Raw genomic sequence first — 54,775 nt, 5'->3', positions numbered from 1 at the left:
GCTCATCCATCTCTCCAAGGAAAAACTGACGCCGTCTGCCGCAGGAATACTGCGCATCGACGAGCCACCATGCCGAACCCGACGTTGGCTACGCTCTTAGCCGACAGGATCCTACACCTGTACCTGATAGAGATCGGCCAGACGGAAGAGATGTGGAAAGAGCTTATCCAGCCCGCCTACGACCATGTTCACTCCCCGGTATGCTTCAATAATTGCGGTTCGGTCGACGACGGGCCGGGCTGCGTGTATTCCCCAATCTTTCTCGCTGAGAACAAATTCGGATCCAGCGAGATTTTCAAGGCGCCGGAAGGCCAAAAGAGCTATGTCCAAGCGCTTTTTCAACCGCTCTTCCGCGAACTGAAGTTCACCGCCGAACAAATCGGCCGCTGCTCTCCAGTGCACTCGATCCAGGATTTCTCGGATAACACTGAGATCGTTCCCAACCGAGACCAACTCGTCAGCAGCTCTCAAAATCTGATCGTGCGGAACCTCCCCGTCTTCCAACCAATCCAAGAAGTTACCTTTCTCCTTCCGCTGAATATGCAGGAGTTCTTTGTAGTGCAGCCTCAGTTGCTGAAACTGCGGCAGCAACATTCGCTCAATCTTGAGTTTCTCGGCACGCACCTGAAGGCGCGCCAGTTCTTGATGGCGCCGCTCGCTTTGCTCGTCAGTCTTCTGCATCTGTTTGACGGTCACGAATGCGGCGCCGATCGCAAAGATGCCAGTAAGCAGAGTCTGATAGCGAAACAACCAAGTCTCGCCGGTGGCCTTGTCGTCGGCGAGACTCATGAACAGCAGCGCGGTCGCCAGCATAAGCGCGCAGGCAACAACGGTTGCTGGCAGCGTGGGTTCTTCATTAGGCGGTGGAGAAGTCGGCTTCATAGCTTCATATCGAACACGAAATCGATTCGTTGCAAGATGCCGGTGGTGCAACCATGACCGGTTCGATCGTTGCACTTCACGTAGCTAAGAAGCAGCTCGGCCTGGACGAAGACACCTACCGGGCAAAACTCAAAATCATCACCGGCAAGACCTCGGCGAAAGATATGACCGAGGATGAACGCCAAGCGGTCATTACCGACTTCAGGAAGCAGGGCTTCCGACCCGCGAGCGATCGGCGTCCTAACGGCCGCGCGAAACTCACGGGGCGTTACGCGGCAAAGCTCCAGGCGCTTTGGATTGCCGGCCACAATCTCGGCATCGTCGAGAACCGTGACGACGCGGCGCTGCTCGCTTTCGTCAAGCGTCAGACTGGTCTGGAACACGTCCGGTTCCTGAAGTTCGCCGACGATGCTCGTAAGGCGGTCGAGGCATTGAAGGCATGGATCGCCCGCGTCGGCGGGGTCGAATGGTCCGACACCGAAATCACCTCAGACTACGCCCGAGCAGACGGCTTCAAGATCGCCTGGGCGCAGTGGCGCAAGCTCGGCGGCAACGTCAACGCGAACAGCGTTGGCGCTTTCCATGCCACCGTGAGGGAACTGACCGGCCTTAGCGTCGAGCGCTGCGACAAGGATGGCTGGATCCTCGTCATGAACGCACTCGGCCGTCGCATCCGAGACGCACAGAGCAAGGGGAAGGCCAAGCCATGAACCACACCGTCCGCGTTACAGATCATGCCATTCTGCGATACCTCGAACGTGCGCACGGTCTCGACGTGGACGCGGTTCGCCGTCACGTGTCCGGCCTTGCAGCGACGGCCAACGAACTCGGCGCAATCGGCGTCGTCGTCGAGAACGTTAAGCTGCGACTTGAGACCGGCGTCTGCACCAGCGTCTTGAAGCCCCGCTGGCCAACCCGCCGTCCGGATGGGGGCGACCGATGAAGAGCCTCCCCCTGTTCGACACCAGTAGGCTCGCGGTCATCAAAGCCGAGCGTGAAGCGCTCTTGAAGCGCCTTCAAAGGGTCCGCCTGGACGCCCACTCGCGGATCCGCATGCAGCAGAAGGTTTCGCTCCTCACTGCCGAGCAGGTCCGCCTGGAACTTGCGCTGGATGCTCGCCGATGATCCGTGTTCCCGCGCAGCTCGAACCCTACATTGAAGTTCTCGGCCTCGATCTCGGTATTGAGTTTCTGCTTAAGTTCGGCGGCTCCTACGTCCACCTGTCGGCAAACCCGCAGGGCCGTTCCGAGGTCGTCGCTTTGGTCGGCCAGGAGCTGACAACCGCGCTCGCACGTCGCGTCGGTTCGGGCAGCATCCGCGTCCACACTGGAAAGCCCTTTATCGCGCAGCATTTCCGCGCTATGGGATGGACAACCAACGCGATTGCGCGACACCTTCACGTTACCGATGTGACGGTGCGGACCTGGCTAAAGCCAAGGGGCAAGCGCAAGCCGCCCGACAAGCGGCAACTTGAGCTACTCTGAAAGACCCGCAAACCGTTGCGGGTTTTTTTGTGCCCGCTGAATAGCGAATGTCGCCCCAACAACGGCCGCTCGGCCGCGTTCTTTTTGGGGCATTTTTCATGAGTTTTGATCAGTGGGTTATCGGTCGGCTTCGCGTCCACGGCGCCTATGCCGGCGTCGTCGACAGCGTTCCCGGCAGACAGATGGTTGCCGGTCTCAAGCGGTTCCAGCAGGCCTCCGGCTTGAAGCCGACCGGGCTCGCCGACGAGGCGACCGTTGGCCTGCTGCGGCGAGATCCGCAGAAACCGGGTGTCGACCTTACCATGTTCGAGAAGATGCCGATCCCGACCGAGCCCGTCTGGATGCGCGAGGCCCGCCGGTTTATGGGGTTGAAGGAAGTCGCGGGTGCCGGCTCCAACAGCACGATTATCGGATGGGCCAAGCGCCTGGGTGGCTGGGTAGCATCCTACTATACCAACGACGATATACCGTGGTGCGGCCTCGCCCTGGCGCACTGGATCAGCTTCACCCTTCCGAGCGAGCCGCTGCCTGGAAACTACCTTTCGGCGCTCGCTTGGGCGAACTTCGGTATCCGCCTTGAAACACCAGCTCGTGGCGCGGTTCTCGTCTTCAAGCGGCCGGGTGGCGGACATGTCGGCCTCTATGTCGGCGAGGACGCCAGCCACTTTCACGTCCTGGGCGGTAATCAGTCGAACTCCGTTTCCGTGACCCGCATCGAGAAGGCGCGCCTGGTGGCGATCCGCTGGCCTGCAACCGGCGGCGAGCCTGCCGGCGGTCGCGTCACGCTGACCGCCTCGGGCGCTGTTTCCCGAAACGAGGCCTGACCATGGATAAGCCCTCCTACTCGACCTCGAAAAAGCACCTCTGGCTTTCGTCGGTGATGGCGTGGCTGGTGATCCTGATCTGCGCGGCCGGTGCCCTGATGGGGCGATCCGAGGCGGTCGCCTTCGGCACGATCGCGGTCCCTTCCATGGTGGCACTCATTGCGGCGTTGCTCGGCATCCACCGGATCTCGGGCTCGATGGATTTTCGCTCCTCCAACCTACCGCGCGACCAGCCGGGAGGTGAACAGTGACCGCCGCAATCAGTCGGGCAGCACTCCCGTATCTCATTACTGGAGTGCTGCTTCTTGCAGCCGCCGGTCTCGCATATCTCGCCGTCTCGATGGTCGCGGAAATGATTGACGAAGCATCTGCCACGGCCAGGGCAGAGCGCGACGCCCATTGGACCGCCGAGATCGAGCGGACCAATGCCCACGCTGCCCGCCGCATCGCCGACCAGGCGCGTGAAGCTCTGCGCGTCGAAACCGCCGCCAACGAACGCATCCGCGCGGCCGAACAAGAACAAGTCGAACTGGAGAAGAAGAATGCGGCTCTGCCTGATGGCGGCGCTTGCGGCCTCGATCATGGTCGTGTCCGCCTGCTCGCCCGCTGAACCAAAGCCGGTGATCCGAACCGTGGTCATCAAGCCAGTCATGCCCGAGGCGGCACGGCAACGGTGTTCTGATCCTACACCACTACCCGACCGGGCAATGACCGCCGAGGAAGTCACCGGCAAGTGGGGAGCCGATCGCACCTCTCTCCGTATTTGCGAGCAGCGTCGAGCAGCAGCCGTCGCTGCGGTCGACGCAACCGGGGGCGTTGAATGAAGGTCGGCAACTTTGAACGCGAACTCGCCGAGCAGCGCGTTGAGGATGAGAAAGAAGCGGCGATCGCGAGTGCTCGAAAGGCTCTAAGCGGTGTCGGCCGAGACGATTGCGACGAATGCGGTCGGCCGATCGGTCAAGCCCGCCGCAAAGTTATGCCATCAGCCACCCGCTGCTTTAGCTGCCAACAAGCCCACGAAGAAGGAAACCGGCGTCGATGACCGACCTCAATCTCAGCCTCATCATGCCGTGGGTCGGCGCGCTGCTGTCGATCATCGCGCTTGGAACTCAGTTGAAGAACATCCTTTCGTCGGGGGAACGCAAGCTGGACGAACGCCTGTCGAAGGCCGAAGGCACGCTGATCAGCCACGATCGCCGAATCCAGAAGGTCGAGAACGAGCTGCAGCACCTTCCCGATCGCGATACCGCCCATCGGTTGGAGCTGACCATGGAGAAGATCTCCGGTCGCCTCGACACACTGGACGAACGTCTCAAGCCGATTGCCGCAACCAGCGGACGCCTACAGGAATTCCTTCTGGAGCAAGCCAACAAATGAGCATCGAGAACATCATCCGGGAAGAAGCGCGGCTCATCATCCTGAAGGAGCTTGCCAGCCAGGCCAATCAGTCAATCACATCGGAAGCGATGCGTCGTTTCCTGCTGTCAGACTTCCTCATCGACAAGCCGCGCGAATGGGTCGAGATGGAGTTCCAGTACCTGCAGGACATGGAAGCGCTTGAGATCATCCCTGCCGGAAGCGTGAAGATCGCCCGCTTAACCGAGCGGGGCGAGCTGCACGTCAAAGGCCTGATCACGATTTCTGGTGTGCAGCGCCCATCGCGGATCGGTGCGTGAGATGGCCGAGGAACGCAAAGGCCGTGGTCGCCTCTCCAGCCTCGATATGCTGCCCGACGAAGCACAGGACGATCTGATTTGGGCGCTCGGCCAGCTCAATGAGCGGCGGCGCAGTCAGGCAGACATTTTGTTCGAGCTAAACGATCGGCTGGAAGTACGTGGCATCGAGCCGGTTTCGCGTTCGGCTTTCAACCGTAAGGCCATGCGCCTGGCGAAGCGAACGATGCAACTTGAAGAGCGCCGCCACGTCTATGCCGGCATTGCCGAGCGCTTGACCCCAGAGGAAGTAAGCAAGGCCGATATCGTGCTCGGCGAATTCCTCAAAACCTTGATCGACGAGCTGCTCGACGGCGAGGGCCTAGACAGCAAGAACGCAATGGAACTGGCCAAGGCCTACAAGGAAACTGTCGTCGCGCAGCGGCACTCGGCCGAGCATCGCCGCAAGCTTGAGGTCGAAGCCCAGGCAAAGATCAGCAGGGCCGTGGACGCTGTCGAAGGCGAGCTGCAGAAGAAGGGCACGACCGACGGCGCCGAAGTGCTGCGACGCATCCGTGAAGACGTTTACGGGATCTTCAAATGAGTGCTCCCGCCGTCCCTCTCTTCGGCTTCCAAAAGCGCTGGTTCCTCGATCGGTCTCGTTTCAAGATCGGCAAGTTTGCCCGCCAAACCGGCAAGACATTCACGACCACGCTCGAAGTCGTCGACGACTGTTTCGAGCATGCCGTGCAGCAAAAGCGCGCCCGGTGGGTGATCCTGTCACGCGGCGAGCGCCAGGCCCGGGAAGCGATGAACGAGGGTATCAAGCTTCACGCTAAGGCCTATGATCTCGGATTTGAAGCCGAGGAGTATGAATGGAAGGGCGCGAGCGGGGTCTACAACGCCCTCGATGTCACGCTGCCCCACGGCTCAAAGATCACGGCATTGCCAGCCAATCCCGACACGGCACGCGGCTTTTCGTCGAATGTGTTCCTGGACGAGTTCGCGTTTCATAAGGACAGCAAGGAGATCTGGAAGGCGCTCTTCCCCGTCATCTCCGCCGGCTGGAAGCTGCGCGTCACGTCCACGCCGAACGGCAAGTCCGGCAAGTTCTACGAGTTGGACACAGGCAAGGACGAAGCTTGGTCCCGCCATGTCGTCGACATCTATCAGGCCGTAAAAGACGGCCTGCCACGCAACATTGAGGAGCTGCGCAGCGGTATCGCTGACGATGACGCCTGGGCGCAGGAATACGAGCTAAAGTATCTCGATGAGGCGAGCGCCTGGCTCTCCTACGACCTCATTACCTCGGTTGAAGACGAGAACGCCGGAAATCCCGATGGCTACCAGGGCAACGTTTGTTTCGTTGGCCGCGACATCGGCCGGCGCAACGACCTGCACGTTGTCTTTGTCTGGGAACAGATCGGCGACGTTCTTTGGGAGCGCGAGCGCATCGAGCAGAAACGCGCGACCTTTGCCCAGATGGACGAGGCCTTTGACGATGTCATGACGCGCTACCGCGTCGGTCGCGCCTGCATCGACCAAACCGGCATGGGCGAGAAGCCCGTCGAGGACGCGCAGCGGCGCTATGGCAGCCGCGTCGAAGGCGTGCTGTTCACCGGCCCTAACAAGCTGGTCATGGCAACGCGCGGCAAGGAACGGTTTGAGGATCGCACCGTCCGGATCAAGGAAGGCGACCAGGCTTTACGCTCGGACCTTCACAAGCTCCGGAAGGTCAGCTCCGCTACCGGCGCGCCGCGCTTTGTCGCGGAGCGTGACGACGATCACGCCGACCGCACCTGGGCGGCCTTCCTCGGCATCCATGCTGCCGATGGCGATCGCACAGAATACGCCTATCAGGCCGCGCCGCCAAAACCCGACCGTTACTCCGAAACACAAAACCACGATGACAAGCCGTTCCGCATGTCGAGCATGCGCCGGTCGCGAGGAACATACTGATGGCCGCTTCCGTCCTTCTCGATGCCTATGGGCAGCCAATCCGCAAGGCCGAACTGAAACAGGAACAGGGCGGTGTCACGACGCGCGGCGTTCGCCAGCCGGTCGGCCGGCACCAGGCACCAGGTCTAACGCCAGGCAAGCTTGCCAATCTGCTGCGCCGATCGATCGACGGAGACCCCGAGGCCTATCTTGAACTGGCCGAGGACATGGAGGAGCGCGATCTGCACTATGCCGGCGTTCTCTCTACCCGGAAGCGGCAGGTGGTCGGATTGGATATCAGCGTCGAAGCGGCCGGCGACGATGCCGACAGCGTCGCCGATGCGGATCTGGTGCGCGAGGTCATATCTCGCGACGAATTCCAGGACGAGCTGGTCGATGTTCTCGACGCGATCGGCAAGAGCTTCTCTGCGACCGAGATCATCTGGGACACCTCGGAAGGCCAGTGGATGCCAGGCGCTTTGAAGTGGAACGATCCGCGCTGGTTCACCTTCGACCCGACGGACGCCGACACTCTGTTGTTGCGGGGCGAAAATGGCGACGAGCCGCTGAAGCCGTTCGGCTGGATCGTGCATCGTGCCAAGGTCAAATCCGGTCTGACTATCCGGGGCGGCCTCGCCAGGGCCGTTGCCTGGACGTATCTCTTCAAGACCTTCACCACGCGCGACTGGGCGATCTTCAGCGAGGCCTACGGCCAGCCCATGCGCCTCGGCAAGTTTGGTCCCGACGCCTCTCCGGAGGAGAAGGCGATCCTGCTGGAAGCCGTTTCGTCGATCGGTACCGACTTCGCAGCGATCGTCCCGGCGTCGATGACGGTCGAGTTTATCCAGTCGGAAGTTTCCGGATCGCACGAGCTTTACGAGAAGCGGGCCGATTGGCTTGACCGCCAGGTCTCGAAACTAGTGCTCGGCCAAACGTCGACCACCGACGCGCAGAAGGGCAGTTATGCTGTCGGCCAGGTGCACGACGGCGTGCGCCAGGACATTGAAGCCTCTGACGCTCGCCAGCTGGCAGCCGCCCTCAATCGTGACCTCGTCGTGCCGCTGGTCATGCTCAACCGCGGAACTCGAAAAGCCTACCCGAAGATCAAGATCGGTCGGCCGGACGAACAAGACATTGAGAAGCTGGTCGACAACGTGGTCAAACTCGTGCCGCTTGGCCTCAAGGTCGGCATGTCAACGATCCGCGACAAGATCGGCATTCCCGATCCGGGCAGCGACGACGTGCTGCTGACGCCTCAGCGGCCGGCAGCGCCCAGCGCCGAAGAGCCGGAAACGAAGAAGCCGGCGGCACATGCTGCGCTCCCCTCCTCGGCCGACGCGGTCGATCGCGGGGTGCAGGACATCATCGACGACGCGTGGGAGCCAATGATGGCGCCGATCGTCGCCGGTCTCGAAGACGAGCTGTCGGCCGCGAAGTCCGAGGAGCAGGCCAAGGCGATTATCGCCCGCCGCATCGAGACGATGGGCGTCACCAAGCTTGCAGAGGTGCTCGCCCGTTCCGCGTTTGCGGCTCGGCTTGCCGGCGAAGCTGGCGAGGACCTCTAAGTGGCAACGGCGCAGCTCATCCCACTTCCACCTGAAGACGCGATCCGCGTGCTCCTGGCACGAGGTCGACAGCTCTCGCCAACGTTTGCCTGGCAGGACGCCTATGCGGCCGATCACGCCGCCATGTTCACCGTGGCGAAGTCAGCCGGCTTCGATGTCCTCCAGGACATCTTCAACGCCCTCTCAAAGGCGCTTCAAGAAGGGCGCACGCTGCGCGACTTCGCCCGCGAGCTGACACCACTGCTGCAGGCCAAGGGATGGTGGGGCCGCCAGTTGATCACCGACCCTTTGACCGGCGAGCTGCAGCCGGGACAGCTTGGCTCGATTCGCCGCCTCGAAACGATCTTCAACGCCAACATGCGTGTGTCCTACGCATCCGGTCATTGGGCGAATTTCGAGCGCAACAAGAGCGCTCGGCCGTTCCTGCGTTACGTAGCGATCCGCGACGATCGGACCCGACCGGAACATCTGCGCCGCCATAACCTGGTGCTGCCCGTCGATCACCCTTATTGGGACGTCTGGGCACCGCCGTGCGGTTGGAACTGCCGCTGCACCCTGCAGAGCCTTTCGGCCCGCGAGGTCGACCAGCTGAAGGCAGAGGGCGAGGATCTTAGGTTCGAGCCGCCGGCCGATGAACTGAAATCCTGGGTAAACAAGCGCACGGGCGAGGTCCATGACATCCCGATCGGCATCGATCCCGGCTGGAATTATAACCCCGGCCGCCTGGGAGCCAACGTTGCGATCAACGAGGCGCTGGCACAGAAAGCGGCCGGCGCGCCGTTCGAGCTGCTGGAGCCGTTGGTTGCCGAGCGGGTCCACTCGGATGCCTTTGCTCGTTTCGTCGAGAAGCCCGAAGGAAGCATGCCTGTCATGCCGATCCCGCCCGCGATCGGCGAAGCTGCGGGCACGGCGGCGCGCATAGCGATCCTCTCTGCCGACACGATGCAGAAGCAGTTGCGCCGGCACCCGGAAATGACCCTGGCCGACTATCGCGCGCTGTCGGCAATCGGCACCGACCCGACGCTCGTGTTTCGTGATGGCGCCAACACCTTCGTCCTGGTCAAGCTCAACGATGGCCGCTGGCGCTATGTGGCAGCGAAGACCACAAAGACGGGCAAGGCCGCTTTCGTCACCTCGTTCCGCTATGCGAGCGACGAGAACGTGCGCCGGTTGCTGGCGCGCGAAGGCGTCAAGGTGCTGATCGACAGGAGAGGAAAGTAAAGCGCGGTGGGGCCTCCCAGGAACCCCACATTGCGATCCCGTCTGACGACGGTTCTACGGCAGGGAGAATATCACCGTGTCACGCGCAGTACCTATTATCAGGGGTATGGCACGAATTTGCAAGGAAGCCCCTACAGCGCGCGTCACGGGCTGCGGACGGCCGGATACTCGCACCTGCCCCCCAAAACGCGCCCACGGCCTTCAAAACGGCCTCGAAAATCGACCTTGATCCGAATGGGGCGCGTGATATCTCTAAAACAGGCCACCCAATAGGGCTTAGCCCAAACACCCACAAACCGTTGCGACTTATCCGGCAATAAAGCCGAGGGCATCTTGCCCTCATGAAAAACGCCGCCAAATCACATTTCCCGGCCCTGGTTGCCGCCCATGCCACAGCGCTGATCGCTGCCGAGGCCGCGCCTGTGGTCGGCAACTCCTGGATCATGCTGCTGCCGCTCGGCCCGTTCAGCGGTCGTGATGGTCGCGGTCCCTACGATGCCGGCGACAGGGCGCACCTTGAAGGCGTCATCAAGGCAACGCTTGAACGCGCCGGCTCAACCGAGATCGTCGTCGACTACGATCACCAGACGGTGTTCAGCGCCGTGCCTGGCGTCGGTGGCCGCGCGCCTGCTGCCGGATGGATCAAGGATTTCGAGATCCGCGACAACGGCCTCTGGGGCCGGGTCGAATGGACCGAGACGGCTGCCCAGGCGATCAGAGTGGGCGAATACCGCTACATCTCGCCGGTCTACCTCCACACTCAATCCGGCAAAGTCACCCGCCTGCTTTCCGCCGCGCTGACCAATGTGCCGAACCTCGATCTCGCCGCCGTCGCGGCTAGAGCAGACCTCACAACACAGGAAGAACCAATGGACAAGATTGCGCTTGCCCTGGGCCTCGCCCAGGGGGCCGGCGAGGACGCGATCCTCACGGCCATCAACGCCGTCCTGACCTCGACGTCGGCAATCGCCGTCGCGCTCGGTCTCGACAAGGCAACCAAACCGGAGGCGATCGCCGCCCAGGCGACAAGCTTCCGCGCTGACGTCGAGCGCGTCTCCAAGGCGGCCGGCCTGACTACCGGCGCCAAGGTCGACGACGTCGTGATCGCCATCCAGTCGGCACGCACCGGAACGGTCGACCCGACCAAGTACGTGCCGATCGAGCAGGTCTCGGCGATGCAGGCCGACATCAAGACGCTGCAGGAAAAGCTTTCCGGCAACGAAGCCGAGGATGCCGTCAACGCGGCGATCCGCGACGGCAAGATCGCGCCTGCTCTGAAGGAATGGGGGCTTTCCCTCCATCGGACCGACGCCGCTGCGTTCAAGAAGTTTGTCGACAACGCCCCTTCGTTGACGGCGGCCCAGCGCTCCACCCCCAATCCCACTCCGAAGGCCGATGCCGCCCTGGACGAGACCGACCTCGCGGTCATGCGCCAGATGGGCCTCACCGAGGAGCAGATGAAGAACGCCAAGAAAGGCGGTGACGCATGACGGCTCTGTCCGGTGATCGTAACACTCCCGAACGCGGCGGCGATCGTCGCCGGATCGCGGTAGCAGCCGGCGCTGTCATCTATGCCGGCGCGATGGTGGCGGTGAACGCGGCTGGCAATGCCGTGCCCGTCACCACCGCTCTCAACCTCAAGGGCGTCGGCCGTGCCGAACGCCGCGCCGATAACACCGGTGGCGCTGCCGGCGCTGTCTCGGTCGACATCGGGGTCGGCATCTACCGCTTTGCCAACTCGGCAGCGGCTGACGCCATCACCCAGGCCGACATTGGCTCCGACTGCTACGGCGTCGATGACCAGACGGTCGCAAAGACGAACGGCGGCGGTACGCGCTCGGCCGTCGGCAAGATTTTCGACGTGGACGCCCAGGGCGTCTGGGTCAAGTTCTCCTGAGGGCTCCCATGGACATCAATTCCCAAACTCTCCGCTCGGCCTATCTCGGCTTCAGCGCCGCGTTTCAGACCGGCTTCGCAAGCGTCAACAGCATGTATGCGCGCGTTGCGACCGTGGTTCCTTCGTCCACCAAGACGCAGGAGTATGGCTGGCTCGGCAAGTTGCCCCGCTTCCGCGAATGGATCGGTGACCGCGTCGTCAACGGCCTCGCAAAGCACGGCTACTCGCTGACGAACCAGTCGTACGAAAACACGATCGGCGTCGATCGCGACGACTTCGACGACGACAACCTCGGGATCTACGCACCTCTCTTCCAGGAGTTCGGCGCCTCTGCAGCGAGTTTCCCCGACGAGTTGGTCTGGCCGTTCCTGAAAAACGGGTTCGGCACCAAGTGCTACGACGGCCAGTTCTTCTTCGACACCGATCATCCGGTGCTCGACGAGAATGGCAACCTGATCTCTGTCGCCAACACGGATGGCGGCGCGGGCACGCCGTGGTTCCTGCTCGATGTCACCCGGCCGTTGAAGCCGTTGATCTTCCAGGACCGCAAGAAGTTCAACAAGCTCGTGCGCATGGACAAGGAAGACGATCCGAACGTCTTCAATAAGAAAGAGTACCAGTATGGTCTGGATGGCCGCTGCCAGGTCGGCTTCGGTTTTTGGCAGATGGCCTGGGGCTCCAAGCAGACGCTCGACGATGCCCACTATGAGACCGCCCGCGCCACGCTGGGCGGAATGAAAGGCGACCACGGCCGGCCGCTGGCGATCCAGCCCAAACTGCTTGTCGTTCCGCCGACACTCGAAGGTGCAGCCCGTCGCGTCATTGCCAACGAACGCAAGGCCAACGGCGGATCGAACGAATGGTTCAACACCGCAGAGGTTCTCGTCGTTCCCTGGCTTGCCTAGCGGCGTAGGCAGGCAGGGCACGCCGGCCGGGTTTCCTTTTCCCCGGCCGGCGGTTCTTCAGAAAGGGCCGGCTCGCGGCCTTTCCTCAAGAACCGCAAAGGAGACCTCACATGGCAAAGCAGCCCATCAAAACATCCGAGGACCAGGGCAAGGGCGACGATCTCGCTCTGTTGTCGATCGGCGAGGAAGAGTTTCAGAAGCGCTTCCCGCTGACCTTCGCGGCGCTCCGGAAGCTCGACGCCGAAGGCGCGGATCCGCGCAAGATCGTGCTGCGCGTCACAGCGAAGGCTGCTGGCTTCCGTCGCGGCGGCATCAGCCATCCGGCGAGCCCCACCGACCATCCCTTGTCTGATTTCCGCGACCCGGCCGCGATCGAGGCGATCCTCTCCGAAACCGAACTGGTTGCCGAAATCACGACCGCCGAGACCGAAACCTCCGACGCCGAGTAAGCAGCAATGACCTATTGCACGAAGCAGGATCTGATTGACCGGTTCGGAGAGCAGGAACTCATCCAGCTCACCGACCGCGTCAACAGGCCTGCTTCGGCAATAGACGATATCGTGGTGACGCGCGCGATCGGCGACGCCTCGGCGCTGGCGGACGGCTACCTTGCGAAGGTGCTTTCACTACCGCTCTCGCCGGTACCGAGCGTCTTGACCAAGAACGTCTGCGATATCGCCCGCTACTACCTGCACGGCAAGGCAGCCGAGAAAGACAGCCCGGTCGCTCGTGCGTACGCCGAGGCCGTGGCCTTCCTTCGTGATGTTTCCAAGGGTCTCGTTCAGCTCACCGAGGGCGGCGAAACGCCTCCCGCCGCTGCCGGCGGACAGGTGCAATGGAAAGCACCTGGTCGTGTCTTCACCCGCGACACCCTGAAGGGCTTCTGAAATGACCGGCAACCCGATCACAATCAACGATCATGCCGTCAACGAGGGGCTCTCTCGTTTCATCGGCGCCGCGATACATCCGGGGCAGATGACGTCGGCAATGGCCGCCTACATGCTCGCGTCGACCCAGCGGCGTTTCGAAACCGAAACTGACCCGGACGGCAAGAAATGGAAGCCGCTCTCGAACCGAACCGCCAACCGCACCGTACGGCGCGGCCGGCGACGCGGGACCGCAAATATCCTGCGCGTCACGACGCAGCTCTACCAAAGCCTCGTCATGCGTTCGGATGAAATGAGCGCCGAGGTCGGCACCAACGTGGTTCACGCGGCTGTTCACCAGATCGGCGGCGAGATCCAGCAATACGCCCGCAGTCAACGTCTTTCTCTCAAGAAGATCCGTGGCGGCCGCGCCCGGTTCGTCAAGCACGGCACCAAGGGCGCCGAGCTGCGCAACGTCACGATCGGCGAGCACACGATCAGCATTCCGGCTCGGCCCTATTTCGGGTTCTCCCAGGTCGACACTGCGCGCCTCTTGGAGATCGGCGCAGAGCAGCTCAGAAAGGATATGCCATGATCCGCAGCATCGTCGATCGTTTGATGGAGCCTGGCACCCCGTTCCGTATCGTTGGAGGCGCCGGTGCGTTGGCCAGCGTCAAGGACCGCCCGCCCCAGGTTCCGGCCGCCTACGTCTATGAAGCAGCCGACCGTTCCCATCCGACCGAAAGAGCAACCGGCCTCATCCTTCAGCGCAACGAGGGCGATATCGCCGTCGTGATCGTCACCGAGAACCTGTCGGGCACCGACGATTTCGAAGCGGCCGAGGACATCGTCAACCTTAGAAAATACGTCCGACGCCGTCTGGTCGGCTTCATTCCGACCGATGCCGCCGATCCGCTCCAGCACGTAGCTGGCGAGATGCAGCAGGCCGTCAACAGCACGATCTGGTTCGAGGACGTCTACTCCACCGCCCATTACATCGAGGAGCAACCCTGATGAACGAAGGCAAAGGCGGATCTTACATTCGCAATCCCCAAACCGGAGAGCTGACACTCGTCCAGCGAACCGAAGAGGCCAAGGCGGGCCTGCCCGCCTCGGACGGGGCTTCCTCGTCCCCGGTGGCGGAGGCGGAAGGGACAGCCGCCTCCGCCGACAATCCGCCCGCTCGGCCGACCAGCAAAAGCGTTAGAAAGGAAGCCTGAGAATGGCGCGTTTTTTCCGCAACCTCGCGATAACCGCGAAAAACGAAGCAACCTACGGCGTTGACGCTGCACCGACTGGCGCGGCCAATGCCATGCAGATGGTAAATGCCCGCCTGGAGCCGCTCGTCGGCGAGGACGTGAACCGCGAGCTAATGCTGCCGTACATGGGCCACCAGGGCGTGATCCTCGTTGGCAACTATGCCCGGCTCACCGGTGAGGTGGAAATCGCCGGCTCCGGCACCGCCGGCACTGCGCCCGCCTACGGTCCGCTGCTGCGCGCTTGTGCTATGCAGGAAGTCGTCTCCGCTGGCGTTGACGTCCAGTACACACCTATCTCGAAGCTGCAGGAAGCGGCGACGATCCACTTCAACCCCGACGGCGTCCGCCATGTCCTTTTGGGATCGCGTGGCACCTTCACCATGAACCTGACGCCGCGCCAGATTCCGCGCTTCAGCTTCACTTTGACCGGCCTTCTCGGCACGATCACTGACACGGCTCTGCCGGCCGTGACCCTCGCAGCCTGGCAGAAGCCGGTTCCGGTCAGCAAGGCAAATACGACCTTCTCGCTGCACGGCCATGCCGGTGCGTGCGAAGGCGTCACGATGGACATCGGCAACCAGATCGAGCCGCGCTTCCTGATCGGCGCCGAAAGCATCGAACACGTCGATCGGCAGATGACAGGCAGCGCCATCATGGAGGCCGTATCGCTGGCGACCAAGAACTGGTTCCAGATCGCCCAGGCCCACACCAAGGGCGTGCTCGCGGCGGTTCACGGCATTGAGGCCGGTAACATCGTCGAGTTCGGCGCTCCGGCCGTGCAGGTCGGCCGTCCGACCCTCGGCGAAACCCAGCGCATCCTGAACAACACGCTTCCGCTGTTCTACACGCCGACCGCAGCGGGCAACGACGAGTTCAAGATCACGGTCAAGTGATGCCGTGATCCCCCCTTTCAACGTCCCTTAAAACCGAGGAAAAACCATGTTCAAGCTGTCCCCAAACCTCACCTTCAAATGGCCGGTTAAGGTTCTGGAACCCAGCCCCACCGATCCTGGCAAGCTCGTTGAGTACGAGTTCGGGGCGGTGCTGAAGTTAGTCGACCGTGATCAGGCAGCCGCCAGCGATCGTAAGAGGCAGGAGATCCTCGCGCGCGCTGCGAAGGAACGGGATCCCGCCAAGCTGCGTGCGATCGACGAGGAGCTGCGCGAACATGCTCGCGCTACCACCGCCGAGGTCATTGTTGGCTGGGACGAACGCCTTTGCGACGAGAGCGGCCAGCCGATCCCGTTCAACGAAGCGAACCTACGGGCGATCCTCAACTATCGACGCGTCGAAGAGGCTTTCGCCCGCGCATATCAGGAAGCGGTTTCGGAAGACGGCGCCCGCCTGGGAAACTGAAGGCGGCGGCCAGGGCCTGGGCATACGCCCACTCTGGCCGCACCGACAACACCAAACCCGCCGCCCTAACTGAGGAGGCGCGGCGGGAATTCGAGAAACTCGGTGTCCGCGTGTCCGTACCGGTCAGCCAAGAAGAAGCCTTCGAAGTTATGCCCGCAAACTGGCCCGCCTTTGTTGCTCTCCTGGCATGTTCAACGCAGTGGCGCGTGGTCGGCACGATGGCCGGATTGATCTGGATCGGTCTCGATTACGCTGCCTGCCGTCTCGTTCTGGATGATCTGCAGAGCCCGCCTGGAGTCTTTGCGGATCTACACGTGATGGAGAAGGCAGCGTTGCCGATCCTCAATGAAAGGGACGATTGATGGCTGCGAACCTCAAGCTCGCGATCGGCGTCACCATCGATCCCAGCGGAGCGCGCTCGGGTGGTGCATCCGCCCAGGAGGCTGTTGCCGGCATTGGCCAGGAGGCCGATCGCACCCGCACCAAGCTTCAGCAGCTCATCAACGCCTCGGTCGGTATTCACGATGGCGCGGCAAACAACAACGTTCGCTCCTGGACCGGTGCACTGGCAGCCGAAGGTCTGGCCGCCGACAATCTCCGTGCAAAGTATGATCTACGCTTTGCGGCAATTCGCAAGTATCGCGAGGCTCTCCTAGAGATCCGCATGGCGCACGCTCAAGGCGCTCTCGGGGAGACCGCCATGGCCGATGCGATATCGCGCCACAGGCAGGCTACGCTTGCGTCGATTGACGCGATCAAAGGACGTAACGCTGCGTTGGCGGCAGGCGTCGCTAACGACAACGCCCCACTGAGCGCGCAGTCATTCTACACCGCCAACATCGCAGCTCAGTTTCAGGATATTGCCGTCACCTCAGCAATGGGCATGAGCCCTTTGCAGATTGCCCTTCAACAGGGGACGCAACTTTCAGCCGTCATCGCATCCATGGAGCGGCCAGCCCAAGGTCTTCTTGCGGCCTTCACTTCCATCATTAGCCCAGTCTCGCTTGTGACCATCGGCGTCGTGGCCGCTTCAGCCGCGACCATCCAGTGGCTGTCGTCATCGCGCAAGGAAGTGAAGACGCTCGATGACGCATTGGCCGCCCATAAAGAGAACGTTGAGACGCTGACGGCTCGGTACAGCGGCCTCGGAGAGGCGATCAAGGTTTCCGCAAGTCTCGGCGGCAGCGGATTCGCCGATGCATATGTTCGGCAAAACGACTCCCTCATGCGGACGGTCGCACGCCAGCAAAACAACGCTATGATGGCTGCATTGACCGGCACCAACGGTTGGACGAGCTATCTGACCGGCGACGGCGCCAGCGTCTCAGACCTCAAGAACCTCTCCGGCCCCTTGTCAGACTTCAAGCAGAACGTAGACGCCCTGCTCGATAGCATGCGGAGGGGCACTCCGGATCTCGATCGGTTCCGTGCCGGCGTTGAACGTACCTTTGAGCGTTTGTTGCGTTCATCAGAAAATCCGGAGGAACTCCGCCGCACAGCCGATGCCATTCTTGCCCTCGGCGAGAGTGCACTCTCAGTGGACGCCAAATTCCGCCCCTTCGAAGCGGCCATCAATCGGTTGAAGGTTCAACTGGCGGAAGGGCGCCCGGATCTCGTCCAGTTCCATACAGAGGTGGAGCGCATCGGTCGGTCTAAAGGTCTCCAGCAGCTTGCCGACGAAGTTATCGTGCTGGGCAAGGAGATCATGAACCTCAACAAGCTCCTCCTCGAAATGGAGCTGCTACGGAAAAAGGCGTTTGAGGATCGTGGCCCCAACGGACTGCTGCTGTCGCGTGGCACGACCAATCGGAACGACATGGGCGACCTCGCGCTTTATGAAAGCCGCCAGCGCGTCCAGCTCGACCGGAACCGTCGGGCATTTGAGGCCGAGATGGCCGCCCTCAACGCCCGCTCCCCCACTGAGAAGTCCGCTTCAGCGCGCCAGCAGGCGGCCGCAGAATACCGGGACGAGAGCCCCGCAGAACGTCGCCAGCGAATGGAACTTGCCGGCGCTTCCGCGCTTGCGCAAGCGGAGAAGGAGCTTGCCGACGCTCAGCGTGATCGCGCGCGATCCCTCGACCAGATGCTCGCGAGCCAGCAGCTAGACCTTACGTTGATCGGAAAGACCGGCGCCGAGGCGGCGGCGCTGCGCAAGGAATTCGAGCTTACGTCTCAGATCCGCGAGGAAGCTGCGCGCAACCGCGTTGCCATAGACGAGCGCGAACTGGCTATGATCAAGGAGAAGGTCGCTGCATACGGGCGCATGGCCGAAGCGATCGCACGGGCAAATTTCGCCAACGAGCTGCGCTTTGAACGCGAGCAGCTTTTCCGTTCGGACGAAGATCAGCAAATAGCGGCTCGCCTGCGGAGCGCCGGTTTTGCAGTCGATTTCACCTCGCAAGAAGCAAACGCCATCCGCGAGAATATTCGGATCGGCGAGCTTCGTAACGGAGTGCGCGGCTTCTTCGCGGACTTCCGTGACGGCCTCCTGCAGGGCGACAGCTTTGGCGAGGCAATGAGCAACGCAATCATTGGCGCGCTGAACAGGGGTATCGAGAAACTCTCTGACAGTCTGATCAACGATCTGGTCAATCTTGTTACCGGATCGGGTAGCAAGGATAGCGGCTTGATCGGCAAGCTGCTTGGGCTCGGCGCCTCCAAATCGACTGACAATATCGTCACCTCGAGCATCGGCAGCGTGATGCGTATGCATCAGGCCGCAAACGACAATGTGGCCAGTTCAGTCCTCACCGGCAGCGGTCAGGAGCTCGCCTGGAATTTCTGGAAATCGAAGGGCCTCGCCGATCACCAGGTCGCCGGCATCCTCGGCAACATCAAGGCCGAAAGCTCGTTCAATCCGGTGGCGATCGGCGATAGCGGTAAAGCCTTTGGCCTCTACCAGCACAACGATCGAAGCGCCTCGCTGTTCAACGCCATTGGCGGGCGCGGAAACCTTGGCGATGCACTGTCACAGCACAAGTTCGCCTATTCGGAGCTGATGGGCTCGGAAGGCCGCGCCTGGAACGCGCTATTGGGTGCGAAAGACGTTCGATCCGCGACCGCTGCCTTCGCCGGCTTCGAGCGGCCGCGCGGCTTCTCCTGGGCAAACCCGGAAGGCGCACACAACTTCACCGGTCGCCTCAATGGCGCAGAAGAGGCGCTTTCGAAGTTCGGCGGTACCGCCGGCCAGGTCAACGGCTCACTCGGATCTCTGGGCGGTAGCGTCGAGACGGCCGGCAAGGGTTTGAACAGCCTCGGCGGCGGTCTCAACAAGTTTGGCCAGACGCTCGCCAGCGCCGGCTCCGGCGGCGGCGGCCTGGGGTCGCTGTTTGCCAGCCTTAGCGGCTACGGCCTGAGTGTCTTCGCAGCGTCCGGACAGTTTGCCTCGGCAGTCGCAGGCGGCTCGATCGGCCTCTGGTCGGATGGCGGCTATACCGGGCCGGGCAACAAGTATGATCCCGCCGGCGTCGTGCACAGGGGCGAAGTCGTCTGGTCTCAGGCGGACGTTGCCCGCGCTGGCGGCGTCCATGTCGTCGAGGCAATGCGCCTCGGCCGGCGCGGTTATGCCAACGGTGGCGCCGTCGACGTCCAGCCGATCGGTTTGCCGCGCGCTGCCAACAGCAACGAGGGATACGGCAACAGCTCCGGCCGCGACCGTCAGGGCGCCAACTTCAACATCTCGCTCGATGGCGCGCGCGGCGACCGGGAGATCGAGGCTGCCGCCTACCGTGGCATGCAGCGGGCTCTGCAGGAATATGACGACGGCATGCCGGACCGCGTCGCGCAGATCAATGCAAATCCGAGGTGGCGCTGATGGCAATCCTTTCCCTGGCGACAGTCTTCGCCCGCCTGCCGATCGCGACCGTCGAGTGGGACATCCGCCGAAACGACCAGCTCGCCGGCCTCGGCTCTGGCGACGTCATGCAGACCGAACTGGCCGACCCGGTTTGGAGTGCGGTCGTGACCCTCGGGCGCGGGCTGCATGACGAGCTGAAGCAAGCCGCCGCGCTGATCCGCCGCCTCCATGGCGCAAAGCAGCCGTTCTTCATCTGCGACCCGACCAGCCTCTACCCGCAAGCCGACCCGAAGGGGCTGACCCTCGGCGCGGCTGCCGTGACCGTGCGCACTGTTTTGGCCGATCGGTCGATCCTGAAGTTGCAGGGCCTGCCGGCTGGCTACGTGCTTACCCTCGGCGACAAGGTGCAGATCCCCTATGCCGGCGGTCGCCACGCCTTCCACGAAGTTTCGGAGACGGCCGCAGCGACGGCAGGCGGGCAGGTCGATGTCCAGGTCTTCCCGTTCCTGCCGTTTTCGCTCGCAGTCGGCCTCGCGGTCACCCTGAAGCAGCCGGCCTGTCCGGTGATCGTCGATCCGGCCACCCATAGGCCGGGCACCGCCCGCCGGTCGATCACCGAAGGCGCCGGCTTCACCGTCATTCAGAAGAAGAGTGCTTCCTGATGTTGAACGCTCCCGCTGCCGTCGCTGCGGCTCTTGCTGCCGCTCCCGAAAAGGGCCTGAGCGAACGGCGTCTCGTCTATGTGACCGTTACCGATCGCGCGACCCGCGACCCGGTACCGGTCGGCGCCTGGACGGGTGACGAGGATCTGACCATGCAGATCATCAGCGCCACGACCGGCCTTGAGGAAACGCGGACCTATTACGCCATGCCGGCGCTGAAGGTCGGCGAGATCACCTGCACTACCGACATGACCGTGCAGTCGGCCTCGATCGAGATGCCGCAGATTGCCGACGTGGTGCAGGCGCTGATCCGCACGCACGACGCCCGTCTCGCCCGCGTCGAGATCCACACGCTCTATCTCGACGTCGACACCGGCCAGCAGCTCGGCACGCTGGTCGACTGGGTCGGCGAGGTCGACAAGGCGCCTATCCGGACGCCGCCTGTCGGCGAAGAAGGCGCAGCCACCTTCCGAACTGTCAGCGACCTCATGTCGATGCTGACCCGCATCAATCCGCGCAAGTCGAGCTACGAGGGCCAGAAGCTCCGCCAGGGAGACGAGTGGGGCAAATACGCCTCGACGGCCGGCAACTGGAAGCTCCCCTGGGGACAGAAGAACACATGACCGAACAGCTCGTCCGCCTTCAGGATTGGCGCAAGCGCCTTGCCGCCGTTACCGCCGAAATCAAGGACCGTCCGTTTGAGTGGGGCGCCCACGATTGCGGTCCTGGTCTCGCCGGCCGCATCGTCGAGGCTCTGACTGGCGAGGATCTCGCCGCCGACTATCGCGACCGCTACTCGGATGCGGTCTCCGCCGCGCGTCTCATCCGCGATGCCGGCTTTTCGTCACTCGGCGAAATGATCGCCTCCATCCTGCCCGCCAGCCATCCGAGTGAAGCGCGGATCGGCGATATCGCCGCCATTCCGGTCGAGGGACCGATCGGCCACGGCCTCGGCGTCGTCATCGGCGAGCGCATCCTCGTTCTGACGATGACTGGCACCGGTACCGTCGATCTGCTTGACGCTCAAATGGTCTTCAAGGTGGGCTGAAATGCTATTTAAAGCCTACCTGTTCTTCGTTTTCTTCCTCGCATTGCTCGCCGGCTCGGCCGAGGCAGCGCCGATCTTTGGCGCGATCGCCGCCATCGGCTCCGCCATCTCCAGCTTCGTCGGCGCATCCGTCATCGGCGGCATCATCGCCAAGACGGTACTGTCGATCGGCATGAGCCTCGTGCAGCAGGCCATCGCTCGCAAGAAGGCGAAGAAGAACCAGCAGCGCGTCGGCGTCGTCCTCGACACTCAGACCGGCGACGATCAACCGATGTCGGTCGTGGCCGGTTCGCGAGCGACCGCCGGACGGCGCAAGTATTGGGGCACATGGGGAAGCGCCGACAAGACGCCGAATGCCTACTTCACAGACGTGCTCGAAATCGGCTCGCTGCCGTCTTATGCCGGCCCACTGGGCATCACCAGCCTTTGGTGCAACGAGCAGAAATGCGGCGTCCTTTGGGACCAGCCGCATCCGGACGGCCTCGGTTATCCCGTTGTCGAGTTCCGTGACAGCAAGGGCCGAGACAATCTTTGGGTCCGCTATCTCGACGGCACTCAGACGGTCGCCGACCCTTGGCTCCGAGCAACGTTCGGTGCGCATGCCGATCGGCCTTTTCTGGCTTCGATGATCGGCCGCGGCTGCCAGGTGCTTATTGTCACCGCGCGCTATTCGGACAAGTTCAACGGCGCGCCTGCCATGCTGGTCGAGCCGCACCCCTACCGTTTCTATGACCTTCGCAAGGATTCGACGAACGGCGGCTCGGGCACCCATCGTTGGAACGACCCCTCCACCTGGGAGCCGACGCGCAATCCGATCATCATGATCTACAACATCGCGCGCGGCATGTACTACGGCGGCGAGTGGGTCTACGGCGGGCAGAATGTGGGCGCCCACCGCCTGCCGGCCGCCTCTTGGGTCGCAGCCGCCAACGAGTGCGATCGGGTGGTCAACGGCAAGCCGCAATTCCAAGCCGGCACGGAAATCTTCTTCGACCAGGAGCCGCTCGAAATCATCGAAGACCTGCGGCTGGCCTGCAATGCGCGCTTTGCCGAGGTCGGCGGCGCGCTGAAGGTTCTGGTCGGTCTGCCGGGCGCGGCCGTCTTCAACTTCACCGACGACATGGTGATCGTGACTTCCGACCAGGAGCTGGACCCGTTCCCGTCGCTGTCCGACACCCACAACACCATCGCCGCGACCTATCCAGAGCCGAACGAGCGCTGGGCGATGAAAGACGCACCGGAGTATATCGCGGCCGAACACGTAACTGCCGATGGTCGCTCGCTGCGCAATGCGCTCGCCTTCGAGGCCGTGCCTTTCTCCGCCCAGGTGCAGCACCTGCAGAAGACGATGGAAGAAGACGGCCGGCGGTTCATTGTTCATGAACTCACCATGCCGCCATCGGCGCGCCTGCTGGAACCACTCGATTGCGTAGCCTGGTCGAGCCTGCACAACAACTACAGCAACAAGCTCTTTCTGATCGTTCGGATCAGCCGCCTGCGCGGCAGCTTCCAGCGGGTCCTTATGAAAGAGGTCGATCCGGACGATTACGATCCGCCGGCAGTGATCCTGCCGCCGAGCACCGGCTGGATTGGGCCGATCGCCGCCCCGCCGCAGCCTATGACCGGCTGGGCAGTCGAGCCTGCGACCGTCAAAGATGCCGGCGGCGTCGATCGCCGGCCCGCCATCAAGATCTCCTGCGCGGCCGATCTCGACGACGTGAAGAACGTTTGGGTGCAAGTGCGGGTGAAGGCGACCGGAGTGATCGTCTTTGACAGCGACAGCACCGCCTATGCAGAGCCGTTCTCGTGGCTGATTTCCGGCGCCTGGTGCCTTCCCGCGACCGAGTATGAAGTCTCTGGCCAGTATGTCCCGTACACCAAGCGTGAGACCACGCGGAGCGCATGGCTTTCGGTCACAACAGCGAATGTCCTGATCGCCAGCGGCGACATCCTGGACGGTTCGATCACCGCCCAGAAGATCGGCAACGCGGCTGTGACGGCCGACAAGATCATGGACGAGGCGGTCAATAACCTGAAGCTGGCGGCCGGCGCGGTCACCTCGACCAAACTCGCCGTGGCGGCTGTTACGGCGGCGGCGATCGCCATGGGCGCGGTCATATCAGACAAGCTCGCCGACGCGGCCGTGACCGCGCAGAAACTCGCCAACGAAGCGGTAACAGCGACGAAGTTTGCCTCGGATATCAAGCCGGTCGAGGTGAAATCCTCGCTGCCGACGACGGGCAACGCTGAAGGCCGGCAGGTCTACAACACAACAGACGGCAAAGTTTACCGCTACAAGGCCGGCGCCTGGACGGCCGATGTCGCGGCCGGCGACATTATCGGGCAGATCGTTGCCAGCCAGCTTGGGAGCGGCTCGGTCACCAACGCCAAGCTGGCGGCACTCGCCGTCGACGCTTCGAAGCTCGCCAGCAACGCGGTCACGGAAACCAAGATCGCCGACGGCGCGATCACGACGCCCAAGATCGTCGCCAACGCCATCGTCGGCGACCACATCGCCGCGAACGCCATCTCGGTCACCAAGCTGATCATGGCGGACTTCAACAACCGCGTTGAAAACCCGAACTTCGGCGAAGGCGACGCGGGCTGGGTCAAGAGCCCAGGTGTTGCGATCGTCAACAATGCGGCCAATGCCTACACCGGCAATTACTACCTGGACTTCCCGACAGGGATGGTCTCGGGCGTCACTCGCAACGCCAACATCTTCCCGGTCGTTCCGGGTGAGGTCTACCGGGTCTATGCCGTTGGCCGCGCAGTCGGCGCGCCAAACACCTACCTCAACGCCCGCCTGCGCTTCATGCAGGCCGACAAGGCGACGCTGGTCGGAGCGACCTCGGCTCTCACCTTCGTCGCTACGGACGGCGCTTATGTTGGGAAGACGGGCCAAGTCACCGTGCCGGCCGGCGCCGTGTACGCCTGGCTCGATTTCGTCCCCAATGTGAACATCACTGTCGGCTCCTATCGCGTTGGCTTCGTGTCCTGCCAGCGCAAGGATGCTGCCGAGCTGGTCGTTGACGGCTCGATCCTCGCCAATCATCTCGCGGCCGACTCGGTCACGACCGACAAACTCGCGGCGAACTCAGTCGTTGCAGGCAAGATTGCAGTCGGCGCGGTATCGACCGACCAGCTCGCTGCCGGCGCCGTGACGGCCGTTAAGATCGCTGCGGCCGCGATCTCAGCCGACAAGCTCGCTGTCGGCCGGGGCGCCAACTACATCGAAAACTCCGACCTCTATGCCGGTCTGTCGACTTGGGGCGTGCGCTACAGCAATGCCTTGTCGGCGTTTGAGATGGACATTCGCACCGACACTTACGCGGCCAACGGCGCCGCTATCCAGATGCGCCACAATCGCGCCGTTGCCGGCGAGGTCTGTGACCTCTGGCCGCTCGATGCCGCGACGGGCACGGGCAAGAACTACCCGGTCGAGGCCGGCAAGCGCTACGAGTTCTCAGTGTACGGCTTCGCACACCGGGCCGAACGGCAGCTGTACATCGGCTGGGTCGATGCTGCCGGCGCCGTGACCTACGCCGCAACCGCAGCCATCGCTGCCGAAGGCGGCAATCCGCAGCAGCTGCTTTCGAACTATACCCGGAGCACCCTGTTCGCGACCGCTCCCGCGAGCGCTGTCAAAGCCCATGTGTTCGTCCGCCATAGGGGTACATCGTCGGGCACGACAGACAGCTATGTGTGGTTCCGCAACGCCTACTTTGGCGAGGCAGGCCCCAACCAGACCGAACCTTCGCCGTGGTCTCCGTCCGGTACCACGCTCGTCGATGCCGGACAGATCGTTACCGGTGCGGTCATCGCCGACAAGATCGCGACCAACGCTGTTATCGCCGGGAAGATCAATGCCGGCGCCGTGACTGCGACCACCATCGCGACGGGCGCAGTCACCACAGACAAGCTCGCGGCCAACTCGGTCACGGCCGCCAAGGTCGCGGCCGATGCGATCGGCGCCAACCACATCGCGGCCAACTCGATCACCGCCAAGCAGCTCGTCCTCACCGATTTCGAGAACCTCGTTCCGAACGGCTACTTCAACGACGGCACGGTCGCCGCCTGGGGCGGCGTTTCGGGTACCGCCGGCAACTTCTACGCCACCTCGGCTATCGTCCAGACCGGCGCCTACGCGGCGAACCTGCAAAAGGATGCGAGCGCCCTGAGCGGCAGCATCAATGTCACCATGCTGCCCGAGTACGACATCGCGGTCACGGCCGGCGAAGTCCTTTATGGCGAAGCCTCGATCAGCACCAACGGCACAGCGACCAGCGCTGGGGCTTACTATCGCGTCAACTTCTATGACGGCGCGAAGTCGTTCCTTAGCTCCCTGGACATCTTTTCCAACGCGTCGATCCCGAACAGTTGGACCCGGTACACCCGCAAGATCACCGTGCCGGCCAACGCTCGCTACGCCCGCCTTCAGCTCTTCAACCACAACAGCCAGTCAACGACGCAAAACCTGCTGTTTGACCGGCTGATCCTGCGACGCGCCAAGGCGGCCGAGTTGATCGTCGATGGCAGCATCGTGGCGAACCACCTCGCCACCAACTCGGTCACGGCAGACAAGATCAACGTCAGCAATCTGTCGGCGATCTCGGCGACACTGGGCACGGTCAACATCAGCGCTGCGACCATCGGCACCCTGCAGGTCGCCCGTAGCAACATCATCGGCGGCGCCATCTCTCGCGTCGACTATGCGGCTCCGGCCGGCATTGCAAACGTCCTCACCTCGAACACCGCGATCACCGGTTTGACGGCAACGCATGGCACTGACGCCCAGGCGGTCATCGTCCATACGTCGTTCTCTATCTCCGGTACGAACGACGCGACTTCGGGCTTTATCAGTGTCGTGATCTCGATCTGGGACAGCGTCACCAACGACTACGTCGCACTGGTCCCGCTCACCTTCAAGACCGCGACGCACTTCTCGCACGAGTTCAACTTCACGCCTCCAGCTGGGTCGAGCAGCACTCAGTTCCGCTTCGACGCCCGGACCCTGTCAGGGACCAACGTCGTCTCCACCAACCGCACCATCCGCATCATGACCCTTTATCGATAGGAGCAAGCATGTACCGCATAGATACAATGTACGAAGCGATGACCGACGCGCTGATGCAGGGCGTCAACGCCGGCCGCATTGAGCGCTGGATGGCATCCGCCGCCTTCTGGCTCGGCCGCCAACAGGTCTACGCCTCGGGCGATTACTGGCTCGCCCTGGCCGCGAAAATCACAAGCCTCCTGCCGGCAGAGGAACAGGCGGCGATCATCGCCCAGCTCGGCAAGCAGGAAGACCAGCTCGTCGATACGGCCGGTGATTGGCCCGAGGTCCCAAGCCAGATTACAACGCTGCTTGCCAGCTGGTCGCCGACACCGATCCCGGTCGACCTCGCCGCCTACACAGCCGCCAAGCGCTACACGGTGGAAGTTGGCGGCATTGTCGTCGACGGCGTCCGGATCCTCACCGATCGTGCCAGCCAGGCGATGATCGCAGGCGCCTACGTCTACGTTCAGCACAACCCGACTGAAACCATCTCCTTCAAGTCGGGCGGCGGCTTCGTCACGCTTTCGGCCGCCAACGTCGTCACGATGGCCAATGCGGTCGGCGCTCATGTCCAAGCCTGCTTTGCGGCCGAGGCGGCGGTGCTGGCAGCGATCGCGGCGGAAACGATCACCGATACCGCTGGGATCGACGCCTTCGCCTGGCCGGCGAACGGCGCGCCGGCATGACCATCCGCAACCGGCTGATGTCTTCAGCCTCTCACCTTACCTACCCTGAATGGAACCCTGACATGTCCGCAGTCGTCAACATCCTGAAGCAGCAAAACCAGCTCCTCTCCGCCCAGGTCGAGGAGATGGCGACGCAGGTCGATAACCTGAAGCAGAGCCTCGTTACCGCGCTCAACAAGCTCGCCGAGCACGAGCCGGAATTCGTGAAGAAGTTTCTGGTGCCGGATGCGGTCGAGCCCGACACGTCAGCGATGACGCCCGCAAACTAAAACCGGGCGGCTGGTGCGAACGGCAGTACGCACCAACGACGGGCCACTGATTGGCGTTAGAAACCCGTCCGACAGCCGCGTTCGACAACTGTCACACCCGTACCCTGCAGGGCGGGCTCTCTGTGACTGAGTCGTGAGCTTTTTGAAATGGTGTTTAATGAAGAAATGAAGGCGGTTTCGCCTACCCTTCCTCCGGCGGCCTGGATCGGCGGCAAGAGGCAATTGGCGAGCCGCCTGGTCGGGATAATCTCGACCATCAAGCACACCACATATGCCGAACCTTTTGTCGGCATGGGTGGCGTCTTTTTCCGCCGCACGGCCGCGCCGAAAAGCGAGGTCATCAACGACCGGAACGGCGAGGTCGTGAACCTATTCCGCATCCTGCAACGGCACTATCCGCAGTTCATGGACACGCTGAAATTCCAGGTCACCAGTCGGCGCGAGTTCGAACGCCTGAAGGCCTGCGATCCGGCAACATTGACTGACCTTGAACGCGCAGCGCGCTTTCTCTACCTCCAGAAGCTCGCCTTCGGTGGAAAGGTCAACGGCCAGAATTTCGGCATTAGCCTCGACCGATCGGCACGGTTCAATCTCACCCGCCTCGCGCCAATGCTTGAAGATGTTCACGAACGACTGGCTGGCGTCATCCTGGAGAACCTCGACTGGTCGGAGTTCCTCGACCGCTATGACCGGTCGGGAACTCTCTTCTACCTCGATCCGCCCTACTTCGGCAGCGAGGACGACTATGGAAAAGCGCTCTTCGACCGCGATCAGTTCGCTGCCCTCGCGAAGCGTTTGAGACGGCTTCGAGGGCGTTTCATAATGTCCATAAACGACGTGCCCGAGATCCGGAAAACCTTCGAGGGCTTTGCCTTGCACGAGGCCGAGCTGACCTATTCGGTCAGCGCCGGAAAGGCCACGAACGCACGTGAACTCATCGTCACCAGACCCGTGTGACCGAAGCCTGCCACTCCCAGTAGCTTACTGGGAGTGGGGGACGGGCGGGGGATCAGGGAATTTATACGGCTCGCGCGCCGGCTGGTTCCATCGAAGAAGGAAGAGCCGGGCCTGCTCATCTCGATCGAGGAGGTAAGGTTCGAGGTTTTCGAGAACCGTGTCGACCGAATCATGGATGAATACGCGATACTCAGTCCGAAAAAATTCATCGTCGTCGGGCTTGCTGCGGACGTCTTGATCGTATCGGATCAAAAGGTCGTGCAGATGGGCGACCTCCCTCTCAATCCAGTACCGATTGCCGGATAGCTCGCCGGCGACGGTCGTATTGAAATTGATCAAGTCCGGGCTACCGAGCAACGATGTCGCGATGACTCGAGCGGTTTCCCCGAGTTCTCGCCGCTCGTGTGGAGATCTGCCAAGTTTGTCGCCTCTCCGCAGATTGCGTTTAAGTCCAATTATTAAGCCCGTTTGCCTCATCACCAGCTCGCGAACTCTAAGCGCCAGGGCGAAGGTCGGCATGAGATTGATCTCAATATTCTCCTGTTGGTGTCGGTTGGCTTCACTAATCTGTCTTTGCAATGACAGGAGGGTTGGAAAGGCCACGGCAGCTGCAATCCACCCACTAAGGGCTGATGCCCACTCCCTCGCGCAATGTTCGCCGTCGCTGCCACAGAACGGCTCTCGTCCGTAAAGCACACGAAAGAAGCCAAGCGCGGCAATAGCTACCCCGACAGCCCAGCCGTATCGATCGAAGAACTCTCTGAATTTCATCCGCCGCCCCAATACGCCCCCCATCACTTCGTCGGAGGGTTCGATCTATATGAAATGAGCCTGTGAACCGATTGTATGCAGACCATGTTGAGCACAGTCTTTTCCGACTGGTAACCTACCGTTGCATTTTAGCCGAATCTATCGCAGGTCTTAAGAACTGTGTTGGGGGATTCAGAGATTGGCGACATCGACTTCCGCGTCTACGGGCAAGAGCTACCCGCCCGCGCTCAATTTGCATATCGAACCGAAGAACCCGATCGAGTTGGAGGACATGCTTGCGTCTCTCGCGGCTCTGGGACGACGATATCAAAACTATGCGAAAGAAGAATTCGATCTGACACGGGGTGAAAATCCCCGCCTGTTTGTTTCGAGCATCAAACCTGGGTCGATTGATATCTCGCTAATCCCGGACTTGCTAGATGCCGGCAAAGCCGGCGCTGGAGCAATCGCAGCTGTTGGCGCGGGAGATTTTGTCGAAGCAGTAAAGGGCTTTGCAGCATCCATCGACACCTTACTCAAGACGTTCTCCAAGCCAACCAGTGCGGCGAGTGCGCCCGAGCTGACGGTTAAAGATTGCGACGACGCGGTAAACATCGTGAAGCCTATCGCGAATGCAGGCGGGACGCAGACCTTCAACGTAAACAACGTACAAGGCGACCAAATCCTCGTATTCAATATCAACAGCCCGCAAGCTTCGCGGATCATGGACAATGCGCTTCATCACCGTGAGGCACTTCTGCTCCCAGAAACCGAGACCAAAAAGTCGGTTGCGCTTGTTTGGCAAAAAATCGACAAGTCAGACGCTCGGGTGGCGGGTTCACGCAGCCCCGACAAGGGACGAATCGAAGAAATCGACCGCGGCGCAAAGTCGATTCTGTTTGATGAGTCAGTTGCGTCCGTAAAGGGCGAGATCATGGGCGACGCCCTGCTGCAGATGGTCTACTACGTCGACGTCGAGATCGTTCGAGTTAACGAGAAGATACAGGCTTACCGCGTCACCAAGTACCACGGAAAAGAGCCTTTGGATGATTCGGATGAAGGCTAGTCAGTGATCTCAGAAATGTTGTGTAACGGACGTTTCGCCCAAAAAGCCTAAGGTAGTTGCTGCATCCCATTTGGTTTTTTAAAGCGAATCCTCGCCTGCATGGGTGATTGATGAAGTTCCTAAGCCGTCACAGCATATTTGTTTGCGCCTTTCTCACCTCAGTGCTCCTCGGCGGCTGGTTCGTGTTGGCCCACGCGCTACTCTCAAGGGTTTGGGCCTGCCAATATCCCGCAATCGGCCCTAAGCAGCCAGTATGGGAAGGCTACCTACCGTGCATGACCGCGAACGAGCTGGGCGACTTACTGGCTGGGGTGTTCGCGCCGGCGGCATTCATTCTGTTGGCCGTGACAGTAGTGATGCAGGCCATCGAGTTGCGGGCTCAGCGGCAAGAGCTTGAAGAGACGCGAGACGTTTTCAGCGCACAAAACACGCTCATCGGGTCACAAACGGACGCGGCGATCAAAAGTGCCGACCTCTTCGCCGCCCAGAACGACATTCTAACGGCGCAGGAAACCGCTCGCCTCGCCGAGGCTCGGAATACTGAGTTTGTAGGCCTGCTTCAGCGTATAGAAACTATCCTTCGAACTCGGCTTGCAGATCGGGCCCCCTTGACCGTAAACGGGTCAGCTCACATTAGCCTTTTTGACAAGCGGCCGATGCCATTGCCCGAGGGAAGTATCGCTGCCATTGGCACCGCCGCCGACAACGCCCTGTTCGCCGAGCAGAACCGTGGTGGCACCAAGTATCAAGTCTACGACAAATACGGCCACCTACAGGCCTTCCAAGCCCTAATAAAGCTATCGAAGCGCGCTCAAGAAATGGCCGCGAGCCTCGGCGTTGATCATCAAGACATCGTTGCTGAGATTAGGTTGGTCGAATTTGCTGACTTGTTGGAACGCTACGTTCACAATGGCGTCGTGGCGGGTCGCTGAAGCCAAACCTAAAATCCTAAAACCCGGTGTCAAAAAATCAAAACGCGGCGGCGCGGCCGGCCTTGGTTGGGGAAAACGATGACCTGGTGTGTCTGCATCGTGAAGGACGGCAAGTCGGATCGTGTGGAGGGAACACGCGACGAGTGCGTAGCGATGATGGTGGACATGACCGGGATGCCGGAAGAAGAAGCCGAAGGCTTCTTGATCAATGCACTGTTAATCGGAAAATGGGGTTTTACCGAACCCTATGAACTGTTTGTGGAGAGCCTTTGAGAGATACTTTTGACACGAACAACGGAAATTCAGTCTTTCCGGTTTTGGCTGTCAAAATTCCGGAAAATCGCGGCGAGCTACAACCCATCTCTTAGGGACAAACTGTCATCTATGTCTCCGGGTCGGACAAACTGTTTTAGTGGTAGCGGAGGAGGGATTCGAACCCCCGACACAAGGATTATGATTCCTCTGCTCTAACCTACTGAGCTACTCCGCCGGGTACCGCGTCAGGGCTTCGAAGGGGAAGCCGTCTTGACTGGACGGGCGGCTTATAAGGCGCCGTTCCGGCCAGTGTCAAGCGAAGTCTCCGGGAAAATGTGAAGTTTTCACAACGGCCCGGAAATCAATGGCTTCAGGCGGCCGCAGGCGCCGCAAGCAGCGCCTTCAGGGCGGCTTCCGCGCCGGCTTCGCGCTCTGATTTGCGAATGAATCCGCCGCCATAGACGCGTGCATCCTCGCCGACGCCGGAATAGAGCGCGCAGGCCTGGCCGGGCGCGATACCGGCCTCGCCTTCGGCGAGCTCGACGTAGATACCCTCGTCATCCATCGCCAGCACCGCCGGGGCCGGCTGGCGGGTGGAGCGCACCTTGGCGAAACAGTCGAAGCCGCGCGCAGCAGCCGCTTCGAGCTCCTCGTCGCCCAGCCAGTTGACGTCGCGCAGATAAACGCGGCGCGTCTCCAGCGCTTCCTTGGGGCCGACGATGACGCGGCGCGAGCGGGCGTCGAGATAAACGACGTAGAGCGGCTCGCCGGTGGCAATGCCGATGCCGCGGCGCTGGCCGATCGTATAGTGCAGGATGCCCTCATGCGTGCCGAGCACGCGGCCATCGAGATGCACGATCTCGCCGGAAAGCGCCGCGTTCGGCTTCAGCTTCGAGACGATGTCGCTGTACTTGCCCTGCGGCACGAAACAGATGTCCTGGCTGTCGGCCTTCTGGGCGACGACGAGGCCCATTTCCTCCGCGAGCTTGCGCGTCTCGGCCTTGGAGAGATGCCCCAAGGGGAAGCGCAGATAGTCGATCTGCTCCTGCGTCGTCGCGAAGAGGAAATAGCTCTGGTCGCGGTCGGCGTCCGTCGGCCGATAGAGCGCCCGCTGGCCAGCGTAGCGCGGGTTCGGGCTCGGGCGCGAGCGGATGTAGTGGCCGGTCGCCAGCGCATCGGCACCGAGCTCCTTGGCGGTGGCAAGCAGATCGGCAAACTTGACCGTCTGGTTGCAGGCAACGCAGGGGATCGGCGTTTCGCCGGCGATATAGCTTTCGGCGAAGGGATTGATCACCGTTTCGCGGAAGCGCGCCTCGTAATCGAGCACGTAGTGCGGGATGTCGAGCGTTTCGCAGACGCGGCGCGCGTCGTCGATATCCTGGCCGGCGCAGCAGGAGCCGGCACGATGCACGGCAGCGCCATGATCATAGAGCTGCAGCGTGATGCCCAAGACGTCGTAGCCCTCGCGTTTGAGCAGGCCGGCGACCACGGAACTGTCGACGCCGCCGGACATGGCGACGACAACACGCGTATCTTCGGGCTTGCGGTCAAAATCGAGACTGTTCACGGGATCCAATCCGGCCTTCGGGCGGCAATCCTTCGCCTGCCCTGTTTCACGCTTCATGCGATGCTTGGCCGAGGAACTCTCGGCTTGCGGCACGCTCGGCTTCTACAGCGCCGCGCGTCTGATCAGACGCGCTAAGGTCGCTGTAGCACTTTGAGTTACTGCATGTTTTTGTCCTTTAATCGGCTACGATCAAAGGAAACATGCAGTCGGCGCCGCGCGTCCGATGAGACGCGCAAAGGTCGCCGCAGCACTTTCAATTCCGCGACATATAGAAACTTGTCCGTCCGGCGGCAAGGCCGGCCGCCAGACCGGCGATGCCGCGCGTCCTTAAGACGCGTCGCTTCGGCGTCAGATCAGCTTCAGCCGCATGACGCGGGCGATCGCCTGCATGCGGTTGACGGCGTCGAGCTTACGGGTCGCGCTCTTGAAGTAGCTGCTGACCGTATAGGTCGAGATACCCAGGATAATGGCAATCTCGTCGCTGCTCTTGCCGGCGGCCGCCCAACGCAGGCATTCCACCTCGCGGCTCGACAGCTTCTCGCGCGCCGAATTGCCGGTGTCGAAGGTGCGCTCCAGGCATTCGAAAAGCTGGACCAGCGTCAGATAGAGCGTGGCGCATTCGACGCCGACCGGTGCCTCGCGGCGGCCGGAGAGCATTGCAATGAAGGGATCGCCGTTGCTCGTATGCAGGAGCACGGCGAAGTGGCGGGCCATCTCCGGATGGGCAAGCAGCCGGTGCACTATCGCCTCGTCCACCGGCCTGGCAGCGATATCGAGGAGCTCCGGCCCGCCGGTCACCGGCAATTTCGTAAAGCGCAGCCGCTCGACCAGCGCGCTCGACTGGAATGTTTCGCAGGCGTCGTACTGGCGAACGAACTCCGACGGCCAGTTGCTGAGCACCAGCCGCTCGGAAAAGCGCTGCTGCTCGGCCAGCGGCATGCGCGCGATCATGAAATGGCCAAAACCATAGCGGGCGATCAGCCGTCGCATGAGATGCAGAAGTTCGTATTCGGTGCGGACGGCAGCCGTATCGACGTCCGAAAAAATGTCCGCCGCTTCCGCCTCGCGCAGCAAGGCCGGTTCATTCGATTCCTTCATCTGCGATCACCACATCCCCAGGCGCCACCGCGCCCGGTCGAGAGAATACAAAAACGCCTCAGATCACCTGAAGCATGAACTTCACCCGACGAACAAAATACAGCCGCCGCCACCGGCCTGACCGCGCAAGCAACGCGTCCGGTTGTGAAAATTATGACGATGCACCAAGAATGATTATGGGAGCGCACATACGTCGCTCATCCTTATTTCGGCGCCTCGTTACCAAAAATTTTAGTTAAAGTGAAATGTGGTAATTGCATGGCTCCCATGACAATTCCGGGATAATCCAGGCTCTTCTCAAAGCAATTCACAAGGACAGCGCGCAAGGCCCCATGAATGGAATGGGGTATATCGACGATGAGATGCCCCGCCGAAGTGTCTCAAATTATGAGCAAATTGTTACTTGCTGCTTAGGTAAATGTTAAATGTGGCAGGCTAAGGTTTCGGTCATATGGTCTTGAGTTTGTGTAGAGAGTCCCATGACCGAAATGATGCGACCACGCGTAAAATATGTCATCGGCCCCGATGGCAGCCCTCTGACGATTGCGGATCTGCCGCCGGCCAATACCCGGCGCTGGGTGATCCGCCGCAAGGCAGAGGTCGTTGCCGCCGTGCGCGGTGGCCTGTTGAGCCTTGAGGAGGCGTGCGAGCGCTATACCCTCACGGTCGAAGAATTCCTGTCCTGGCAGTCCTCGATCAACGATCATGGTCTTGCCGGCCTGCGCACCACTCGCATCCAGCAGTATCGCCACTAGTTCGCCCATTGCAGGGCCATAGGTCGAGCGGCGGCTTCGGGTTCTCCGGAGCCGCCGCCGTCGTTTCGGCCTCTGCAGCGCCGCGCGTCTTATCAGACGCGCAAAGGCCGCTGTAGAACTTCGATTTTCTGCATGTCTTCGCCCTTAAATCGAGGTCGATTTAAGGGCGAAGACATGCACTAGGCGAAAGCCGGACTGGTGCCGTTTCGCGAACAGTGTGTGTATCGACGATAGTGGTTTGACGGATTCCGATTTCCGGATTTCTGCGCTAGCTTCCGCACAAAGAAACCGGTTCACCAAGGAAGTCTGTCATGGAAATCGTACACGAGGAAACTGGATCGCACGGCCGCTACTCGACCGTTGTCGAGGGGAATACCGGGGAAATGACCTATTCGCGCACCTCGCCGCAATTGATCATCGTTGATCACACCCTCGTTCCGGATGCCCTGCGCGGCAAAGGTGTCGGCCAGGCGCTGGCCAAACACGCGATCGACGAAGCGCGCAAGGGTGGCTGGAAGATCATCCCGCTCTGCCCCTTCATGAAGGCGCAGGCCATGCGGCACCCCGAATGGCAGGATGTCATCCAGGCATGAGACGCCGCTAGAGCGGGATGAGGAAAAGTGTGTGCGGTTTTCCGCCCGCATCCCGCTCTAACTTATGAGAATCGATCACGATGATTTTGGGTCGACCGACCCGAAATCATCGTGATCTAAGAGCCGGCAGCCCATCCCGATCTCAAAATGAGAAGACCCGCCCGAATGCCAAAGCGTCGGGCGGGCCTCTTCGTCTTGTCACGATCGTGCCGGATCGGGTCATGCCAAAGGCATGATCCGACAAGGCTGGAAAAATCTGACCCGAAACGGGTTACCTGCCTGAGCGGCGCACGGAATCCCCCGGACCGGAACCGACCTGGGATCAAATCGTCCGTTAGATCAAGGCCTTGCGGCTTGGCTGCGCCCGATCGAGGCGCAAGAGCCGCAGCTTATGCCCGCAGGCGGGCAGATGTGTCCCGCTCTTCGAGGGCCGCCGCCTTCGCGTATTCAGCCTGCACTTCTTCGAGCGCGAGCTCGGCAGCATCCTGCTGCGCCTTCAGTTCGCGAATGGAAACCTGAAGATTGTCGGCTCTCTGACGTGCGGCCTTGGCGAAGGTGGGATAGGCGAAGTGCTGGGGATCGGAGATACCCGACTTCTTTTCCTCGAAAATAATCTGATTTTCCAGATCCTTGGTCATCCGCTCGAACTCAGCCATCATCATCTGAAGCTGGTTCAGCTGACGCTGCTTCTCGCGGACCTGAAACTCCTTCAGGCGGACAAGGCTCTCACGTGCTTTCATACGCAATACTCCCGTGGATAACGAGACCCCGGTTACTGATTTGCCCGCAAGCCGGCCCGAACAGGGCCGGAAACGAAAAATCTTCAGCGATATTAACAAAAGCCTACCGCTGGTAACCTTTCGTTTACGGGCATCGTTAATCATAGGCGTGATGATTTAAGGCTCCGTAAATGCTGAGGCACGAAATGTGACCGCCCTGGCATTAACGAGTCGGAAGAGTCAGATAGCGGCATTTCTTCATGTTTTACATGAGATTGGTCGTTCTGGATTCACGTTTGAAATCAGGAGACTGCTAAAAATATTTAACAATCTCGATACACCTTGCCAGAGGGAATCAGAATTTGTTAACCATTTGGTGGCAGCCTCCAAATCAGGCAACGACTGGATCCGTATCGCGTAAGGGTGCCACGACGACCTTGGGCGGCGGAAAAGGGGAAGAATATGCGGGTTCTACTAATCGAAGACGATAGCGCAACGGCTCAGAGCATTGAGCTGATGCTCAAGTCCGAGAGTTTCAATGTCTACACCACCGACCTCGGTGAAGAAGGCGTCGATCTCGGCAAACTTTATGACTATGACATCATCCTTCTCGACCTCAACCTGCCGGATATGTCCGGCTATGAAGTCTTGAGAACGCTGCGTCTTTCCAAGGTGAAGACCCCGATCCTGATTCTCTCAGGCATGGCTGGCATCGAGGACAAGGTCCGCGGCCTGGGCTTCGGCGCCGATGACTACATGACCAAGCCCTTCCACAAGGATGAGCTGGTCGCCCGTATTCACGCCATCGTCCGCCGCTCCAAGGGTCACGCCCAGTCGGTCATTTCCACGGGCGAGCTGATCGTCAACCTGGATGCCAAGACGGTCGAAGTCGGCGGACAGCGCGTCCACCTGACCGGCAAGGAATACCAGATGCTCGAGCTGCTTTCGCTGCGCAAGGGCACGACGCTGACCAAGGAAATGTTCCTGAACCACCTTTATGGTGGCATGGACGAGCCGGAACTGAAGATTATCGACGTCTTCATCTGCAAGCTGCGCAAGAAGCTCGCAAACGCCGCCGGCGGCGCCAACTACATCGAAACCGTCTGGGGCCGCGGCTACGTGCTGCGCGAGCCGGATGGTGCTGAATACGCCGAAACTGCCTGATACCCGTAAAGGGCCTGCACGACCCGCATGATGCGGGCCCGGAAGTTCACAAAACCCGCCGCGCGCGGGTTTTGTTGTTTCTAGAGTAGGCCCGCGCAAAGTGCGCAGCGGTCTTGCGATAACGACACACGAAAAATCACAAGCTTGAAGCGCAAGCAGCGAATCTCGGAGATCGCGATGCGCTGTATGCCGTCGCCGTCAGCGGCATCGAAGCCCGGATCGGGTCATATGGGAATGACGGCCGGCGGCAACCACGAAAAGCCGCGGCACGGACCACGGCTTCAATCTGATAGATAGTTGTGAGCGGGACGGTTCAGGCCGCCATCGACTGGCTGGCGAAGACGCTGGTCAGGATCTTGCGGTCGAAAGGCTTCAGCAGGAAGTCGTCGGCGCCGGCCCGCTTGCCAGCCATCATCTTCTTCAGATCCGCCTCGACGACGCAATAATAAATCCGGACCGACGAGCCGTTCGGAAGCCGCCGGATGTTGCCAATGAGTTCGAGCGCGCCTTCCAAGCCGGCATCGATGATCAGGATGTTCGGGAGCTCCGCCTCGCAGCGGACGAGCGCCTCGAGGCTGTTCGACGCTTCGTAGACCATGAAGCCCATGCCGGACAGGATACGTTTCCCAACCTTCCGAACGACATCCGAGCCGTCGGCAATCATCAAGCGCCGCATGTCCAACTCCCTTCGCAACTTACCTATACGCGTACTCGCAGGCTTGAAACAACTCTATACAAATTTGGGAAAGAATTCGTTACGGAGTTTGCTTAACGTTGCCTTTCTTCGCTACATCAACCATCTGAAAAGATTAAATTTTCCAGAGACGGGCGTAAAGTGCGACAAACGGAACGCAGAGCGGCGACCCCGCGCCGCAGCACGGGATCACCCGTATTTGTACGTCGGAATAGGGAACGATTGTCGCCGGAAAATGAAACCTCAGGCTGCAACGCGCGTGGTGAAGATGATCTCCTCGCCGGTCGATGCAACCTCGATCGTCATGCCCGCTTCCTCGCCCAGGAGCACGGTGTAGTAGGGCTGGATCGAATGCGCGTCGACGGCTTCTTCCGGCGTGCCGGACAGCAGTTCCGTCAGCTTCGGCGGCACGCGCATCATGCGGCCTTTCGCGACCAGGGTGAAGACGGCGTCGAATTCCGGGTTCTCCAGCGTCACGTCGATCGAACCGCCGCGCGGGATTGCGCCGTAGGCGATGAGGAAGAGGTTCAGGAGCAGCTTGACCCTGTTCTTGGCGATGATCGCGCGCGGGCCGTGCCAGTTGACCTCGGTCTTCTTTTCGGCGGCGGCAAAATCCTTGGCGGCCTTTTCCGCTTCGCCAGTGTCGATTGAGGCGCCGACCGAACCGGACGCACCGAAAGCGAGACGGGCGAACTTCAAGCGAACCGACGCGTTGAGTGCGCTGGTCCGGATCAGGTCCATCGCGTCGGCGTCGGCGCCGCCCTCGTCCAGGAGTTCCAGGCCGTTGTTGATGGCGCCGACCGGCGAGATGATGTCATGGCAAACCCGGCTGCACAGAAGCGCGGCCAGATCGGGTCCCGTCAATGTCAGGTTCGGATTCGTTGCCATCGTGTATCCTTGTTGGTTCCGCCGGCCCACCTTCGGGGCCACGCGCCATCGTGACGCCGGTAAAGCCTCACGCGAAAAGACGCAAGTCATGGGCTGCCCGGCGCAGCCGTTCATCAGTGGAACATAATGACACCACATTTGGTAAACCGATTGTTAAGACCATCGGTTCAAATTGCATGGAAATGGTCCAGACCCTTCACTGGTCGCGCAGTGATCTGACTGGCGGCCACTGCAAACCCGCAAGCGAGCAACTTTCGCGCCTGACGGAGGAAACGATGCATCAGATCATGAAGGCAGCCAAGCAGGCCTGCCGTGTATTCCTGGCCACGGTGTTCCTGGTCGCCGCTGCCCAAACGACGGCGCATGCCCAATCTGCGAACAACAGCCAATATACGATGCAGGAAATCGTCGATGCCGGTCACGGCTTCTTCGGCGAAACGTCAGGCGGCTTGGCGAAAGTCGTCGAGCGCGCCTTTGAGCGCTACGGCCTGCCGAACGGTTACATTCTCGGGCAGGAAGGCTCGGGCGCATTCATCGCCGGCCTCACCTATGGCGAAGGCGAACTCAATACCAAGAACGCCGGCCAGCACAGCGTCTTCTGGCAAGGCCCCTCGCTCGGTATCGACTGGGGCGGTCAGGGCAGCCGCGCCATGATGCTCGTCTACAATCTGCCGAGCGTGCCAGCGCTCTACAAGCGCTTCGGCGGCGTCTCCGGTTCGGCCTATGTCGTCGCCGGCGTCGGCATGACGGTTCTGACCGACGAGCAGATTGTCGTCGTTCCGATCCGCACCGGCATCGGCGCGCGGCTCGGCATCAATGTCGGCTACCTCAAGATGACCCAAACCCCCACCTGGAACCCCTTCTGAGGCCTACTGCATAATTCCTTAAATCGGCATCGATTTAAGGACAAATTTATGCAGCAGATCTAAAGTGCGACAGCGACCTTTGCGCGTCTCAATAGACGCGCGGCGCTGTAGCCGGGTTAACGCGGGCAAAATCCCGCGCCAGACACTTGCAGCGCACGAAACGTCATGTTTAGTGCAAGGAAGCGAAATACGCAGCGCCTGCCGGACCGCGAGGCCCGGCAGGCGCTGCGGTTCCGATACAGATTTGAAACGGCCAGCTCGTGATCCAATTCGCGCTTCTCTTTGCCCTGGGCTTTCTGACGGCGATCATCATCGGCCTGCTGGTCGCTCCGGCGATCCACCGCCGCATCGTGCGCTTTGCCGAAGACCGACTGAAGGCCACCATGCCGCTCAGCCCGCAGGAGGTGCGCGCACAGAAGGACGCCGCCCGCGCGGCCTACGCCGCTGAAAACGCGCGCACGCAGCAGGCCCTGAAGCGCGAGCGCGACAAAGGCGTGTCGCTGATGCTGGCCAACGAGAAGAGTTTGCAGGAGGCACGGCGCCTCAGCGGCGAGAATGCCGACCTGCATGCGCAGCTTGCCGATATGAACGTCGAAGCGGCCGACATGCGCTCCGCCATCCGACAGTTCGAACAGCGCGTGGAACGGATGAAGGCAACGCTCGACAGCGTCGAGCGCGACAACGCCGGAAAGTCCGACGAGATCCAGAAGCTCGGCATCCAGCTCGCTCAGCACGCCGCCGAGATCGACAATCTCAAGATCAGTCTGGCCGCGCGCGAAACCGAGGTCGAGCATCTGAAAAGCCGGATCGCCACGCTGCGCGATGAGCGCGAAGCCCTGCGCGGCGATCTTAAGGCCGAGACGACCCATGCCAAGGAAATGGAACTGCGTCTCTCGCGCGATGAAACGCGGCTACACCGTCTGGAAGACAAGCTCGCGCGCGAGATGGCAACCAGCGCCGACCGCGAGAGTGCGCTCGAACGGCGCGCAGGGGAAATCGAACGGCTGAAGGCCAAGGTAAAGGATACCAACCAGGAAATGCGTGATGCGGCCAAGGCTCTGCGTGCCGCCGGCATCGCCTTCCCGCTCAGAAAGGAACGCCGTCCGGCCGCCGAACGGGCCGCCAACGGTTCCGTCTCCCAGTCCGATCAGCCCGCCGGCGAGATGCTGGGCTCTGCCGCCGCCGATGATCTGCGCAACCGTGCCACCGCGCTTTCGGAACGCCTGACCAATTCGAAATCCGCCGCCCATGACGACGCCCTGCGCGACGAGGTTGCGGCAATTGCCGCCGGCATGGTCGCGCTGACGGCGACGAACGAAGGCCCCTCCTCGCCCATCCTCAACCTGTTGGCAGGCGACGAGCAGGAGCAAGGTGCGGCCAAGCGCGAGAGTTTGGCGAAGCGGGCGAAGGACATACTGCCGCGCGAATAGAGCCTGTCGGGCGGGCGGATCGCGGGCACGCCGGCTTCGGCTCCGCCACGGTCACGGATCGGGCCAGCTTTTATCATTGGTAAGCCTGTGAACGGGCGGTCAGATCCGGCCGTTGACCAGTGCCACCTGATGCAGGGCAATGCCGGCGGCGGTGGAGACATTGAGGCTGTCGAGGCCCGGGCGCTGACGGATGCGCGCCGTATGGACAGAGGCCAGCACCGATTGCGGCAGCCCCTCCCCTTCTGTTCCCATGAGAAGCGCCGTGCGCGCCGCCGGCGGGATTGCACAAAGCTCGGTGTCACCGGCGGGCGAGAGCCCCCAAATCGCAAAGCCCGCCTGCTGCAGCCGCTCCAGCATGGTGGCGACCGAACCTTCGCGCGCAAAAGGCACCGTCAGCACCGAGCCGACGGAGACCCGGATCGCCTTGCGGTACATCGGGTCGCAGCACGTCTCATCCATCAGCACGGCATCGACCCCGAAGGCCGCGGCGTTGCGGAAGAGCGCGCCCATGTTGTCGTGGTTGGAGATACCGCAGGCCGCCAGAACGAGGCTCGACGCGGGCAGCGACGCGATCAATGCATCGCGGCCGGGCTCACCGTCGCGGCGGCCGAGCGCAAGCACGCCCCGGTGCATGTTGAAGCCGGCGATTGCATCGAACACCTGCGCATCCGCCACATAGACCGGTACCGACGGCGGGAACCGCGCGAGAATATCCTGAACGCCGGAAAGCCGGTTTTCGAGCAGCAGGATCGCCTCGGCCGCAAAGCCGCGCCCGGCTTCGTGCGCCGCCGCCAGCATGCGCAGCACCACCGTGCCTTCCGCAATGAAGCGGCCTTGCCGTCCGGTCAGATCGCGCTCCTTGATCGAGACGAAGCCGGCAATTCGGGGATCGGCGGGGTCATCGATGCGCTGGAGGGGCGGAAGGGCACTCGACATGTCGTCAGTTCGTCCTGACGGTGACGTCGGCAACGATGCGGCCGGCGCCGATGTCGAACACGATGGCGCGCGGCTCCGCCCCCGGCAGGTTGCCGTAGAAGAGCACCTGGGAGCCGGAGAGCGCCACGTTCGTCACCGTGAAACCGGCGGGAAGCGCTGCGACCGCATTGACCGGCGCTTCGCTCGGAACGACAGCAGCGGCGGCCTGAACGGGTGCCTTCGCGTCCGTGCGTGTCAGCTTGTAGACAATCGTCCCAAGGACGGCCATAAGCATGACCAACATGACACCGGCCGAGACGAGCTGAAGCTTCACCATCTTGCGGCGGACATTTTCCATGGCCGGATCTAGCGGCTTGTCTTCCTGGTCATCGGGCTCGATTGCGGTCATGGCTGGCCTTTTTCGGATTTGGAACGGAATGAACGACCCCTTTAAACAAGCGACGGCCAATAGGAAAGTCCTGACCGCAGGCGAGGATGCCACGGGGCGCCTTGATTCCTTCCTCACGGACGCACTTTCGGGTGAATTCTCCCGCAACCGGATCAAGAGCCTGATCGAGCAGGGCGCGGTGTCGATCAACGGCAAGCCGGTGACGGAAGCGAAGAAGAAGGTTCATCCCGGCGACGTCTTCGAGATCGACCTGCCCGAGCCGGAAGATCCGGAGCCGAAGGGCGAAAACATCCCGCTCGACGTGCTCTACGAGGACGACGACCTGATCGTGCTTTGCAAGCCCGCCGGTCTCGTCGTGCATCCGGGCGCCGGCAACTGGACCGGCACGCTGGTCAACGCGCTGATCCACCATTGCGGCAGCAGCCTGTCGGGGATCGGTGGCGTCAAGCGCCCGGGCATCGTCCATCGCCTCGACAAGGAGACGAGCGGCGTCATGGTCGTCGCCAAGAACGATGCCGCGCACCGCCATCTCTCGGAGCAGTTTGCCGACCACGGTCGCACCGGTCCGCTCGAGCGCGCCTATCGCGCCGTCGTCTGGGGACGTCCGCGGCAGTTGAAGGGTACGATCGACGCGCCGCTCGGGCGCGCCGGCGACCGCACCAAGCGCGCGGTCAAGCGCGAAGACAGCGACGACGCCCGCGAAGCGATCACCCACTATGAGGTCGTCGAGCGCTATCTCGAAAAGCCGGATGGCACCTGCCTGGCGTCAACCGTGGAATGCCACCTCGAAACGGGGCGCACGCACCAGATCCGCGTGCACATGGCCCATATCGGCCATCCGCTGATCGGTGACCCGGAATATGGCGCCGCCTTCCGCACCAAGGCGAATTTGCTGCCGGATGCGGCCAAAGCCGTCGTCAATCAATTCCACCGCCAGGCCCTGCACGCCTTCATGCTGCAGTTCGAGCACCCGACTACCGGCGAAACCATGCATTTCGAAGCGCCTGTCCCGGCCGACATGGAGCAACTGATCGAGGCCTTGCGCGGCGAAGTGTGATCGCCCCCTTGAATTCCGCTGTCAGGATTCCAATCTAAGCGTTAGTCTCTGTTCGTGACATTCCTGTCACCCGGTCTCACAGATTGGTGAAACCGGAGTCCTTGAATCATGCTTTCGCCGTACTTATTTTCTAGGCTCGTGGGGTCTTGACGAAGACCCACATGCCCGGCTTGCCGACCGGAAGCCGGAGACGATTAAAGGGGGGTGCTTCATATGGCCCGAAACAATTTACCGACCATTGCCGCTGGTGAAGGTGGCCTCAATCGTTATCTCGACGAAATCCGCAAATTTCCGATGCTGGAACCGCAGGAAGAGTACATGCTCGCCAAGCGGTACCAGGAACATGACGACCGCAATGCGGCGCACAAGCTGGTGACCAGTCACCTTCGCCTCGTCGCCAAGATCGCGATGGGCTATCGCGGCTACGGCCTGCCGATCGGCGAAGTCGTATCCGAGGGCAATGTCGGCCTGATGCAGGCCGTCAAGAAGTTCGAGCCCGATCGCGGCTTCCGCCTCGCAACCTATGCGATGTGGTGGATCAAGGCGGCGATCCAGGAATATATCCTGCGCTCGTGGTCGCTTGTGAAAATGGGTACGACCGCCAACCAGAAGCGGCTGTTCTTCAACCTGCGTCGCCTCAAGGGCAAGATCCAGGCCCTGGATGAAGGCGACCTGAAGCCTGAACAGGTCAAGGAAATTGCCACCACGCTCAAGGTGAGCGAGGACGAAGTGGTTTCGATGAACCGCCGGCTTTCCGGTGACGCGTCGCTCAACGCGCCGATCAAGGCGAGTGAGGGCGATTCCGGCCAGTGGCAGGATTGGCTTGTCGACGACCACGACAACCAGGAAGAAATCCTGATCGAGCAGGACGAGCTTGAAAGCCGCAGGGCGCTGCTCGCCAATGCGATGAAGGTGCTGAACGACCGCGAACGCCGCATTTTCGAGGCGCGCCGCCTGACCGAGGAGCCGCTGACGCTCGAGGATCTTTCGGCCGAGTTCGACATCAGCCGCGAACGCGTGCGGCAGATCGAGGTGCGTGCCTTCGAAAAGGTCCAGGACGCCGTGCGCAAGGCCGCTCTCGAGCGCGCCAACGCCCTGCGGGTGGTCGAAGGCGCCGCATAACACCCCTCGCGCCGTACCTTACGGTGGCACGGCAGCGACGTGAGCTAAATGAAAAACCCGGCGGATCGCTCCTGCCGGGTTTTTCTTTGTCCTGTCGGATTCAGGCCTACTGGCTGTTGGTCGCCGCATCCGTAGCCGGCGCGGCCGCCCAGGCGCGCAGCGCCTGGTTGAAGGCATCCGTTCCGCTCGGTCCCTTCTCCAGCGTCAACAGCGCGCGCCGCCCGTTCCTGTAGGTCAGCGGAATGTCGATCCAGCTACGGCTGCGCAGCAGTTCGGTGTTGTTGCCGATCGCGTCCTTGGAATCGTTGAGCGCGATCATATGGAAGTCGTCGGTGATCTTCGCCGGGACAGCGATCAACGCGTCACCCCGATCCTGCTCCGTACGCTTCATCGAAACGCGCTGCACACTGTCGATCGCGCCGCCCTCGAAGTTCTGCGGAAGCGAGAAGACGAATTCGATGACATGACTTGCCGGCAACGACTCGTCGGCGTTGCGCTTGATCGTCATCAACGCGGTGAGGCCCCGGTCCGGAATGGTGATCTGTGCCTGGACGGCCGGTTCGGGCTTGGCGTCACCGCCGGGCGATTCTTCCTTCACCGACCACGCAACGGTTCCCGGAATGGCCGTCGGCGAAGACTGGCCGAGGCGCTCTTCGTAGAGGAACATCTTCTCGCCATTGGCGATGGCAATCTCCGGTGTCGTCGGCTGTCCACCAGTCTGCTGTCCGGCAGGCGGTGTGCCCGCTTGACCGGTCGTTCCGCCCTGGGCATTGACCGTTTCCAAAGGCTTACTCGCCTCGGTCTGCTGCGCCACGGACTTGCCTTCCTGGCCAGTGCCCTCGGCGCTTGCGGTGGCGGGTCCATTGTCGACTTCGGAGCCGTCATTAAGCAGACGCTGGGTGAATTTCGTAGAGGTGTTGTCCGGGACCGCCGTATCGTCGTGCTGTGCCGGTTGCTGCTGCGTCGTTTCTCCCTGGCCATCTGCCGGCGGAGCGCTCTCTTCTGCCGGCGATCCCCCGATGCTTGAAACGGCCGAAGTGACCGACGCCACGATCCTCGAAAGCCAGGCGTTGCCCGCTTGCCGGTTCTGCCAGTAGGCAAAGCCGCCACCGCCTAGCGCCAGCAAGATGATTGCGGCGATGGCAAGGCGCTTGATGCTGAAGCGCGACGGCTTCGGCGTAACCCGGTAAGATGCCGGTCGCGATGTCGCGGGCGCCGGTCCCTCGGCGCCACGTTCCGGCTCGCGCGCAGCCGTCGATGCGGCTGCACCCGCCGTCGCTGCGGTCGCGGCTCCTTCGAAGCCGAGCAGGTCGTCAATGTGGTCCCAGGCCGTGCCGGCGCGATCTTGCTGGCTCTGGGGGGTATCGGTCGTGGCCGCCTGTCCGGTCTTCTCGATCGGCCAGGACCAATCGGCAATTTCCGGTTCCGCGCTCTTTTCGGTTCGCCGTTCCTCGAATGCCGCGAAGGGATCGTTATCGTCGAACGACCAGTTACGCGCGGTATCGGCCTTGGGGGGCTCAGCTTCTGCCCTCGGCGTCTCCGCCGGCGCATCCTGCTGCAGTTCTTCCACCGGATGCATGCCGAGAAGCTCGGGCCCATGGGCCTGCTCGTCCTCCTCGACCTGCTCGTCCGCGGGAGCGGGCGTCGCGTTTGGAGCGGCGGTTTCCCATTCCGGCAGATCCCACTCCGAGGCGACCGGCTTTTCCTCGGCGGCCATCGCCGGAGCATCCCACACCGGCTCTTCGACCGAGCGAGGTTGCTCGTCCACCGGCGGCGGGGGGGCAGTCACATCGTGCGTTTCGCTCGCAGCCGGTGCCGCATACTCCGCGGCCTTGTAAACCGGGGCATCGGCCTGCGGCTCTTCGACAACGGGGGCGCTTGGCTCGTCGATCGGAGTATCAGCCGTTTCGACGACCGGTTCTTCCGCAACCGGCTCTGCCGCGGCTACCTCCGCCGCTTCGGCGGAATGGTCGGCATACTGCGCCGGTTCCCCGTGAACCGCAGCACCATAGTCGGCAGCGTTTTCCGTTTCCGGTGCTGCTTCCTCAGCGATCGCGGCCGGCTCGCTCTGAGCCGGCTCGGGCTGCGCTTCAGGCTCGGGAACGACGTCCTCAACCGGCTGCCCGACGGCTACGGCCTCGGACGCATCCTCCACCACCTCCGTCTCTTCGAGAGAAGGCAAGGCTTCGGCATATTCGCTGTCGACTTCGGCGATCGCGTTTTCGAGTTTCGCCAACTGGCGATTGATCATGTCGTCCGACGGACGCGGGTTCATGTTTTCGAGCTGGCGGCGCACGGCCGCGCGCGCCTTCTCGTATACCCTGTCCCGCATTTCGGGTGTGTTTTCCGACAGGCCGTCAACGGTCCTGCGAATAACTGCAACAAAATCCGCCATTAGTACTTTCTCATACGCCCAGGTATGTCTTTGCGATCGCGACGCAATGTCATTTCGCCGACACTAGTCCTCAAAGGGGTCCGTCACAAGTATTGTGTCGTCCCGTTCGGGGCTGGTCGAAAGAAGAGCGACCGGCGCACCGATCAGTTCTTCGACCTGACGAACGTATTTGATCGCTTGCGCCGGAAGATCCGCCCAGCTGCGTGCGCCGACCGTCGATTCCTTCCAGCCTTCGAGGGTAATATAGACTGGCTTTGCCGAAGCTTGCTGCGCCTGGCTCGCCGGCAGGTGGTCGATCTGTTGTCCATCCAGAGTATAACCGACACAGATCTTCAGCTCATCGAGACCATCGAGCACGTCGAGCTTGGTGAGCGCGATGCCGGTAATGCCATTGGCAGCAACCGACTGGCGCACCAGTGCCGCGTCGAACCAGCCGCAGCGACGCTTGCGCCCCGTCACCGTGCCGAATTCATGTCCCTTTTCGCCGAGGAACTGGCCGATTTCATCGGTGAGCTCGGTCGGGAACGGGCCCTCGCCGACGCGCGTCGTGTAGGCCTTGGTGATGCCGAGGATGTAGCCGAGCGAACCCGGGCCCATGCCCGAGCCTGCCGCGGCCTGGCCGGCAACGGTGTTCGACGAGGTGACGAACGGATAGGTGCCGTGGTCGATGTCGAGCAGCGTTCCCTGCGCGCCTTCGAACAGGATGCGCGCGCCCTTGCGGCGGGCCTTGTCGAGCAGGACCCAGACGGTGTCCATGAACGGCAGCACCTTGGCGGCGACAGAGGAAAGCTCCTGCATGATCGCCGCGTGGCTGATTTCCGCTTCACCGAGACCGCGGCGCAGCGCGTTGTGGTGCGTCAACAGGCGGTCGACCTTTGCCGGCAGCGTATCGAGGTCGGCGAGGTCCATCACGCGGATCGCGCGGCGGCCGACCTTGTCTTCATAGGCCGGGCCGATGCCGCGGCGCGTCGTGCCGATCTTGGTGCCGCTGTTGGAGGCCGCATCTTCGCGGATGCCGTCAAGCTCGCGGTGCAGCGACAGGATCAGCGTGGCGTTGTCGGCGATGCGCAGATTGTCCGGCGTGATTGCAATGCCCTGCTTGCTGAGCTTTTCGATTTCGGCAATCAGCGCATGCGGGTCGATGACGACGCCGTTGCCGATGACGGCAAGCTTGCCGGGACGGACAACGCCGGAAGGCAGGAGCGACAGTTTGTAGCTGACGCCGTCGATCACCAGGGTATGGCCGGCATTGTGACCGCCCTGAAAGCGCACGACGATATCCGCGCGTTCGGAGAGCCAATCCACAATCTTGCCTTTGCCTTCGTCACCCCATTGGGAGCCGACCACTACGACATTCGTCATAATTCTCTTCCTGTGCAGGCGCGCAAACGAGGCTGCGCTGTTCTCAAACCCGCGCATCTATACTGTGTTGTCATCCGGAAAGCGACCCCGTTATATCGGGCGTTCCGCCCTTTTTGCATGACAAGGGCGGGATTTAGCGCCTATATCTCCGTCTCTCCCGCCGTCCCGGCAACAGGTCGCCCATCCCCGCACAGGTCCGAGCATCGTGAATTCCAGAGCCTATCTCTATCTCTGCGTCACCGCACTCTTCTGGGGCGGCAATTCCGTCGCCGGCAAGATGGCGGTCGGACACGTGAGCCCGATGATGCTGACGACCCTGCGCTGGGTCTTTGCGCTGGTCGTCATCCTGGTGCTGATGACACCACAGATCCGTCGCGACTGGGATAAGATCCGTAAGCACTGGCTGCAACTGCTCGCATATGGCGCGATCGGCTTCACCACCTTCAACGCGCTGCTCTATTCGGCGCTGAAATATACGAGCGCCATCAACGCCGTCATCCTTCAGGCCGGCATTCCGATGCTGATCTTCCTGTTCAATTTCATGCTGTTCCGCACGAAGGCGTCGGTCGCCCAGGTGATCGGCTTCAGCGTTACCCTGGTCGGCGTGTTGGTGACGGCAGCCCATGGCGACATTTCGAGCCTGTTGACACTCGAGTTCAATTTCGGCGACGCGCTGATGATCGCCGCCTGCGTGGTCTATGCAGGCTACACCGTGGCACTGCGCTACAAGCCGATCATGCACTGGCAGAGCTTCATTGCCGCGCCCGCGTTCGGCGCACTCGTCAGCGCCCTGCCGCTGCTCTTCTGGGAAATTGGCAGTGGCACGGCGATCGTGCCGGATACCACCGGCTGGATCATCGTACTCTATGCCGCGATCTTCCCGTCGCTGATGTCACAGGTGCTCTATGTACGCGGCGTCGAGATGATCGGCGCCAATCGGGCAGGCCTCTTCATCAATGCGATTCCCGTTTTCGGAACGCTTCTTTCCGTGTTGCTGATCGGCGAGACCTTCCACCTTTTCCATCTTGTCGCCCTCCTGCTGGTGCTTGGCGGTATCGCCATTGCCGAGAGGGGTCGCCCGCACTGAGCCCTCGCGCGTGTCAGACAACAGTCGCGCGATGCAATCGCTGGAACCTGGCAAGCGGCTTAAGCCTTGGTCAGCAGATGGGTGTTTCTGTCGCCGCCAGCATATTCTCCTTGGGACCAAGGCATCTTCATTTATCGGGCGAGAAGCCGCTCCATATAGAGCGCTTCCTCGCCATAGCTTGAGAGCTTCAGCGCCAGCCGCTCGTCCATGCGCACCTCAAACCCCTGTCGTTCCCAAAACCCGCGGGATCCGTTGACGGAGACGAGCGACATCGACCTGAACCCTTCTGTCCTGGCGACATCCTCCAGCATCGGAAGGACTCCGCCTCCGGCTCCGGAGCCGCGCATTTCGGGTAGAAGGGCTAGGTCGTGGATGTACCAGGTGTCGGCGGCGCCAGGGATTTCGCCAAGCATGGTGTTCAGCGACGGCGGCGCGTCTCTGAGCCACGGATGGCTCAACACGTAACCCCGCGACTGCCCGTCCGCATCCAGCATGAAGCAACCGGCGGGGCTCAGAGCGATGCGATCGGCAAGCACGGCGTCATCCTCGGGAAACGCCTGGTGAACCACAAGCTGGATCTCCGATACGGAGGCGAGGTCAGGCAGGCTTGCCTCGCGCCAGCGGAACGTCATGTCGGTCATTGCTCGTCACATGCCTTCGAAACAGGAAAACGCACCGACGGTCACCGGTGCGTCCTCGATGTATCCCGTGATCGGGTCGGCGAAGCGATAGAACATGCTGCCGCTTCCTGTGCCGGCTTCAATCGATGTTGAAGACCAGCGGCTTTGCCTGGCGAATTGCCTTGTTGGCGCGCAGCTTGTCAAGCACGGCCTCGGAAACGGCAGCGTCGACATAGAGCAGAGCGATCGCGTCGCCGCCTTCCTTCTCACGGCCGAGCTGGAAGTTGGCGATGTTGACGCCGGCATCGCCGAGCGTCATGCCGATGAAGCCGATCATGCCGGGAACGTCGGTGTTGGTGATGTAGACCATGTGGTTGCCGACATCCGCGTCGAGATTGATGCCCTTGATCTGGATGAAGCGCGGCTTGCCGTCCGAGAAGACGGTGCCGGCGACCGAGCGCGTCTGGTTCGCCGTCGTCACCGTCAGCTTGATGTAGCCGTCGAAGACGCCGGTCTTGTCGCGCTTGACCTCGGAGAGGATGATGCCCTTTTCCTTGATCATGACCGGCGCCGAAACCATGTTGACGTCGGCGACCTGCGGCCGGATCAGGCCGGCGAGCACCGCGCTCGTCAGCGCCTTGGTGTTCATGCCGGCGGTCGAGCCGTCATAGAGGATCTCGATTTCCTTGATCGCGCTTTCGGTGACCTGGCCGACGAAGGCGCCGAGAACGTCGGCAAGCCGGATGAACGGCTTCAGGATCGGCGCTTCCTCGGCCGTGATCGACGGCATGTTGATGGCGTTGGAGACAGCACCCTTGACCAGGTAGTCCGACATCTGTTCGGCCACCTGCAGCGCGACATTCTCCTGCGCTTCCGTGGTCGAAGCGCCAAGATGCGGCGTGCAGACGACGTTCGGCAGGCCGAAGAGCGGGCTTTCCGTCGCAGGTTCGACCTCGAAGACGTCGAAGCCGGCGCCGGCGACATGACCCGACTTGATCGCCTCGGCGAGCGCCTTCTCGTCGACCAGACCGCCACGGGCGCAGTTGACGATGCGCACGCCCGGCTTCGTCTTGGCGAGCGCCTCGGCGTTCAGGATGTTGCGCGTCTTGTCCGTCAGCGGCACGTGCAGCGTGATGAAATCGGCCTGGGCGAGCAGCTCATCGAGCTCGACCTTGGTGACGCCCATCTCCTCGGCACGCTCCTTGGAGAGGAACGGGTCGTAGGCGAGAACATGCATCTTCAGGCCGATGGCGCGCGAGCAGACGATCGAGCCGATGTTGCCGGCGCCGATGACGCCGAGCGTCTTGCCGGTGATCTCGACACCCATGAAGCGCGACTTCTCCCATTTGCCGGCCTGCGTCGAGGTATCGGCAGCCGGAAGCTGGCGGGCAACGGCAAAGAGCAACGCGATCGCATGTTCGGCGGTCGTGATCGAGTTGCCGAAAGGCGTGTTCATCACGATGATACCGCGGCGCGAGGCGGCCGGGATATCGACGTTGTCGACGCCGATGCCGGCGCGGCCGATGACCTTGAGGTTGGTCGCAGCCGCGATCAGCTTTTCCGTCGCCTTGGTGGCCGAACGGATCGCAAGGCCATCGTAGTTGCCGATGATTTCGGCGAGCTTGTCCTTGTCCTTGCCGAGCTTGGGCTGGAAATCGACTTCGACGCCGCGGTCGCGGAAGATCTGGACGGCGGTTTCCGACAGTTCGTCGGATACGAGAACGCGAGGTGCCATGAAAGGCCTCCTTACTTAGAGATCAGGTCTGAATAGGAATGCGGATAGCCAGCCTCGCCCCCTCCCCGGGAGCGAAGCGGATCACTTTCATCTGTGCGGGACGCGGGCAGAGTACATTTTCCTCACCCCGCTCCGGATCAGGCCGCAGCCTGCGCCAGTGTCGCCTTCTGGGTCTCGAATGCCCAGGTAAGCCACGGCATCAGCGCTGCCATGTCGGCGGCCTCGATGGTGGCGCCGGCCCAGATGCGAAGGCCGGACGGTGCATCGCGGTAATGGCCGATGTCGAAGGCAACGCCTTCCTTTTCGAGGAGGGCGACGACGCCCTTGGCGAAGGCGGCCTGGCCGTCGGCGTCGAGCGCCAAAACGTCCTTGTCGACGATCTTCAGGCAGACCGAGGTGTTGGAGCGGGTCTCGTCCCTGACCGCCAGGTTGGCGATCCAGTCATTGGCGGCGATGAAGTCGAAGATCACCTGCGCATTGGCATCGGCGCGGGCCATCAGGCCCTTGAGCCCGCCGACCTGCTCAGCCCAGAGCAGCGCATCGATATAGTCCTCGACGCAGAGCATCGACGGCGTGTTGATCGTCTCGCCGGTGAAAATGCCCTCGATCAGCTTGCCGCCCGAGGTCATGCGGAAGATCTTCGGCAGCGGCCAGGCCGGAACGTAGGTGAGCAGGCGCTCGACGGCGCGCGGCGACAGGATGATGACGCCGTGAGCGCCCTCGCCGCCAAGGACCTTCTGCCAGGAGAAGGTGACGACGTCGAGCTTGGCGAAGTCGAGGTTCTGCGCGAAGGCGGCAGAGGTCGCGTCGCAGATCGTCAGGCCCTTGCGGTCGGCCGGGATGAAATCGGCATTCGGCACGCGCACGCCGGAGGTCGTGCCGTTCCAGGTGAAGACCACGTCGCGGTCGAAATCGACCTTGGAAAGATCGGGCAGCTCGCCGTAGCCGGCTTCGAATTTGCGAACGTCGGCAAGCTTCAGCTGCTTGACCACGTCGGTCACCCAGCCGGCGCCGAAGCTTTCCCAGGCAACCATATCGACGCCGCGCTGACCCAGCAGCGACCAGAGCGCCATTTCGACGGCGCCGGTATCGGAAGCGGGCACGATACCGATGCGGTAGTCGGCCGGCACTTCGAGAATGTCACGGGTAAGATCGATGGCCTGCTTGAGCTTCGTCTTGCCGATCTTGGCGCGGTGCGAGCGACCGAGCGGAGCATCGGAGAGAGCGTCGAGCGTCCAACCGGGGCGCTTCGAGCAGGGGCCAGAGGAGAAATGGGTGTTGTTCGGACGGAGGTCCGGCTGTGCAGGCTTTGCCATGTGCTATCCTTCCAGATAGATAGCCCTTCGTTGGGGAAGGGTGTCCCGCCGCCGTCGATATTGTGGCCGGGACCGGAAGTCAAGCGCTTTGTCGCAATCGAGAAAATTTATGGCGTCGCGGGCAACATCTGCAAAGCCTGAGCAAGGCCAGCCGATCGATTGTTAGCAGGCGACGCCCTTCTGTGCCGCCATCGGCACCGGTTTCGAGAGATCAGAAGGAGAAGCGCAAGCCTGCCCGGATCTCGTGGCGCCACAGCCCGTCGTCGAAGCCCTTGTCGCCGCTGGCACCAACAAGCGCCTCGGCGCCGAAGCCGAACATCTCGCCATCGGCGATATGCGAATAGCGATAACCGACATCGAGCTTCAGCTGTTCGCTGAGATCATAGGAGATACCCGCCATCAGCGCGTAGGTGAAACGCCAGCTGTCGTGCCCCTCGTAGGTGGTCGAGGTGGGCGCACCAACGCAAGCGCCGCCGCCGGCCACACAAGTGGCACGTTCGATTGCGGTGTCCCAGTTGAGGCGTGTCGCGCCGATGCCGCCGCCGACATAGGGCGTGAAGCCCGCAAGCGTGCCGAAATCGACATAGGCGTTGGCCATCAGGCCGAGACCGGAATAATCGGCCCCAGTCGATAACGCACAGGACGTGCCAGCCCCCTGCCCCGCGCAAGGACTTGCCGACGACGACGAACCGCTGAACCGGCCCTCGAAATATTCGGCAGTCAGGTCGGCGCGGAACGTATCGGTGAACTGGTAGCCGACGCCGAGCGAACCGGAGAATGGTTTGTCAAAACGGGCATTGTCGAAGGAGACGCTGTCATAGGTCAGCGTTCCCGCATCGAAGGTCCGGTAATAGGGGTCGCCTTCGCCGCGCCACGGCGCGTAGCCGATATCGCCACGCAGGTAGATCGCACTGGTACCGGCCGCGTCCTTCTCGATGGTGATCTCCGGGGCATTCAGGAGATCCTCGTCTGCCGCCAGCGCCGAACCGGAAAGGAGCAGGCCGGCACCAAAAGCGGCTCCGCAGAACCCGTTTCGCCAATCCATGCCCATGCCCTTTCACCACTGCTATCCGTGCGGGATGGAGCCATGCCGTCGCCGCTTCGTTCAGCGTTAACTATTGCAGCGACTGGTTAACCCGCGGTTAACCATGCTCGTTAGGAAACGGGCAAAGATTGGCGACAACGAAAAAGGCCACCCGCAGGTGGCCTTGGTGCTTGTCGGATGCTGCCGGATTATTTGTAGACGATCGGCGGCGGCTCGTAAGGAACTTCGCAGGTATTGCCGAAGGAGTAGCGCAAGCCGGCGCGCGCCTCGTGGATGTAGAAGCCGTCATCGAAGCCCGGACCACCACCGTTGGCGTAACCGAACATGTCGCCGTCATCGACCTGGCGGAAGCGATAGCCGATATCGGCCTTCAGGTTGCAGGTCAGGTCGATCGCGGTACCGGCCATGAGGGCGTAGGTGAAGCGCCAGCTATCCTTGCCGCCATGATTGGTCGTCGGGTCACATCGGGTGGGGTCGCCATCGACGCAGCTCGTGTTGCGCAGTCCGTCCCAGCTCACGCGCGTGGCACCGATACCGGCACCGACGTAGGGCGTGAAGGCGCCATAGGTGCCGATGTCGACATAGGCGTTGGCCATCAGGCTCCAGGCG

The 54,775-nt window shown here is 61.9% G+C and carries 61 protein-coding genes and 1 tRNA gene (2 of these 62 running past the window's edge); 44 read left to right on the top strand and 18 right to left on the bottom strand.

What is annotated here, in order from left to right; all coding sequences use genetic code 11:
• Together ACQ5BM_RS17410 and ACQ5BM_RS17405 are read right to left on the bottom strand one after the other, a co-directional pair.
• Positions 1–6, bottom strand: partial view of a hypothetical protein gene (locus ACQ5BM_RS17410; RefSeq protein ID WP_429813615.1) — the beginning only. The gene continues 690 nt to the left of window position 1, outside the view; 6 of the gene's 696 nt are visible here — the first part of the coding sequence; its start codon is at positions 4–6; the stop codon falls past the left edge of the window.
• 105 nt (positions 7–111) lie between these two features.
• Positions 112–882 carry a hypothetical protein gene (locus ACQ5BM_RS17405; protein WP_429813613.1) on the bottom strand — a complete coding sequence of 257 codons (771 nt, stop codon included), beginning with the start codon at positions 880–882 and terminating at the stop codon, positions 112–114.
• A 53-nt stretch (positions 883–935) separates the two neighbouring features.
• Here ACQ5BM_RS17405 and ACQ5BM_RS17400 point away from each other — a divergent pair, with 53 nt between their 5' ends.
• From ACQ5BM_RS17400 to ACQ5BM_RS17240, 33 genes are all read left to right on the top strand, one after another.
• Positions 936–1,592, top strand: a complete 657-nt coding sequence (locus ACQ5BM_RS17400; protein WP_429813610.1) for a gp16 family protein — start codon at positions 936–938, stop codon at positions 1,590–1,592.
• On the top strand, positions 1,589–1,825 hold the full coding sequence (locus tag ACQ5BM_RS17395) for a hypothetical protein (RefSeq protein WP_429813607.1): 237 nt from the start codon (positions 1,589–1,591) through the stop codon (positions 1,823–1,825). The genes ACQ5BM_RS17400 and ACQ5BM_RS17395 overlap by 4 nt, the downstream gene beginning before the upstream one ends.
• Positions 1,822–2,007: a hypothetical protein gene (locus ACQ5BM_RS17390; protein WP_429813604.1), complete on the top strand. Its 186-nt coding sequence runs from the start codon at positions 1,822–1,824 to the stop codon at positions 2,005–2,007. The genes ACQ5BM_RS17395 and ACQ5BM_RS17390 overlap by 4 nt, the downstream gene beginning before the upstream one ends.
• The gene (locus ACQ5BM_RS17385; RefSeq protein ID WP_429813602.1) at positions 2,004–2,366 is read left to right on the top strand and encodes a hypothetical protein; all 363 of its coding nucleotides are present in this window, start codon (positions 2,004–2,006) and stop codon (positions 2,364–2,366) included. The genes ACQ5BM_RS17390 and ACQ5BM_RS17385 overlap by 4 nt, the downstream gene beginning before the upstream one ends.
• A gap of 98 nt (positions 2,367–2,464) precedes the next feature.
• Entirely contained in the window at positions 2,465–3,190 is a 726-nt protein-coding gene (locus ACQ5BM_RS17380; RefSeq protein ID WP_429813599.1) for a TIGR02594 family protein, read from the top strand.
• A 2-nt stretch (positions 3,191–3,192) separates the two neighbouring features.
• Complete coding sequence (locus ACQ5BM_RS17375) at positions 3,193–3,441, top strand: NAD(P)+ transhydrogenase beta chain (RefSeq protein WP_429813596.1); 249 nt, start codon at positions 3,193–3,195, stop codon at positions 3,439–3,441.
• The gene (locus ACQ5BM_RS17370) at positions 3,438–3,800 is read left to right on the top strand and encodes a hypothetical protein (protein WP_429813593.1); all 363 of its coding nucleotides are present in this window, start codon (positions 3,438–3,440) and stop codon (positions 3,798–3,800) included. Before ACQ5BM_RS17375 ends, ACQ5BM_RS17370 begins: the two co-directional genes overlap by 4 nt.
• A 210-nt stretch (positions 3,801–4,010) precedes the next feature.
• Positions 4,011–4,232, top strand: a complete 222-nt coding sequence (locus tag ACQ5BM_RS17365; protein WP_429813590.1) for a TraR/DksA C4-type zinc finger protein — start codon at positions 4,011–4,013, stop codon at positions 4,230–4,232.
• Entirely contained in the window at positions 4,229–4,567 is a 339-nt protein-coding gene (locus ACQ5BM_RS17360; RefSeq protein WP_429813587.1) for a DUF2730 family protein, read from the top strand. The genes ACQ5BM_RS17365 and ACQ5BM_RS17360 overlap by 4 nt, the downstream gene beginning before the upstream one ends.
• Complete coding sequence (locus ACQ5BM_RS17355; protein ID WP_429813584.1) at positions 4,564–4,866, top strand: hypothetical protein; 303 nt, start codon at positions 4,564–4,566, stop codon at positions 4,864–4,866. Before ACQ5BM_RS17360 ends, ACQ5BM_RS17355 begins: the two co-directional genes overlap by 4 nt.
• A gap of 1 nt (position 4,867) precedes the next feature.
• Positions 4,868–5,446 carry a phage protein Gp27 family protein gene (locus ACQ5BM_RS17350; protein WP_429813581.1) on the top strand — a complete coding sequence of 193 codons (579 nt, stop codon included), beginning with the start codon at positions 4,868–4,870 and terminating at the stop codon, positions 5,444–5,446.
• Entirely contained in the window at positions 5,443–6,801 is a 1,359-nt protein-coding gene (locus ACQ5BM_RS17345; protein WP_429813578.1) for a terminase large subunit domain-containing protein, read from the top strand. The genes ACQ5BM_RS17350 and ACQ5BM_RS17345 overlap by 4 nt, the downstream gene beginning before the upstream one ends.
• A complete protein-coding gene (locus ACQ5BM_RS17340) occupies positions 6,801–8,345 on the top strand; it encodes a DUF935 domain-containing protein (RefSeq protein WP_429813575.1) in 1,545 nt (514 codons plus the stop codon). Before ACQ5BM_RS17345 ends, ACQ5BM_RS17340 begins: the two co-directional genes overlap by 1 nt.
• Positions 8,346–9,566 carry a phage minor head protein gene (locus tag ACQ5BM_RS17335; protein ID WP_429813572.1) on the top strand — a complete coding sequence of 407 codons (1,221 nt, stop codon included), beginning with the start codon at positions 8,346–8,348 and terminating at the stop codon, positions 9,564–9,566.
• 341 nt (positions 9,567–9,907) lie between these two features.
• Positions 9,908–11,056: a phage protease gene (locus tag ACQ5BM_RS17330; protein ID WP_429813569.1), complete on the top strand. Its 1,149-nt coding sequence runs from the start codon at positions 9,908–9,910 to the stop codon at positions 11,054–11,056.
• On the top strand, positions 11,053–11,463 hold the full coding sequence (locus ACQ5BM_RS17325) for a hypothetical protein (protein ID WP_429813566.1): 411 nt from the start codon (positions 11,053–11,055) through the stop codon (positions 11,461–11,463). The genes ACQ5BM_RS17330 and ACQ5BM_RS17325 overlap by 4 nt, the downstream gene beginning before the upstream one ends.
• An 8-nt stretch (positions 11,464–11,471) precedes the next feature.
• A complete protein-coding gene (locus tag ACQ5BM_RS17320) occupies positions 11,472–12,368 on the top strand; it encodes a Mu-like prophage major head subunit gpT family protein (RefSeq protein ID WP_429813563.1) in 897 nt (298 codons plus the stop codon).
• A 110-nt stretch (positions 12,369–12,478) separates the two neighbouring features.
• Positions 12,479–12,817 (top strand): hypothetical protein, encoded by a 339-nt coding sequence (locus ACQ5BM_RS17315; RefSeq protein ID WP_429813560.1) that lies wholly within the window; start codon positions 12,479–12,481, stop codon positions 12,815–12,817.
• A 6-nt stretch (positions 12,818–12,823) separates the two neighbouring features.
• Complete coding sequence (locus ACQ5BM_RS17310) at positions 12,824–13,255, top strand: gp436 family protein (protein WP_429813557.1); 432 nt, start codon at positions 12,824–12,826, stop codon at positions 13,253–13,255.
• Between the two features lies 1 nt (position 13,256).
• Positions 13,257–13,829 carry a phage virion morphogenesis protein gene (locus ACQ5BM_RS17305; RefSeq protein WP_429813554.1) on the top strand — a complete coding sequence of 191 codons (573 nt, stop codon included), beginning with the start codon at positions 13,257–13,259 and terminating at the stop codon, positions 13,827–13,829.
• Positions 13,826–14,248, top strand: coding sequence for a phage tail terminator protein (locus ACQ5BM_RS17300; protein ID WP_429813551.1), 423 nt, complete (start codon positions 13,826–13,828; stop codon positions 14,246–14,248). The genes ACQ5BM_RS17305 and ACQ5BM_RS17300 overlap by 4 nt, the downstream gene beginning before the upstream one ends.
• The gene (locus ACQ5BM_RS17295) at positions 14,248–14,454 is read left to right on the top strand and encodes a hypothetical protein (protein ID WP_429813548.1); all 207 of its coding nucleotides are present in this window, start codon (positions 14,248–14,250) and stop codon (positions 14,452–14,454) included. The genes ACQ5BM_RS17300 and ACQ5BM_RS17295 overlap by 1 nt, the downstream gene beginning before the upstream one ends.
• 2 nt (positions 14,455–14,456) lie before the next feature.
• Positions 14,457–15,386 carry a phage tail tube protein gene (locus tag ACQ5BM_RS17290; RefSeq protein ID WP_429813545.1) on the top strand — a complete coding sequence of 310 codons (930 nt, stop codon included), beginning with the start codon at positions 14,457–14,459 and terminating at the stop codon, positions 15,384–15,386.
• A gap of 46 nt (positions 15,387–15,432) precedes the next feature.
• Positions 15,433–15,849 (top strand): hypothetical protein, encoded by a 417-nt coding sequence (locus ACQ5BM_RS17285; RefSeq protein WP_429813542.1) that lies wholly within the window; start codon positions 15,433–15,435, stop codon positions 15,847–15,849.
• Positions 15,850–15,959: 110 nt separating this feature from the next.
• Positions 15,960–16,211 (top strand): DUF1799 domain-containing protein, encoded by a 252-nt coding sequence (locus ACQ5BM_RS17280; RefSeq protein ID WP_429813539.1) that lies wholly within the window; start codon positions 15,960–15,962, stop codon positions 16,209–16,211.
• The gene (locus tag ACQ5BM_RS17275) at positions 16,211–19,663 is read left to right on the top strand and encodes a phage tail tip lysozyme (RefSeq protein WP_429813536.1); all 3,453 of its coding nucleotides are present in this window, start codon (positions 16,211–16,213) and stop codon (positions 19,661–19,663) included. The genes ACQ5BM_RS17280 and ACQ5BM_RS17275 overlap by 1 nt, the downstream gene beginning before the upstream one ends.
• A complete protein-coding gene (locus tag ACQ5BM_RS17270; RefSeq protein WP_429813533.1) occupies positions 19,663–20,307 on the top strand; it encodes a hypothetical protein in 645 nt (214 codons plus the stop codon). Before ACQ5BM_RS17275 ends, ACQ5BM_RS17270 begins: the two co-directional genes overlap by 1 nt.
• Positions 20,307–20,930, top strand: a complete 624-nt coding sequence (locus ACQ5BM_RS17265; protein WP_429813530.1) for a hypothetical protein — start codon at positions 20,307–20,309, stop codon at positions 20,928–20,930. The genes ACQ5BM_RS17270 and ACQ5BM_RS17265 overlap by 1 nt, the downstream gene beginning before the upstream one ends.
• Positions 20,927–21,355 (top strand): DUF6950 family protein, encoded by a 429-nt coding sequence (locus tag ACQ5BM_RS17260; protein WP_429813527.1) that lies wholly within the window; start codon positions 20,927–20,929, stop codon positions 21,353–21,355. The genes ACQ5BM_RS17265 and ACQ5BM_RS17260 overlap by 4 nt, the downstream gene beginning before the upstream one ends.
• A 1-nt stretch (position 21,356) precedes the next feature.
• Positions 21,357–26,432, top strand: a complete 5,076-nt coding sequence (locus tag ACQ5BM_RS17255; protein WP_429813524.1) for a phage tail protein — start codon at positions 21,357–21,359, stop codon at positions 26,430–26,432.
• An 8-nt stretch (positions 26,433–26,440) separates the two neighbouring features.
• Positions 26,441–27,100: a DUF4376 domain-containing protein gene (locus ACQ5BM_RS17250; protein ID WP_429813521.1), complete on the top strand. Its 660-nt coding sequence runs from the start codon at positions 26,441–26,443 to the stop codon at positions 27,098–27,100.
• Between the two features lie 62 nt (positions 27,101–27,162).
• A complete protein-coding gene (locus ACQ5BM_RS17245; protein WP_429813518.1) occupies positions 27,163–27,369 on the top strand; it encodes a hypothetical protein in 207 nt (68 codons plus the stop codon).
• Positions 27,370–27,516: 147 nt separating this feature from the next.
• Complete coding sequence (locus ACQ5BM_RS17240) at positions 27,517–28,326, top strand: DNA adenine methylase (RefSeq protein ID WP_429813515.1); 810 nt, start codon at positions 27,517–27,519, stop codon at positions 28,324–28,326.
• 24 nt (positions 28,327–28,350) lie between these two features.
• Here ACQ5BM_RS17240 and ACQ5BM_RS17235 read toward each other — a convergent pair whose 3' ends face one another.
• On the bottom strand, positions 28,351–29,097 hold the full coding sequence (locus ACQ5BM_RS17235) for a hypothetical protein (protein ID WP_429813512.1): 747 nt from the start codon (positions 29,095–29,097) through the stop codon (positions 28,351–28,353).
• Positions 29,098–29,275: 178 nt separating this feature from the next.
• Here ACQ5BM_RS17235 and ACQ5BM_RS17230 point away from each other — a divergent pair, with 178 nt between their 5' ends.
• From ACQ5BM_RS17230 to ACQ5BM_RS17220, 3 genes are all read left to right on the top strand, one after another.
• Positions 29,276–30,142 carry a hypothetical protein gene (locus tag ACQ5BM_RS17230; RefSeq protein ID WP_429813509.1) on the top strand — a complete coding sequence of 289 codons (867 nt, stop codon included), beginning with the start codon at positions 29,276–29,278 and terminating at the stop codon, positions 30,140–30,142.
• Positions 30,143–30,417: 275 nt separating this feature from the next.
• On the top strand, positions 30,418–31,074 hold the full coding sequence (locus tag ACQ5BM_RS17225; protein WP_429813506.1) for a hypothetical protein: 657 nt from the start codon (positions 30,418–30,420) through the stop codon (positions 31,072–31,074).
• Between the two features lie 78 nt (positions 31,075–31,152).
• The gene (locus tag ACQ5BM_RS17220; protein ID WP_429813503.1) at positions 31,153–31,347 is read left to right on the top strand and encodes a hypothetical protein; all 195 of its coding nucleotides are present in this window, start codon (positions 31,153–31,155) and stop codon (positions 31,345–31,347) included.
• Positions 31,348–31,487: 140 nt separating this feature from the next.
• Here the strand turns inward: ACQ5BM_RS17220 and ACQ5BM_RS17215 are convergent.
• The 3 genes from ACQ5BM_RS17215 to ACQ5BM_RS17205 form a co-directional block, all read right to left on the bottom strand.
• Positions 31,488–31,564: transfer RNA gene (locus ACQ5BM_RS17215), tRNA-Met, on the bottom strand.
• A gap of 135 nt (positions 31,565–31,699) precedes the next feature.
• Positions 31,700–32,953 (bottom strand): tRNA 2-thiouridine(34) synthase MnmA, encoded by a 1,254-nt coding sequence (mnmA, locus tag ACQ5BM_RS17210; RefSeq protein WP_429813500.1) that lies wholly within the window; start codon positions 32,951–32,953, stop codon positions 31,700–31,702.
• A 291-nt stretch (positions 32,954–33,244) separates the two neighbouring features.
• A complete protein-coding gene (locus tag ACQ5BM_RS17205; protein ID WP_429813497.1) occupies positions 33,245–33,994 on the bottom strand; it encodes a helix-turn-helix transcriptional regulator in 750 nt (249 codons plus the stop codon).
• A gap of 479 nt (positions 33,995–34,473) precedes the next feature.
• Here ACQ5BM_RS17205 and ACQ5BM_RS17200 point away from each other — a divergent pair, with 479 nt between their 5' ends.
• Together ACQ5BM_RS17200 and ACQ5BM_RS17195 are read left to right on the top strand one after the other, a co-directional pair.
• Positions 34,474–34,749 (top strand): DUF1153 domain-containing protein, encoded by a 276-nt coding sequence (locus tag ACQ5BM_RS17200; protein ID WP_003527546.1) that lies wholly within the window; start codon positions 34,474–34,476, stop codon positions 34,747–34,749.
• 311 nt (positions 34,750–35,060) lie between these two features.
• On the top strand, positions 35,061–35,342 hold the full coding sequence (locus ACQ5BM_RS17195; protein ID WP_429813494.1) for a GNAT family N-acetyltransferase: 282 nt from the start codon (positions 35,061–35,063) through the stop codon (positions 35,340–35,342).
• A 389-nt stretch (positions 35,343–35,731) separates the two neighbouring features.
• Here ACQ5BM_RS17195 and ACQ5BM_RS17190 read toward each other — a convergent pair whose 3' ends face one another.
• Entirely contained in the window at positions 35,732–36,082 is a 351-nt protein-coding gene (locus ACQ5BM_RS17190; RefSeq protein ID WP_429813491.1) for a flagellar export protein FliJ, read from the bottom strand.
• A 441-nt stretch (positions 36,083–36,523) separates the two neighbouring features.
• On the opposite strand from ACQ5BM_RS17190, the gene ctrA reads away from it, so the two are divergent.
• Positions 36,524–37,225 (top strand): response regulator transcription factor CtrA, encoded by a 702-nt coding sequence (ctrA, locus tag ACQ5BM_RS17185; RefSeq protein WP_025424706.1) that lies wholly within the window; start codon positions 36,524–36,526, stop codon positions 37,223–37,225.
• 313 nt (positions 37,226–37,538) lie between these two features.
• Here ctrA and ACQ5BM_RS17180 read toward each other — a convergent pair whose 3' ends face one another.
• Entirely contained in the window at positions 37,539–37,901 is a 363-nt protein-coding gene (locus tag ACQ5BM_RS17180) for a response regulator (RefSeq protein ID WP_429813488.1), read from the bottom strand.
• A 261-nt stretch (positions 37,902–38,162) separates the two neighbouring features.
• Positions 38,163–38,807 (bottom strand): histidine phosphotransferase ChpT, encoded by a 645-nt coding sequence (gene chpT, locus ACQ5BM_RS17175; protein ID WP_173520474.1) that lies wholly within the window; start codon positions 38,805–38,807, stop codon positions 38,163–38,165.
• Positions 38,808–39,082: 275 nt separating this feature from the next.
• On the opposite strand from chpT, the gene ACQ5BM_RS17170 reads away from it, so the two are divergent.
• Positions 39,083–39,673 (top strand): DUF1134 domain-containing protein, encoded by a 591-nt coding sequence (locus ACQ5BM_RS17170; RefSeq protein WP_429813485.1) that lies wholly within the window; start codon positions 39,083–39,085, stop codon positions 39,671–39,673.
• Between the two features lie 260 nt (positions 39,674–39,933).
• Entirely contained in the window at positions 39,934–41,103 is a 1,170-nt protein-coding gene (locus ACQ5BM_RS17165; RefSeq protein WP_429813482.1) for a hypothetical protein, read from the top strand.
• Between the two features lie 99 nt (positions 41,104–41,202).
• Here ACQ5BM_RS17165 and ACQ5BM_RS17160 read toward each other — a convergent pair whose 3' ends face one another.
• Both ACQ5BM_RS17160 and ACQ5BM_RS17155 read right to left on the bottom strand, forming a co-directional pair.
• Positions 41,203–42,039 carry a TrmH family RNA methyltransferase gene (locus ACQ5BM_RS17160; RefSeq protein WP_429813479.1) on the bottom strand — a complete coding sequence of 279 codons (837 nt, stop codon included), beginning with the start codon at positions 42,037–42,039 and terminating at the stop codon, positions 41,203–41,205.
• A 4-nt stretch (positions 42,040–42,043) separates the two neighbouring features.
• Positions 42,044–42,427: a hypothetical protein gene (locus ACQ5BM_RS17155; protein WP_429813476.1), complete on the bottom strand. Its 384-nt coding sequence runs from the start codon at positions 42,425–42,427 to the stop codon at positions 42,044–42,046.
• A 28-nt stretch (positions 42,428–42,455) separates the two neighbouring features.
• On the opposite strand from ACQ5BM_RS17155, the gene ACQ5BM_RS17150 reads away from it, so the two are divergent.
• Both ACQ5BM_RS17150 and rpoH read left to right on the top strand, forming a co-directional pair.
• The gene (locus ACQ5BM_RS17150) at positions 42,456–43,484 is read left to right on the top strand and encodes an RluA family pseudouridine synthase (RefSeq protein ID WP_429813473.1); all 1,029 of its coding nucleotides are present in this window, start codon (positions 42,456–42,458) and stop codon (positions 43,482–43,484) included.
• 213 nt (positions 43,485–43,697) lie between these two features.
• Positions 43,698–44,606 (top strand): RNA polymerase sigma factor RpoH, encoded by a 909-nt coding sequence (gene rpoH, locus ACQ5BM_RS17145; RefSeq protein WP_429813470.1) that lies wholly within the window; start codon positions 43,698–43,700, stop codon positions 44,604–44,606.
• Positions 44,607–44,712: 106 nt separating this feature from the next.
• Here the strand turns inward: rpoH and ACQ5BM_RS17140 are convergent, their stop codons facing one another.
• Both ACQ5BM_RS17140 and ACQ5BM_RS17135 read right to left on the bottom strand, forming a co-directional pair.
• Positions 44,713–47,001, bottom strand: coding sequence for a hypothetical protein (locus ACQ5BM_RS17140; RefSeq protein WP_429813467.1), 2,289 nt, complete (start codon positions 46,999–47,001; stop codon positions 44,713–44,715).
• 63 nt (positions 47,002–47,064) lie between these two features.
• The gene (locus tag ACQ5BM_RS17135; protein WP_429813464.1) at positions 47,065–48,363 is read right to left on the bottom strand and encodes an adenylosuccinate synthase; all 1,299 of its coding nucleotides are present in this window, start codon (positions 48,361–48,363) and stop codon (positions 47,065–47,067) included.
• 205 nt (positions 48,364–48,568) lie between these two features.
• Here ACQ5BM_RS17135 and ACQ5BM_RS17130 point away from each other — a divergent pair, with 205 nt between their 5' ends.
• Entirely contained in the window at positions 48,569–49,450 is an 882-nt protein-coding gene (locus ACQ5BM_RS17130; protein WP_429813461.1) for a DMT family transporter, read from the top strand.
• 131 nt (positions 49,451–49,581) lie between these two features.
• On the opposite strand, the gene ACQ5BM_RS17125 is transcribed toward ACQ5BM_RS17130, so the two are convergent.
• The 5 genes from ACQ5BM_RS17125 to ACQ5BM_RS17105 form a co-directional block, all read right to left on the bottom strand.
• On the bottom strand, positions 49,582–50,091 hold the full coding sequence (locus ACQ5BM_RS17125; RefSeq protein WP_429813458.1) for a GNAT family N-acetyltransferase: 510 nt from the start codon (positions 50,089–50,091) through the stop codon (positions 49,582–49,584).
• Between the two features lie 118 nt (positions 50,092–50,209).
• A complete protein-coding gene (gene serA, locus ACQ5BM_RS17120; protein WP_429813455.1) occupies positions 50,210–51,805 on the bottom strand; it encodes a phosphoglycerate dehydrogenase in 1,596 nt (531 codons plus the stop codon).
• A 137-nt stretch (positions 51,806–51,942) separates the two neighbouring features.
• Positions 51,943–53,121, bottom strand: a complete 1,179-nt coding sequence (locus ACQ5BM_RS17115; RefSeq protein WP_429813452.1) for a phosphoserine transaminase — start codon at positions 53,119–53,121, stop codon at positions 51,943–51,945.
• Positions 53,122–53,332: 211 nt separating this feature from the next.
• On the bottom strand, positions 53,333–54,166 hold the full coding sequence (locus ACQ5BM_RS17110) for an outer membrane protein (RefSeq protein WP_429813449.1): 834 nt from the start codon (positions 54,164–54,166) through the stop codon (positions 53,333–53,335).
• A gap of 188 nt (positions 54,167–54,354) precedes the next feature.
• On the bottom strand, positions 54,355–54,775 hold the 3' portion of the coding sequence (locus tag ACQ5BM_RS17105; protein WP_429813446.1) for an outer membrane protein. Its footprint extends 407 nt past the window's final position; 421 of the gene's 828 nt are visible here — the last part of the coding sequence; its start codon lies off the right edge, out of view; the stop codon is at positions 54,355–54,357.

It is taken from the genome of Ensifer sp. B1-9 (assembly GCF_050474445.1).
In the GTDB taxonomy this organism is placed as follows: Bacteria; Pseudomonadota; Alphaproteobacteria; order Rhizobiales; family Rhizobiaceae; genus Ensifer.
This window is presented reverse-complemented; position numbering and strand designations above follow the sequence as displayed.

Bases quoted from the DNA above. Each gene is read 5' to 3' on its own strand.
- ACQ5BM_RS17390 (WP_429813604.1), top strand. From the start codon at position 1,822: ATGAAGAGCCTCCCCCTGTTCGACACCAGTAGGCTCGCGGTCATCAAA.
- ACQ5BM_RS17160 (WP_429813479.1), bottom strand. From the start codon at position 42,039: ATGTCGAGTGCCCTTCCGCCCCTCCAGCGCATCGATGACCCCGCCGAT.
- ACQ5BM_RS17180 (WP_429813488.1), bottom strand. From the start codon at position 37,901: ATGCGGCGCTTGATGATTGCCGACGGCTCGGATGTCGTTCGGAAGGTT.
- ACQ5BM_RS17345 (WP_429813578.1), top strand. From the start codon at position 5,443: ATGAGTGCTCCCGCCGTCCCTCTCTTCGGCTTCCAAAAGCGCTGGTTC.
- ACQ5BM_RS17255 (WP_429813524.1), top strand. From the start codon at position 21,357: ATGCTATTTAAAGCCTACCTGTTCTTCGTTTTCTTCCTCGCATTGCTC.
- mnmA (WP_429813500.1), bottom strand. From the start codon at position 32,953: ATGAAGCGTGAAACAGGGCAGGCGAAGGATTGCCGCCCGAAGGCCGGA.
- ACQ5BM_RS17250 (WP_429813521.1), top strand. From the start codon at position 26,441: ATGTACCGCATAGATACAATGTACGAAGCGATGACCGACGCGCTGATG.
- ACQ5BM_RS17190 (WP_429813491.1), bottom strand. From the start codon at position 36,082: ATGAAAGCACGTGAGAGCCTTGTCCGCCTGAAGGAGTTTCAGGTCCGC.
- serA (WP_429813455.1), bottom strand. From the start codon at position 51,805: ATGGCACCTCGCGTTCTCGTATCCGACGAACTGTCGGAAACCGCCGTC.
- ACQ5BM_RS17350 (WP_429813581.1), top strand. From the start codon at position 4,868: ATGGCCGAGGAACGCAAAGGCCGTGGTCGCCTCTCCAGCCTCGATATG.
- ACQ5BM_RS17400 (WP_429813610.1), top strand. From the start codon at position 936: ATGACCGGTTCGATCGTTGCACTTCACGTAGCTAAGAAGCAGCTCGGC.
- ACQ5BM_RS17310 (WP_429813557.1), top strand. From the start codon at position 12,824: ATGACCTATTGCACGAAGCAGGATCTGATTGACCGGTTCGGAGAGCAG.
- ACQ5BM_RS17265 (WP_429813530.1), top strand. From the start codon at position 20,307: ATGTTGAACGCTCCCGCTGCCGTCGCTGCGGCTCTTGCTGCCGCTCCC.
- ACQ5BM_RS17285 (WP_429813542.1), top strand. From the start codon at position 15,433: ATGTTCAAGCTGTCCCCAAACCTCACCTTCAAATGGCCGGTTAAGGTT.
- ACQ5BM_RS17380 (WP_429813599.1), top strand. From the start codon at position 2,465: ATGAGTTTTGATCAGTGGGTTATCGGTCGGCTTCGCGTCCACGGCGCC.
- ACQ5BM_RS17245 (WP_429813518.1), top strand. From the start codon at position 27,163: ATGTCCGCAGTCGTCAACATCCTGAAGCAGCAAAACCAGCTCCTCTCC.
- ACQ5BM_RS17290 (WP_429813545.1), top strand. From the start codon at position 14,457: ATGGCGCGTTTTTTCCGCAACCTCGCGATAACCGCGAAAAACGAAGCA.
- rpoH (WP_429813470.1), top strand. From the start codon at position 43,698: ATGGCCCGAAACAATTTACCGACCATTGCCGCTGGTGAAGGTGGCCTC.
- ACQ5BM_RS17135 (WP_429813464.1), bottom strand. From the start codon at position 48,363: ATGACGAATGTCGTAGTGGTCGGCTCCCAATGGGGTGACGAAGGCAAA.
- ACQ5BM_RS17375 (WP_429813596.1), top strand. From the start codon at position 3,193: ATGGATAAGCCCTCCTACTCGACCTCGAAAAAGCACCTCTGGCTTTCG.
- ACQ5BM_RS17295 (WP_429813548.1), top strand. From the start codon at position 14,248: ATGAACGAAGGCAAAGGCGGATCTTACATTCGCAATCCCCAAACCGGA.
- ACQ5BM_RS17155 (WP_429813476.1), bottom strand. From the start codon at position 42,427: ATGACCGCAATCGAGCCCGATGACCAGGAAGACAAGCCGCTAGATCCG.
- ACQ5BM_RS17270 (WP_429813533.1), top strand. From the start codon at position 19,663: ATGGCAATCCTTTCCCTGGCGACAGTCTTCGCCCGCCTGCCGATCGCG.
- ACQ5BM_RS17330 (WP_429813569.1), top strand. From the start codon at position 9,908: ATGAAAAACGCCGCCAAATCACATTTCCCGGCCCTGGTTGCCGCCCAT.
- ACQ5BM_RS17385 (WP_429813602.1), top strand. From the start codon at position 2,004: ATGATCCGTGTTCCCGCGCAGCTCGAACCCTACATTGAAGTTCTCGGC.
- ACQ5BM_RS17150 (WP_429813473.1), top strand. From the start codon at position 42,456: ATGAACGACCCCTTTAAACAAGCGACGGCCAATAGGAAAGTCCTGACC.
- ACQ5BM_RS17200 (WP_003527546.1), top strand. From the start codon at position 34,474: ATGACCGAAATGATGCGACCACGCGTAAAATATGTCATCGGCCCCGAT.
- ACQ5BM_RS17140 (WP_429813467.1), bottom strand. From the start codon at position 47,001: ATGGCGGATTTTGTTGCAGTTATTCGCAGGACCGTTGACGGCCTGTCG.
- ACQ5BM_RS17315 (WP_429813560.1), top strand. From the start codon at position 12,479: ATGGCAAAGCAGCCCATCAAAACATCCGAGGACCAGGGCAAGGGCGAC.
- ACQ5BM_RS17235 (WP_429813512.1), bottom strand. From the start codon at position 29,097: ATGAAATTCAGAGAGTTCTTCGATCGATACGGCTGGGCTGTCGGGGTA.
- ACQ5BM_RS17170 (WP_429813485.1), top strand. From the start codon at position 39,083: ATGCATCAGATCATGAAGGCAGCCAAGCAGGCCTGCCGTGTATTCCTG.
- ACQ5BM_RS17260 (WP_429813527.1), top strand. From the start codon at position 20,927: ATGACCGAACAGCTCGTCCGCCTTCAGGATTGGCGCAAGCGCCTTGCC.
- ACQ5BM_RS17240 (WP_429813515.1), top strand. From the start codon at position 27,517: ATGGTGTTTAATGAAGAAATGAAGGCGGTTTCGCCTACCCTTCCTCCG.
- ACQ5BM_RS17305 (WP_429813554.1), top strand. From the start codon at position 13,257: ATGACCGGCAACCCGATCACAATCAACGATCATGCCGTCAACGAGGGG.
- chpT (WP_173520474.1), bottom strand. From the start codon at position 38,807: ATGGCAACGAATCCGAACCTGACATTGACGGGACCCGATCTGGCCGCG.
- ACQ5BM_RS17405 (WP_429813613.1), bottom strand. From the start codon at position 882: ATGAAGCCGACTTCTCCACCGCCTAATGAAGAACCCACGCTGCCAGCA.
- ACQ5BM_RS17355 (WP_429813584.1), top strand. From the start codon at position 4,564: ATGAGCATCGAGAACATCATCCGGGAAGAAGCGCGGCTCATCATCCTG.
- ACQ5BM_RS17300 (WP_429813551.1), top strand. From the start codon at position 13,826: ATGATCCGCAGCATCGTCGATCGTTTGATGGAGCCTGGCACCCCGTTC.
- ACQ5BM_RS17125 (WP_429813458.1), bottom strand. From the start codon at position 50,091: ATGACCGACATGACGTTCCGCTGGCGCGAGGCAAGCCTGCCTGACCTC.
- ACQ5BM_RS17275 (WP_429813536.1), top strand. From the start codon at position 16,211: ATGGCTGCGAACCTCAAGCTCGCGATCGGCGTCACCATCGATCCCAGC.
- ACQ5BM_RS17320 (WP_429813563.1), top strand. From the start codon at position 11,472: ATGGACATCAATTCCCAAACTCTCCGCTCGGCCTATCTCGGCTTCAGC.
- ACQ5BM_RS17115 (WP_429813452.1), bottom strand. From the start codon at position 53,121: ATGGCAAAGCCTGCACAGCCGGACCTCCGTCCGAACAACACCCATTTC.
- ACQ5BM_RS17225 (WP_429813506.1), top strand. From the start codon at position 30,418: ATGACCGCGAACGAGCTGGGCGACTTACTGGCTGGGGTGTTCGCGCCG.
- ACQ5BM_RS17340 (WP_429813575.1), top strand. From the start codon at position 6,801: ATGGCCGCTTCCGTCCTTCTCGATGCCTATGGGCAGCCAATCCGCAAG.
- ACQ5BM_RS17395 (WP_429813607.1), top strand. From the start codon at position 1,589: ATGAACCACACCGTCCGCGTTACAGATCATGCCATTCTGCGATACCTC.
- ACQ5BM_RS17360 (WP_429813587.1), top strand. From the start codon at position 4,229: ATGACCGACCTCAATCTCAGCCTCATCATGCCGTGGGTCGGCGCGCTG.
- ACQ5BM_RS17220 (WP_429813503.1), top strand. From the start codon at position 31,153: ATGACCTGGTGTGTCTGCATCGTGAAGGACGGCAAGTCGGATCGTGTG.
- ACQ5BM_RS17195 (WP_429813494.1), top strand. From the start codon at position 35,061: ATGGAAATCGTACACGAGGAAACTGGATCGCACGGCCGCTACTCGACC.
- ACQ5BM_RS17325 (WP_429813566.1), top strand. From the start codon at position 11,053: ATGACGGCTCTGTCCGGTGATCGTAACACTCCCGAACGCGGCGGCGAT.
- ctrA (WP_025424706.1), top strand. From the start codon at position 36,524: ATGCGGGTTCTACTAATCGAAGACGATAGCGCAACGGCTCAGAGCATT.
- ACQ5BM_RS17110 (WP_429813449.1), bottom strand. From the start codon at position 54,166: ATGGATTGGCGAAACGGGTTCTGCGGAGCCGCTTTTGGTGCCGGCCTG.
- ACQ5BM_RS17205 (WP_429813497.1), bottom strand. From the start codon at position 33,994: ATGAAGGAATCGAATGAACCGGCCTTGCTGCGCGAGGCGGAAGCGGCG.
- ACQ5BM_RS17365 (WP_429813590.1), top strand. From the start codon at position 4,011: ATGAAGGTCGGCAACTTTGAACGCGAACTCGCCGAGCAGCGCGTTGAG.